Source organism: Saccharopolyspora rhizosphaerae (assembly GCF_003931915.1).
In the GTDB taxonomy this organism is placed as follows: domain Bacteria; phylum Actinomycetota; class Actinomycetes; order Mycobacteriales; family Pseudonocardiaceae; genus Saccharopolyspora; species Saccharopolyspora rhizosphaerae.
On the sequence record NZ_RSAA01000035.1, the window covers coordinates 1 to 56,367 of the forward strand.

53 protein-coding genes and 1 pseudogene (1 of these 54 only partly in view) are annotated in these 56,367 nt (G+C 70.2%); 24 read left to right on the forward strand and 30 right to left on the reverse strand.

Translation table 11 applies throughout. The annotated features are described in order from the left end of the window. Positions 1 to 109, reverse strand: a pseudogene (locus EIL87_RS22965) (electron transfer flavoprotein subunit beta); the annotation flags it as partial. A 298-nt stretch (positions 110 to 407) separates the two neighbouring features. On the opposite strand from EIL87_RS22965, the gene EIL87_RS22970 reads away from it, so the two are divergent. After that, complete coding sequence (locus EIL87_RS22970) at positions 408 to 1,256, forward strand: DegV family protein (RefSeq protein ID WP_125092680.1); 849 nt, start codon at positions 408 to 410, stop codon at positions 1,254 to 1,256. Positions 1,257 to 1,510: 254 nt separating this feature from the next. Here EIL87_RS22970 and hrpA read toward each other — a convergent pair whose 3' ends face one another. The 4 genes from hrpA to EIL87_RS22990 all read right to left on the reverse strand — a co-directional run bounded on the left by hrpA (position 1,511) and on the right by EIL87_RS22990 (position 8,517). Continuing rightward, positions 1,511 to 5,419, reverse strand: a complete 3,909-nt coding sequence (gene hrpA / locus EIL87_RS22975) for an ATP-dependent RNA helicase HrpA (RefSeq protein WP_233576610.1) — start codon at positions 5,417 to 5,419, stop codon at positions 1,511 to 1,513. Positions 5,420 to 5,587: 168 nt separating this feature from the next. Beyond that, complete coding sequence (locus tag EIL87_RS22980) at positions 5,588 to 6,766, reverse strand: THUMP-like domain-containing protein (RefSeq protein ID WP_125092682.1); 1,179 nt, start codon at positions 6,764 to 6,766, stop codon at positions 5,588 to 5,590. Positions 6,767 to 6,863: 97 nt separating this feature from the next. After that, complete coding sequence (locus tag EIL87_RS22985) at positions 6,864 to 7,646, reverse strand: enoyl-CoA hydratase/isomerase family protein (RefSeq protein WP_125092683.1); 783 nt, start codon at positions 7,644 to 7,646, stop codon at positions 6,864 to 6,866. Between the two features lie 103 nt (positions 7,647 to 7,749). Next, positions 7,750 to 8,517 (reverse strand): ABC transporter ATP-binding protein, encoded by a 768-nt coding sequence (locus tag EIL87_RS22990; RefSeq protein WP_125093298.1) that lies wholly within the window; start codon positions 8,515 to 8,517, stop codon positions 7,750 to 7,752. A gap of 520 nt (positions 8,518 to 9,037) precedes the next feature. Between EIL87_RS22990 and EIL87_RS22995 the strand changes: the two genes are divergently transcribed. The 3 genes from EIL87_RS22995 to EIL87_RS23005 all read left to right on the forward strand — a co-directional run bounded on the left by EIL87_RS22995 (position 9,038) and on the right by EIL87_RS23005 (position 11,321). Beyond that, entirely contained in the window at positions 9,038 to 9,595 is a 558-nt protein-coding gene (locus tag EIL87_RS22995; protein WP_125093299.1) for a cysteine dioxygenase, read from the forward strand. Beyond that, entirely contained in the window at positions 9,595 to 10,023 is a 429-nt protein-coding gene (locus tag EIL87_RS23000) for a rhodanese-like domain-containing protein (protein WP_125092684.1), read from the forward strand. The genes EIL87_RS22995 and EIL87_RS23000 overlap by 1 nt, the downstream gene beginning before the upstream one ends. A gap of 158 nt (positions 10,024 to 10,181) precedes the next feature. Next, positions 10,182 to 11,321: a hypothetical protein gene (locus EIL87_RS23005; RefSeq protein ID WP_233576506.1), complete on the forward strand. Its 1,140-nt coding sequence runs from the start codon at positions 10,182 to 10,184 to the stop codon at positions 11,319 to 11,321. A 93-nt stretch (positions 11,322 to 11,414) separates the two neighbouring features. Here the strand turns inward: EIL87_RS23005 and EIL87_RS23010 are convergent, their stop codons facing one another. Beyond that, positions 11,415 to 12,359, reverse strand: coding sequence for an NADP-dependent oxidoreductase (locus tag EIL87_RS23010; protein ID WP_125092685.1), 945 nt, complete (start codon positions 12,357 to 12,359; stop codon positions 11,415 to 11,417). A gap of 115 nt (positions 12,360 to 12,474) precedes the next feature. Then, positions 12,475 to 13,047, reverse strand: coding sequence for a TetR family transcriptional regulator (locus tag EIL87_RS23015; RefSeq protein WP_125092686.1), 573 nt, complete (start codon positions 13,045 to 13,047; stop codon positions 12,475 to 12,477). 106 nt (positions 13,048 to 13,153) lie between these two features. Between EIL87_RS23015 and EIL87_RS23020 the strand changes: the two genes are divergently transcribed. Further along, complete coding sequence (locus EIL87_RS23020) at positions 13,154 to 14,326, forward strand: MFS transporter (protein ID WP_125092687.1); 1,173 nt, start codon at positions 13,154 to 13,156, stop codon at positions 14,324 to 14,326. A gap of 19 nt (positions 14,327 to 14,345) precedes the next feature. Here the strand turns inward: EIL87_RS23020 and glgP are convergent, their stop codons facing one another. Continuing rightward, on the reverse strand, positions 14,346 to 16,895 hold the full coding sequence (gene glgP / locus EIL87_RS23025) for an alpha-glucan family phosphorylase (protein ID WP_125092688.1): 2,550 nt from the start codon (positions 16,893 to 16,895) through the stop codon (positions 14,346 to 14,348). Positions 16,896 to 16,973: 78 nt separating this feature from the next. On the opposite strand from glgP, the gene EIL87_RS23030 reads away from it, so the two are divergent. The 3 genes from EIL87_RS23030 (at position 16,974) to EIL87_RS23040 (ending at position 20,605) form a co-directional block, all read left to right on the forward strand. After that, entirely contained in the window at positions 16,974 to 18,185 is a 1,212-nt protein-coding gene (locus EIL87_RS23030) for a neutral zinc metallopeptidase (RefSeq protein ID WP_233576508.1), read from the forward strand. Between the two features lie 206 nt (positions 18,186 to 18,391). Continuing rightward, positions 18,392 to 19,849 (forward strand): neutral zinc metallopeptidase, encoded by a 1,458-nt coding sequence (locus tag EIL87_RS23035; protein ID WP_233576510.1) that lies wholly within the window; start codon positions 18,392 to 18,394, stop codon positions 19,847 to 19,849. A gap of 45 nt (positions 19,850 to 19,894) precedes the next feature. Beyond that, positions 19,895 to 20,605: a tyrosine-protein phosphatase gene (locus tag EIL87_RS23040; RefSeq protein WP_125092691.1), complete on the forward strand. Its 711-nt coding sequence runs from the start codon at positions 19,895 to 19,897 to the stop codon at positions 20,603 to 20,605. A 107-nt stretch (positions 20,606 to 20,712) separates the two neighbouring features. Here EIL87_RS23040 and EIL87_RS23045 read toward each other — a convergent pair whose 3' ends face one another. Next, entirely contained in the window at positions 20,713 to 21,645 is a 933-nt protein-coding gene (locus EIL87_RS23045) for a tetratricopeptide repeat protein (RefSeq protein WP_199740576.1), read from the reverse strand. Positions 21,646 to 22,006: 361 nt separating this feature from the next. Here EIL87_RS23045 and EIL87_RS23050 point away from each other — a divergent pair, with 361 nt between their 5' ends. Next, complete coding sequence (locus tag EIL87_RS23050) at positions 22,007 to 22,261, forward strand: hypothetical protein (protein ID WP_125092692.1); 255 nt, start codon at positions 22,007 to 22,009, stop codon at positions 22,259 to 22,261. An 83-nt stretch (positions 22,262 to 22,344) separates the two neighbouring features. Here EIL87_RS23050 and EIL87_RS23055 read toward each other — a convergent pair whose 3' ends face one another. After that, positions 22,345 to 22,647: an MTH1187 family thiamine-binding protein gene (locus EIL87_RS23055; RefSeq protein ID WP_125092693.1), complete on the reverse strand. Its 303-nt coding sequence runs from the start codon at positions 22,645 to 22,647 to the stop codon at positions 22,345 to 22,347. A 92-nt stretch (positions 22,648 to 22,739) separates the two neighbouring features. Between EIL87_RS23055 and EIL87_RS23060 the strand changes: the two genes are divergently transcribed. Next, positions 22,740 to 23,240: a MarR family winged helix-turn-helix transcriptional regulator gene (locus EIL87_RS23060; RefSeq protein WP_125092694.1), complete on the forward strand. Its 501-nt coding sequence runs from the start codon at positions 22,740 to 22,742 to the stop codon at positions 23,238 to 23,240. Between the two features lie 167 nt (positions 23,241 to 23,407). On the opposite strand, the gene EIL87_RS23065 is transcribed toward EIL87_RS23060, so the two are convergent. The 3 genes from EIL87_RS23065 to EIL87_RS23075 all read right to left on the reverse strand — a co-directional run bounded on the left by EIL87_RS23065 (position 23,408) and on the right by EIL87_RS23075 (position 25,617). Beyond that, positions 23,408 to 23,767: a DUF3817 domain-containing protein gene (locus EIL87_RS23065; protein WP_267898875.1), complete on the reverse strand. Its 360-nt coding sequence runs from the start codon at positions 23,765 to 23,767 to the stop codon at positions 23,408 to 23,410. A 56-nt stretch (positions 23,768 to 23,823) separates the two neighbouring features. Beyond that, complete coding sequence (gene cutA, locus EIL87_RS23070; RefSeq protein ID WP_125092695.1) at positions 23,824 to 24,150, reverse strand: divalent-cation tolerance protein CutA; 327 nt, start codon at positions 24,148 to 24,150, stop codon at positions 23,824 to 23,826. Between the two features lie 81 nt (positions 24,151 to 24,231). Then, positions 24,232 to 25,617: a glycoside hydrolase family 47 protein gene (locus EIL87_RS23075; RefSeq protein WP_233576512.1), complete on the reverse strand. Its 1,386-nt coding sequence runs from the start codon at positions 25,615 to 25,617 to the stop codon at positions 24,232 to 24,234. Positions 25,618 to 25,999: 382 nt separating this feature from the next. Between EIL87_RS23075 and EIL87_RS23080 the strand changes: the two genes are divergently transcribed. From EIL87_RS23080 to EIL87_RS23110, 8 genes are all read left to right on the forward strand, one after another. After that, positions 26,000 to 26,974, forward strand: a complete 975-nt coding sequence (locus EIL87_RS23080; RefSeq protein WP_125092696.1) for a LacI family DNA-binding transcriptional regulator — start codon at positions 26,000 to 26,002, stop codon at positions 26,972 to 26,974. Then, positions 26,971 to 28,014: a class I mannose-6-phosphate isomerase gene (locus EIL87_RS23085; RefSeq protein ID WP_233576514.1), complete on the forward strand. Its 1,044-nt coding sequence runs from the start codon at positions 26,971 to 26,973 to the stop codon at positions 28,012 to 28,014. Before EIL87_RS23080 ends, EIL87_RS23085 begins: the two co-directional genes overlap by 4 nt. Beyond that, the gene (locus EIL87_RS23090; protein ID WP_125092697.1) at positions 28,011 to 28,775 is read left to right on the forward strand and encodes an ATP-binding cassette domain-containing protein; all 765 of its coding nucleotides are present in this window, start codon (positions 28,011 to 28,013) and stop codon (positions 28,773 to 28,775) included. The genes EIL87_RS23085 and EIL87_RS23090 overlap by 4 nt, the downstream gene beginning before the upstream one ends. After that, positions 28,775 to 29,824 (forward strand): ABC transporter permease, encoded by a 1,050-nt coding sequence (locus tag EIL87_RS23095; protein ID WP_125092698.1) that lies wholly within the window; start codon positions 28,775 to 28,777, stop codon positions 29,822 to 29,824. The genes EIL87_RS23090 and EIL87_RS23095 overlap by 1 nt, the downstream gene beginning before the upstream one ends. Before the next feature lie 60 nt (positions 29,825 to 29,884). Next, a complete protein-coding gene (locus EIL87_RS23100; protein WP_125092699.1) occupies positions 29,885 to 30,862 on the forward strand; it encodes an ABC transporter substrate-binding protein in 978 nt (325 codons plus the stop codon). A 131-nt stretch (positions 30,863 to 30,993) separates the two neighbouring features. Beyond that, positions 30,994 to 31,170, forward strand: a complete 177-nt coding sequence (locus tag EIL87_RS27155; protein ID WP_199740577.1) for a hypothetical protein — start codon at positions 30,994 to 30,996, stop codon at positions 31,168 to 31,170. Positions 31,171 to 31,370: 200 nt separating this feature from the next. Further along, a complete protein-coding gene (locus tag EIL87_RS23105; protein ID WP_125092700.1) occupies positions 31,371 to 31,778 on the forward strand; it encodes a TipAS antibiotic-recognition domain-containing protein in 408 nt (135 codons plus the stop codon). Positions 31,779 to 31,917: 139 nt separating this feature from the next. Then, complete coding sequence (locus tag EIL87_RS23110) at positions 31,918 to 33,273, forward strand: DNA polymerase IV (RefSeq protein WP_199740578.1); 1,356 nt, start codon at positions 31,918 to 31,920, stop codon at positions 33,271 to 33,273. On the opposite strand, the gene EIL87_RS23115 is transcribed toward EIL87_RS23110, so the two are convergent. The 3 genes from EIL87_RS23115 to EIL87_RS23125 form a co-directional block, all read right to left on the reverse strand. Further along, entirely contained in the window at positions 33,246 to 33,977 is a 732-nt protein-coding gene (locus tag EIL87_RS23115; protein WP_125092701.1) for a hypothetical protein, read from the reverse strand. The two genes, EIL87_RS23110 and EIL87_RS23115, sit on opposite strands and share 28 nt — an antisense overlap. Positions 33,978 to 34,067: 90 nt before the next feature. After that, positions 34,068 to 35,255, reverse strand: a complete 1,188-nt coding sequence (locus tag EIL87_RS23120; protein ID WP_125092702.1) for an acetyl-CoA C-acetyltransferase — start codon at positions 35,253 to 35,255, stop codon at positions 34,068 to 34,070. 219 nt (positions 35,256 to 35,474) lie between these two features. Beyond that, a complete protein-coding gene (locus EIL87_RS23125) occupies positions 35,475 to 36,479 on the reverse strand; it encodes a hypothetical protein (protein WP_125092703.1) in 1,005 nt (334 codons plus the stop codon). 132 nt (positions 36,480 to 36,611) lie between these two features. On the opposite strand from EIL87_RS23125, the gene mce reads away from it, so the two are divergent. Further along, the gene (gene mce, locus EIL87_RS23130; protein WP_125092704.1) at positions 36,612 to 37,058 is read left to right on the forward strand and encodes a methylmalonyl-CoA epimerase; all 447 of its coding nucleotides are present in this window, start codon (positions 36,612 to 36,614) and stop codon (positions 37,056 to 37,058) included. A 55-nt stretch (positions 37,059 to 37,113) separates the two neighbouring features. Here the strand turns inward: mce and EIL87_RS23135 are convergent, their stop codons facing one another. The 3 genes from EIL87_RS23135 to EIL87_RS23145 all read right to left on the reverse strand — a co-directional run bounded on the left by EIL87_RS23135 (position 37,114) and on the right by EIL87_RS23145 (position 40,804). Then, the gene (locus tag EIL87_RS23135; protein ID WP_233576516.1) at positions 37,114 to 39,474 is read right to left on the reverse strand and encodes a penicillin acylase family protein; all 2,361 of its coding nucleotides are present in this window, start codon (positions 39,472 to 39,474) and stop codon (positions 37,114 to 37,116) included. A 92-nt stretch (positions 39,475 to 39,566) separates the two neighbouring features. After that, positions 39,567 to 40,211, reverse strand: a complete 645-nt coding sequence (locus EIL87_RS23140; protein ID WP_125092705.1) for a TetR/AcrR family transcriptional regulator — start codon at positions 40,209 to 40,211, stop codon at positions 39,567 to 39,569. Between the two features lie 188 nt (positions 40,212 to 40,399). Next, the gene (locus EIL87_RS23145) at positions 40,400 to 40,804 is read right to left on the reverse strand and encodes an SPW repeat domain-containing protein (RefSeq protein WP_125092706.1); all 405 of its coding nucleotides are present in this window, start codon (positions 40,802 to 40,804) and stop codon (positions 40,400 to 40,402) included. A gap of 157 nt (positions 40,805 to 40,961) precedes the next feature. On the opposite strand from EIL87_RS23145, the gene EIL87_RS23150 reads away from it, so the two are divergent. Together EIL87_RS23150 and EIL87_RS26915 are read left to right on the forward strand one after the other, a co-directional pair. Beyond that, positions 40,962 to 42,527: a coiled-coil domain-containing protein gene (locus tag EIL87_RS23150; RefSeq protein WP_125092707.1), complete on the forward strand. Its 1,566-nt coding sequence runs from the start codon at positions 40,962 to 40,964 to the stop codon at positions 42,525 to 42,527. Positions 42,528 to 42,650: 123 nt separating this feature from the next. Then, a complete protein-coding gene (locus EIL87_RS26915) occupies positions 42,651 to 42,827 on the forward strand; it encodes a hypothetical protein (RefSeq protein WP_158628688.1) in 177 nt (58 codons plus the stop codon). A 61-nt stretch (positions 42,828 to 42,888) separates the two neighbouring features. On the opposite strand, the gene EIL87_RS23155 is transcribed toward EIL87_RS26915, so the two are convergent. Continuing rightward, positions 42,889 to 43,707 carry an alpha/beta fold hydrolase gene (locus EIL87_RS23155; RefSeq protein WP_125092708.1) on the reverse strand — a complete coding sequence of 273 codons (819 nt, stop codon included), beginning with the start codon at positions 43,705 to 43,707 and terminating at the stop codon, positions 42,889 to 42,891. A 142-nt stretch (positions 43,708 to 43,849) separates the two neighbouring features. On the opposite strand from EIL87_RS23155, the gene EIL87_RS23160 reads away from it, so the two are divergent. Then, entirely contained in the window at positions 43,850 to 44,374 is a 525-nt protein-coding gene (locus EIL87_RS23160; RefSeq protein WP_233576518.1) for a GNAT family N-acetyltransferase, read from the forward strand. 27 nt (positions 44,375 to 44,401) lie between these two features. On the opposite strand, the gene EIL87_RS23165 is transcribed toward EIL87_RS23160, so the two are convergent. The 10 genes from EIL87_RS23165 to nucS all read right to left on the reverse strand — a co-directional run bounded on the left by EIL87_RS23165 (position 44,402) and on the right by nucS (position 54,405). Beyond that, a complete protein-coding gene (locus tag EIL87_RS23165; protein WP_125092709.1) occupies positions 44,402 to 45,151 on the reverse strand; it encodes an alpha/beta hydrolase in 750 nt (249 codons plus the stop codon). Between the two features lie 63 nt (positions 45,152 to 45,214). Further along, on the reverse strand, positions 45,215 to 45,529 hold the full coding sequence (locus EIL87_RS27160; protein WP_199740580.1) for a hypothetical protein: 315 nt from the start codon (positions 45,527 to 45,529) through the stop codon (positions 45,215 to 45,217). A 26-nt stretch (positions 45,530 to 45,555) separates the two neighbouring features. Beyond that, positions 45,556 to 46,527 carry a DUF3558 domain-containing protein gene (locus tag EIL87_RS23175; protein ID WP_125092710.1) on the reverse strand — a complete coding sequence of 324 codons (972 nt, stop codon included), beginning with the start codon at positions 46,525 to 46,527 and terminating at the stop codon, positions 45,556 to 45,558. Between the two features lie 117 nt (positions 46,528 to 46,644). Continuing rightward, positions 46,645 to 47,334: a dihydroxyacetone kinase phosphoryl donor subunit DhaM gene (gene dhaM, locus EIL87_RS23180; RefSeq protein WP_125092711.1), complete on the reverse strand. Its 690-nt coding sequence runs from the start codon at positions 47,332 to 47,334 to the stop codon at positions 46,645 to 46,647. After that, on the reverse strand, positions 47,331 to 47,969 hold the full coding sequence (dhaL, locus tag EIL87_RS23185; RefSeq protein WP_125092712.1) for a dihydroxyacetone kinase subunit DhaL: 639 nt from the start codon (positions 47,967 to 47,969) through the stop codon (positions 47,331 to 47,333). Before dhaL ends, dhaM begins: the two co-directional genes overlap by 4 nt. 14 nt (positions 47,970 to 47,983) lie before the next feature. Continuing rightward, on the reverse strand, positions 47,984 to 48,979 hold the full coding sequence (gene dhaK / locus EIL87_RS23190) for a dihydroxyacetone kinase subunit DhaK (protein ID WP_125092713.1): 996 nt from the start codon (positions 48,977 to 48,979) through the stop codon (positions 47,984 to 47,986). 193 nt (positions 48,980 to 49,172) lie between these two features. After that, positions 49,173 to 50,681 carry an aldehyde dehydrogenase family protein gene (locus EIL87_RS23195; protein WP_125092714.1) on the reverse strand — a complete coding sequence of 503 codons (1,509 nt, stop codon included), beginning with the start codon at positions 50,679 to 50,681 and terminating at the stop codon, positions 49,173 to 49,175. A gap of 261 nt (positions 50,682 to 50,942) precedes the next feature. Continuing rightward, positions 50,943 to 51,206, reverse strand: coding sequence for a hypothetical protein (locus tag EIL87_RS23200; protein ID WP_125092715.1), 264 nt, complete (start codon positions 51,204 to 51,206; stop codon positions 50,943 to 50,945). 22 nt (positions 51,207 to 51,228) lie between these two features. Then, positions 51,229 to 52,902 (reverse strand): sodium:solute symporter family protein, encoded by a 1,674-nt coding sequence (locus EIL87_RS23205; RefSeq protein WP_125093309.1) that lies wholly within the window; start codon positions 52,900 to 52,902, stop codon positions 51,229 to 51,231. An 843-nt stretch (positions 52,903 to 53,745) separates the two neighbouring features. Then, a complete protein-coding gene (gene nucS / locus EIL87_RS23210) occupies positions 53,746 to 54,405 on the reverse strand; it encodes an endonuclease NucS (protein WP_125092716.1) in 660 nt (219 codons plus the stop codon). 120 nt (positions 54,406 to 54,525) lie between these two features. Between nucS and EIL87_RS23215 the strand changes: the two genes are divergently transcribed. After that, the gene (locus EIL87_RS23215; protein WP_125092717.1) at positions 54,526 to 55,935 is read left to right on the forward strand and encodes an amino acid permease; all 1,410 of its coding nucleotides are present in this window, start codon (positions 54,526 to 54,528) and stop codon (positions 55,933 to 55,935) included. Positions 55,936 to 56,038: 103 nt separating this feature from the next. Continuing rightward, a protein-coding gene (locus EIL87_RS23220) for an NUDIX domain-containing protein (protein ID WP_199740581.1) crosses the window boundary here: on the forward strand, positions 56,039 to 56,367 show its 5' portion. It continues 208 nt past the right edge of the window; 329 of the gene's 537 nt are visible here — the first part of the coding sequence; it begins with the start codon at positions 56,039 to 56,041; its stop codon lies off the right edge, out of view.

Below are 56,367 nucleotides of genomic sequence, written 5' to 3' on the forward strand. Positions count from 1 at the left end.
CATCCAACACGGCATCCGCCGACTCGCGGTCCAACGTGTGATCCGCAGCAGACAGCTTCCGTTCGGAATACGTGTCGGGCACCTGCTTAACCAGGACGACGATGTTCATGGGCCCTCTTCGACCTCCTGCGGACTCAACTGACGCTCGCTGGTCCTCCAGCGGCTCTGCTTGTGGACCCGGCGCTTCGTTCCGTCGGGTTAGGTTGACCTTGCCATGCCCTCAGCCGGAAAGCACAGTGATGCCAACCACCAAGGATGTTACTTGCCAGTAGCCCGGGTGCAACCAGGGTCCACCCGTGACAGTACTCACCTTCGGCCTCCACCCGGACGACCGGCCGCTGCAAAAGTGGCGCCGGGTCATCCGGAAAGTATGTGAACGAACCTCGCGCATTAGTAGCCTTGCGGCCATGAGGAGACGCGTCGCCATCGTGACGGATTCGACGGCTTCCGTACCGCTCGACATCGCCGACCGGTTGGGCATCTCCATCGTGCAGCTGGAGCTGACGGTGGGCGACCAGCAGAACGACGAGCGACGGGTGCTGCACCCCCAGATGGCCGAGGCAATGCGCAACAACGTCCCGGTCGCCACCAACCCTCCGCCGCCCCCGGCGTTCTACTGGAACTACGCGGACGCCGCGGCCTCCGGCGCCGAAGCGATCATCTCCATCCACATCTCCGAGGGGATGTCCCAGACGTGCCAGGCCGCCCGGGTCGCCGCGGCGGAGATCGGCATCCCGGTCTACGTGGTCGACGCGCGCCTGACCGGACTCAGCCTCGGGTTCTCGGTGATGGCCGCAGCGGAGGCCGCCGCCGCGGGGGCCACCCCGCAAGGCGTGATGAACGTCCTGGAGCACCGTCTGCGCAGCACGACCCAGATGGTCTACGTCGACACGCTGGAGTTCTTGCAGCGCAGCGGCCGGATCGGGCGAGCCCAGGCGTGGGTGGGCGAAGCGCTGTCGATCAAGCCGGTCCTGATCATGAAGGACGGCGTGATCGACCAGCTGCACAGGGCCAGGGGCACGGAGCGCGCGTTGCGCAAGGCCGTCGGGACCGCCTTGGAGCGGGCGGGCCACGGGCCTGTGGACGTGGGCGTGGAGCACTTCGAGGCCGCCGACCGCGCCAAGGAAGTGCTCGACTCGCTGTGCTCGCAGCTGCCGCAGGTGCGCAGGGTCACGCTGGAGCAGACCAGCGCGATCATCGGAGCTCACACCGGCCCGGGGGCGCTGGGCATCGCGGTCTCACCCGCGGCGTCCTGATCGACGCGGTCCGCGTTGTCCGGCGCGGGGGCCGGCCACCGCCGATCCGCCCTAAGAGGACGGTCACCCCGCCGCGGCTGCGCTGTGCTGCCTGAATCCCGCGCGTTCTCCACCCTTCCGAGTGATGCGAACGCAGGTTCGACAGCGGATCCTCGTCATCAGCCCCTATGAGGTGGGCACGAATTCCGCGCCGCTCTGGGGGAACGATGGCTGCGACGAGACTGCTCGATCCCGTCCGGCCGAGCGCGGCGAGCTCAGTCCGCGAGCTTGTCCATCGCTCGGTGCAGGCGCTTGACCGACACGGGACGCGGCGTGCCCAACGGCTGCGCGAACAGGCTCACCCGCAGCTCCTCGACCATCCAGCCCACCTCGAGCAGGTCGTCGCTGGGCGTACGCCCCTGCGGCACCCGAGCCAGCAGATCCCGATAGCGCTGCCGGACCTCCTGCACCTGGTGCATCCACTCCCGGTCGCGCTGCGGCTGGTGCTGCGCCTTGTCCAGCCGCTGCTCGATCGCGCGCAGGTAGCGCACCAGGTCGCGGAGCCGGTCGAAGCCGGTCGCCGTGACGAAACCGGGGTGCAGCAGGCCGTCCAGCTGCTCGCGGATGTCGGCCAGCGACTCCTCCGACATGCCCTTGGGGCGGTCGGCCAGCACCGCTTCGACGTGCTGCGCGGTGACCAGGACCCGCTCCACCTCGGACACCACGGCTGCGGTGTACTCGCCCACTCCGGCGCGCACCTTCGCCTCCAAGGAGGCGTAGGCCTCGCCGTCCCACACCGGACCGCCGTTGTCGGCCATGAGCTTGTCCACGGCGCAACGCACGGAGTCGTCGAGGATCGAGCTCAGGTCGCCGTAACGGCTCCCGCCGAGCACCAGGCGGCTGGTGGCGCTCATGCCCCGCTGGAGGGACTTCGCCGGCGACGGGACGTTGAGCAGCAGCAGTCGTCGCGTGCCGTTCCACAGCGCGCGGCGCTGGTCCCGCTCGGTGTCGAACATCCGCACCGCCACGGTGTCGCCTTCGTCCACCAGCGCCGGGTAGGCCTTCACTGCGTGCCCGGATCGCTGCTGCGAGAAGGTGCGCGGCAGCTCACCGAAGCTCCAGGAACGCAACCCGCCCTGCTCGATGTCGTCGGCGGCGGCCGAGATCTCTTCGCGCACCTTCGGTTTCAGCTGCAGCTTGAGCGCGTCCAGGTCCTTGGACTCGGCGAGCTTGCGGCCGCGCCGACCCACCACCCGGAACGTCATCGTCAGGTGGTCGGGGACGCGTTCGAGGTCCCAGTCCGAGCTCGACACCTCCACACCGGTGAGCTGGCGGAGAGTGCGCTGCAGCGTCTCCAGCAGCGGCCCGTCGTCCGGACCCACCCGGGACAACACCGCCTTGGCGAAGTCCGGCGCAGGCACGAAGTTGCGGCGGAGCTGCTTGGGCAGCGACTTCAGCAGCGTGGTCACCAGCTCTTCCCGCAGGCCGGGGATCTGCCAGTCGAAGCCTTCGGCGCCGACCTGGTTGAGCACCTGCAGCGGGATGTGCACGGTGACGCCGTCGGCGTCAGCACCCGGCTCGAACTGGTAGGTCAGCTTCAGCCGGTGCTCGCCGCACGTCCAGTGGTCCGGGTAGTCCGCATCGCTGACCTGCGCCGAGCGCGCGTTGATCAGCATGGACTTCTCGAAGTTGAGCAGGTCCGGCTGCTCGCGGCGGGTCTTCTTCCACCAGGTGTCGAAGTGCTTGCCGGAGACGACTTCCTCGCCGATCCGCTGGTCGTAGAACTCGAACAGCGTCTCGTCGTCGACCAGGATGTCGCGCCGGCGAGCACGTTCCTCGAGGTCTTCGACCTCCTCGAGCAGCGCCCGGTTCTGGTGGAAGAACTCGTGCCGGGTGTCCCAGTCGCCCTCGACCAGCGCGTGCCGGATGAACAGCTCGCGGCTGACCTCGGGGTCGATGCGCCCGTAGTTGACCTTGCGGCCGGTCACCAGCGGCACGCCGTAGAGCGTCACGCGCTCGTGGGCGACCACCGCGGCCCGGTCCTTCTCCCAGTGCGGTTCGCTGTAGTTGCGCTTGACCAGGTGGCCGGCCAGCTGCTCGATCCACTCCGGTTCGACGCGGGCGGCGATGCGCGCCCACAGGCGGGAGGTCTCGACGAGTTCGGCGGCCATGACCCAGCGCGGCGGCTTCTTGAACAACGAGGACCCGGGGAACACCGCGAACCGGGCGTTGCGGGCTCCTTGGTACTCGTTGGCGCTCCGCCCCGGCGGACCGGAGCGCTGGGTGCCGTTGCGCTTCTCGACGTCCTTGAGACCGATGTGCGAGAGCAGACCGGCCAGCAGCGACTGGTGGATGCGCGTGGCGTCGGCCGGCTGGTCGGCCAGCGTCATGCCCATCGACTTGACCATCTGGCGCAGCTGGCCGAACAGGTCCTGCCACTCGCGCACGCGCAGGTAGTTGAGGTGGTCGTTGCGGCAGAGCTTGCGGAACTGGTTGGAGGACAGCTCCTTCTGCTGCCCGCGCAGGAACTCCCACAAGCGGAGGTAGGACAGGAAGTCGGACTGCGCTTCCTTGTCGACGAAGCGCGCGTGCTTCTGGTCCGCGGCCTGCTGGTGCTCGGCGGGACGTTCGCGCGGGTCCTGGATGGACAGCGCCGCCACGATCACCAGCACCTCGTGCAGGCACCCGTTGCGCTCGGCCTCCAGCACCATCCGCGCCAGGCGCGGGTCGATGGGCAGCTGTGCGAGGCTGCGCCCGACGGGGGTGAGCTTGCGCTCGCCGCCGGACGCGGTCTTCTCCAGCGCGCCGAGCTCCTGCAGCAGGTTCACGCCGTCGGTGATCTGCCTGCGGTCCGGTGGCTCCAGGAACGGGAAGGACTCGATCTCGCCGAGCCCCAACGAGGTCATCTGCAGGATGACCGAAGCCAGGTGGGTGCGCAGGATCTCGGGATCGGTGAACTCCGGGCGGGCCTCGAAGTCCTCCTCGGAGTACAGCCGGATGCAGATGCCTTCCGACACCCGGCCGCAACGGCCCTTCCGCTGGTTCGCCGAGGCCTGCGAGATCGGTTCGATCGGCAACCGCTGCACCTTGGTGCGGAAGCTGTAGCGGGAGATGCGCGCCGTGCCGGGGTCGATGACGTACTTGATGCCCGGCACCGTCAGCGACGTCTCGGCCACGTTCGTCGACAGCACGATCCGGCGGCCGCTGTGGCGCTGGAACACCCGGTGCTGCTCGGCAGCGCTCAACCGGGCGAACAGCGGGAGGACTTCGGTGTCGCGGAGGTTGAGCTGGTTCAACGCGTCGGCGGTGTCTCGGATCTCCCGCTCACCGCTGAGGAACACCAGGACATCCCCCGGGCCTTCGGCGCACAACTCGCGCACGGCCTCGGAGATGGCTTGCGTCTGGTCGCGGACCTCGGTGGTCGGGTCGTCCTCGTCGTCGGAGTCCTCCAGCAGTGGCCGGTAGCGCACCTCGACCGGGTAGGTGCGTCCGGAGACCTCCACGACCGGGGCGTCGTCGAAGTGCCTGGAGAACCGCTCCGGGTCGATGGTGGCCGAGGTGATGATCACCTTCAGGTCGGGCCGGCGCGGCAGCAGCTGCTTGAGGTAGCCGAGGAGGAAGTCGATGTTGAGGCTGCGCTCGTGCGCCTCGTCGATGATGAGGGTGTCGTACCGGCGCAGCAGGCGGTCGTGCTGGATCTCGGCGAGCAGGATGCCGTCGGTCATGAGCTTGACCAACGTGTCGTCGCCGGTGCGCTCGGTGAAGCGCACCTGGTAGCCGATGGCCCCGCCGATCTCGGTGCCCAGCTCCTCGGCGACGCGTTCGGCGACGGTGCGCGCCGCGAGCCGGCGCGGCTGGGTGTGGCCGATGACGCCCTGGATGCCGCGCCCCAGCTCCATGCACATCTTCGGCAGCTGCGTGGTCTTACCGGAACCCGTCTCACCTGCGACGATGACGACCTGGTTGTCGCGGATAGCGGTGAGCAGGTCATCCCGGCGCTGGCTGACCGGCAGGTTCTCCGGGTAGGTGATCTCGGGGACGCCGTCGCGACGGCGCTGCACGCGCAGCTCGGCGGTCTCGACGTCGCCGGTGATCTCCGCGGCGACCGACCGCAGCGCTTCGGGGTCGCGGATCTTGCGTGCGCCTTCGATGCGCCGACGCAGCCGACGCTGGTCGTGCAGCATCAGCCCGGGCAGGCGATCCCGCAGATCAGTCAGCGGAGATTTCACAGACGTACCCATACTCCGCACCAGCATAGAGAAAGCCCCTGCGCCACTGCCTCCGAATTTCGCCGCGCTCACAGACCGCGTCCGCCCCGTGACGCCGGTCACCAGGAACGCGGTCGGAAGGGCTCACGTGCGCTCCGCCCGGCAGAGGTAGGCCATCGCCTGGTCACCGACCCGGGCGATCACCAGGCTCGCTTCCTGAGCGCCCTTGGGTTTGAGCTTGCGCCGCAGCGCGTCGGGGTCGACGTCGACGCCGCGCACCAGGATCTCCAGCCGCCCGACTTCGTGCCTGCGCAACAGCGCGCGCAGGGTCTTCTCGTGGAAGCGGCCGTGTTCGAGCACGCGGAACGCCCGCACGCCAGGCGGCGGTGCGTCCCCGGTGAGGTAGGCGATGCGCGGGTCGAGCTGGACGAGCCCCTGCCGGGCGGCGTAGTGGCGCACGAGCCCCGCCCGCACCACGGCGCCGTCCGGGTCGACGATCCACTCGCGGACGTCCTCGGACGGGCAGTCGTCCGGTTCGGCGTCGGTGATGCTCCAGGCGCTGCCGTCGGAGCGCAGCACGCTGGCCCGGCGTCGCGCCGTCCGGTCGGCCAGCGAACCGAACCACAGCGCGGCCTCCCTGACCTGGCCGTCCAGCGACACCACCTCGGCTTCGGCGTCGTCGGGCACGGCCGCGAAGTCCAGCCCGGGCGCGCACTTGACCACCAGGTCCCGCCCCGAGTAGACGGCCAACAGCTCGTCCAGCGGCGGGACCAGGTCGGCCGGGTTCCAGCGGCGCCTGCCGCCGTCGTCGCGGCGCGCGGGGTCGGCGAGCACGGCGGTGTCCCGGGTGACCGGGCGCAACGCGTCGGCCTCCGCCAGCACCGCACCGCTGCCGGCGGCGTCGAGGTTCTGCCGGGCCATGAGCAGGCGGACCCGGTCGAGGTCGGAACCGACGCTGCGGCGCGCGACCGCGGCCACGGCGGCCAGGTCAGCACCGATCGAGCAGGTCACGTCGTGCACGTCGCGACCCACGAGACGCTGCGCCCGGTGCCGGGCGACGACGCTCGCCGTGGCCTGCTGCAGCGCGGCGTCGGTGAACAACCACCCGGCGCTGCCCTCCAGTTTGGACTCGGCCTTGCGCCGCAGCACGGCGGTTTCCAGCGCCGCGGCGGCGAACCGCTCACCGACCTGGCGGCGCGCCGCGGCCACGTCGGCGAACCGCGACCTGGCGGTCAACGGCAGCGCGGAGAGTTCGGCGACGGCGGCACGACCGGCCGCCGAACGCAGGTACTGCACGTCGTCGACGTCGAACGAGTACCCCACCGCGACCCCCTAGTGCGCGCCCGGCACCGGGTGCCGACGCGGACCGGTGGTGCGGTGGGACGCTCTCGTCACGACGTCAATCCGTTGCGCAGCCGGGTCAGCGCCCGGTGAACTCGGCCTTGCCGGGGCCGTTCTCGATGAACGACCGCATGCCGATCTTCTGGTCCTCGGTCGCGAAAGTTCCCGCGAACAGGTGGGTTTCGAGCTTCAGGCCGCTGTCGAGGTCCACGTCCAGACCACCGTCGATGGCGGCCTTGGCAGCCGCCAGGGCGCGCGCCGCGCCTCCGGTGAACTGCTCCGCCCACCGCTTGGCGGCCGCGTAGACGTCGGAGGACGGCACGAGCTCGTCGACCATCCCCAGCGCGAGGGCCTCGTCGGCCTCCACGAACCGGCCGGTGTAGATGATGTCCTTGGCCTTGCTGGGCCCGATCAACCGCGCCAGCCGCTGCGTGCCGCCGGCACCCGGGATGACGCCGAGCAGGATCTCCGGCTGGCCGACCTTGATGTCGTCCGCCGCGATCCGCCGGTCGCAGGACAGCGCCAGCTCGAAACCGCCGCCCAGGGCGTAGCCGGTCAGAGCGGCGACCGTGGGCTTCGGAATGGCCGCGACCTGGCTCATCGCGTCGGACAGCCCGCGCTGTTCCTTGGCGGCCATGTCCGCGTAGGACATGTCGGCCATCTCCTTGATGTCCGCGCCCGCGGCGAAGACCTTCTCCCCGCCGTAGACGATGACAGCGCGGATGTCCTCGCGCTCAGCGGCCTCGATGGCCACCTCGCGCAGCTCGCTCTCGATCTGCCTGTTGAGCGCGTTCATCTTCGGCCGATCCAGCCGGATCGTGCCGATCGCACCCTCGACCTCAAGCCTGACGAACTCGCCCACGCAGCAACCTCCTCGTTGAACCACCGCTTGCCGCTGGGGAGGCTATCGCGCCCCACCCGCGATCTGCTGTGTCACCGATCTCAACACCGTGCGCGGTGAGGGCTCACGCCCTGCGGCGCGCGAAGTAGCGGTCACCCGCCTGCTGCAGCTCGAGGTCCTGGTCGAAGGTCTTGGAGAGGTTCGCCTCGGTGAGCACGTCGTCGAGCAGCCCCTGGGCGACGACCCCGCCGTCGCGCAGCAGCAGGCAGTGGGTGAAGCCCGGCGGGATCTCCTCGACGTGGTGGGTGACCAGCACCGATGCGGGCGCGTCGGCGTCCAGGGCCAGGCTCGACAGGCGCGCGACGAGGTCTTCCCGGCCACCCAGGTCCAAGCCCGCGGCGGGTTCGTCGAGCAGCAGCAGCTCCGGGTCGGTCATCAGCGCGCGGGAGATCATCACGCGCTTGCGCTCGCCCTCGGACAGCGTGCCGAACTCGCGGTCCGCGAGGTGCGCGACGCCGAGCAGGTCGAGCAGCTCCGCCGCGCGGTCGGTGTCCAGGGAGTCGTACTCCTCGCGCCAGCGTCCGAACACCGCGTAGCCGGCGCTGACCACGACGTCGCGCACGACCTCGTCGCCGGGAACGCGGTCGACCAGCGCGCCCGAGCACAACCCGATCAGGGGCCGGATGTCGAACACGTTGGTCTTGCCGAGCCGCTCACCGAGCACGTCGACGGTGCCGGTGGTCGGGTGCATCTCGGTGCTGGCCATCTTCAGCAACGTCGTCTTGCCCGCCCCGTTCGGCCCCAGCACGACCCACCGTTCGTCGAGCTCGACCGACCAGTTCACGTCGGCCAACAGCGTGGTCTTGCCCCGCCGGACACCGACGCCATCCATCCGGATGACCAGGTCGTCCACGTCTACCTCCCAGCCGTGACTGACTGCGGCGGCGCCACCGGGCGCGCACTCGGCGTTCGTCCTCAGGACCGCCGCAGGTGCCGGCGGGTCCCCGTCGTGGGCCATTGTTCCCGCCGCGGGCACAGCGCTTGCGGGCGGGATGCCGCTGCCGCTCGCCCGCCCGGGTGAACCTGATCATCCGTGGGCACGCCCTGCGTCCACATCGCGGGAAGCGGGGCACGCCCCTGGCTCTCGCACCGCTCCGGTGCCAGGATCAAGCGCGTGTCCGATTCGTTGCTCACCCGCGATCGCGTGATCGACCTGTTCCGGGTCGTCGCCTCCGCCTGTCGCTGAAAGCGGTCCGAGGAGCACTCCCGCTTTCCGACCACCGCGGCACCGACGAATCGTCCGAACGCCCCCGTCCTCTCGCACGGTGGGTGTGCCGTGTCGTGCCGGTGCCACACCGCAGACACCTGGAGACACCTTGAGCATCACGCAGCCCGAGAACACGCCGACCCCGCTGTCCGAGTACACCCCGACCGCGCCGGTCCCCGCGCTCGGCGAGGCCGAAGTGCACCCCGCGCTGGACGTCCCGCTGCTGCGCGACCTGATCCGGCCGGACCACCTCACCTGGACGCCGCAGGAGCTCCGCGACCTCACCGGTCTCGTCGCCGGCGAACTGACCTCCGAGCTGGTGGACATCGTGCGCATCGACGAGCAGCAGCGGTGGTGGGCCAAGCTCGGCCTGACCGCAGGCGTCGAGCTCTGGCTGCTGTCGTGGGCACCCGGCCAGGGCACACCCGCGCACGACCACGGTGGCGCGTCCGGTTCGTTCTCCGTCCTGTTCGGCGAACTGCGCGAGGACTACCGCTACTCGGCCGGGCCGGTCCGCACCCAGCACCACGACCTGGGCGCCCGCGTCGGGTTCGGCCCCGGCCGCGCGCACCAGGTCACCAACGTCAGCTCGGTGAACTCCGCCAGCGTGCACGCGTACTCACCGCCGCTGCTGCCGGTGCGCTACTACTCCGACCTGGCAGCGATCCCCGCCGTTCCGCCGCAGCGAAGCGAGGCCCGGTGATGACCCACATCCCCGAACCCCGCGAGGAGCTGTCCGGCCTCGGCCCGTACGGCATCGAGCACCTGCTGGCCGAGTCCCGCGAGAAGCTCGACCGGGTCTCCCCGCAGCAGGCGTTCGAGATCCAACGCGACGGCGGCCTGATCATCGACATCAGGCCGGAGTCCGACCGCCTCACCCACGGTGCGATTCCCGGCGCCCTCACCGTCGAGCGGATCGTCCTGGAGTGGCGGCTGGACCCGGCGGGCAGCCACCGCCTCGACGGCCTCCACCCGCAACGCCCGGTCGTCCTGGTCTGCAACGAGGGCTACGCCTCCAGCCTCGCCGCCGCCCAAGCCCAGGAACTCGGCCTCGCCAGGGCCACCGATCTGGCAGGTGGCTTCCGCGCGTGGAAGGAAGCGGGTCTTCCCACCACCGCGGCGGTCGCCTGACGTGTGCATGGGAACCTTCCTGCCACCGCTGGCGGGGTGAGTGGCAGGAAGGTTCCCCCGCTCGCTCCACGGCCTCGCTGCCAGCGAGCCGGAGCAAAGCGGCTCCTCGGTGCGTGGAGGTCCCGTAGGCTCCGGGCCTTGTGCGAGCGCAGAGTTTTGTGACACGACCTTGGGTGCTGGTCGCCGCGGCGGGCGCTGTCGTCTTGGCGGCGGTAGAGGTGTTCCTCGGGACCGGTCCCTCCGGTGTCGCCACCGGGTGGGCCGGTGGTGTGGTGGGAGCGCTCCTGCTGCCGGTGGCCACGCAGGTCGGGTTGCTGCTGGGGTCGGTGCTCTTCGGACTGCGCGTGCGCCAGGTGGTGTTCGGCGCGATGCGGGAGATCGCCTCGTTCAGGTGCGGTGGCGTGACCTTCACCTTCCGGGCGTTGCCGGTGACGCTGCGGGCGCAGATCGGGCCGTGGCGTTCACCGGTGATCCTGCGCTGCTGGCTGGCCGGGCTGGTCTCGGCGGTGGTGGGTTTTGCGGCAGTGGCCGCGGCCTGGTGGTGGGTCCCGGGGGCGTTCGGACGTGGGCTGTCGCTCGCGATGAGCGCGTTCATGCTCGTCAAGCTGTGGCCCAAGCGCGTGCCGCTGACGACGTCGACCGGCTGGTTGTTGTTCTCGCTGCCCCGGATCGCGGAGCCCGAGCGCTCGGACTTCCTCGCCGCGCCTCTGGCGGCTCGCGCTTACGAGGCGCTGCGCAGCGGTGATCTCGACACCGCGCAGCAGCACGCCGACGAACTCGGCGACCGCTTCCCCGGCATCAACGCCACGGTGTCCTGCCAGATCGCGGTGATGGAATCGCGCGGTCTCTACGCGCCGGGCGTGCTCACGTTGCTGAAGTTCTTGTCCGACAACGACGTCCCGCCGCGCAAGATGGCCTACTTGCTGGCGGGCCTGGCCGGACTGGGGTTCAAGGCCGTCGAGTCCGGTCAGATGCCGGCCGAGAGCCTACTGCCGACGGCGAAGAAGGCGCTGCAGGACGCCGTGTCGCTCGGCTACCCGGAGTTCGAGCTCAGCGGCACCAGCGGACTGCTGGCCCTCATCGAGGGGGACGCGGCGGAGGCGGTGAAGCTGGCGACAACCGGGGCCGAGTACAACCACTCTCCGCTGTCCCGCGCGGACGACTTCACGACGGTGGCGCGCGCCCACATGGCGTTGCACGACAACGCCGCGGCCCGCACCGCCTTGGCCCGCGCGGAGGAACTCGCCCCGTGGTCGCCGCGCGTCACCGAAACCCGCCAGCGCCTCTCGGTTACCTGAAGCACGGGAACCTTCCTGCTGCTCGAGCAGCAGGAAGGTTCCCGTGCTCCTGCCGGACTGTCGCGCTAGGAGCGCTCAGCTCCCGAGCGGCGATCAGTCCATCGTGAGGACGAGCTTGCCCTTGGTGCGGCCGGTCTCGCCGTGCTCGTGCGCCTTGGCCGCGTCGGCCAGCGGGAACGTGGCGGCGATCTCGGCGCGCAGCTCGCCGGCCTCGACGAGTTCGCGGATGGCCCGCATCCCGGCCTGGTCGGCTTCGACGAGCATCACCTCGGCGCGGACTCCGAGGTCCTCGGCTTCGGCGACGAGCTCCTCGCGGTCGTAGGGCAGGATCGACACGAGAACGCCGCCCTTGCGCAGCACCTGCAGCGAGCGGCTGCGGTAATCGGCGGCGATGGTGTCGAGGACCACGTCGACGTCGCTGACCGCCTCGGTGAAGTCGACGGCGGTGTAGTCGATGAGCTCGTCAACACCGAGCTCGGTCAGGAACTCGTGCTTGCTCCCGCTCGCGGTCCCGATGACGTAGGCACCCTTGGCCTTGGCGATCTGCACCGCGAGGTGCCCGACGCCGCCGGCGGCCGCGTGGATCAGGACCCGCTGACCGGACTGCAGGTTCGCGGTGTCGTTGAGCGCCTGCCACGCGGTGAGCGCGGCGAGCGGGACCGCGCCGGCCTGCACGTGGTCCACGTTCTGCGGTTTCGGGGCGAAAGCCCTGGTCGGGCCGGTCACGTACTCGGCGTGCGAGCCGACGCCGAAGGGGTAGGGCAGCATGCCGAAGACCTCGTCACCCGGTTTGTGCAAGGTGACGCCGGTGCCGATGGCCTCGACCACGCCGGAGACGTCCCAGCCGAGGATGCGCGGCGGCTCGCCGAGGAACCCCGGTCCGGCGCGGTGCTTCCAGTCGGTGGGGTTGACACCGGCCGCGCGCACGCGGATCAGCACCTCGCTGGGTCCCGGTTCGGGCTTGTCCAGCCGAGCCTCGCGCAGCACCTCCGGGCCGCCGTAACCGTCCTGGGTGATGGCGCGCATGGTTTCACTCATGTCCCCCACCCTGCCTCACTGAATGCCGAGGGGCGCGCAGACGACCCGGCGTTGTGGGCAGGGGAACCTTCCTTGTCACCGAAGTGCGCGGAAGGGTCCCTCGTGCACTCGTGCGTCAGCGGGGGTCGGTGAGTCGGAGGACGGCTTCGCGGGCGGCCGACTGCAGCTCGTCGACGGAGGTCTCGCCCAGCACCATGCGACGCAGCTGGGGAACGGCCAGCGGCCAGCTGATGGTGCCGAGGGCGAGCAGGACGATCATCCCCGGGTCGATGGCGTCGGTGACCTTGCCGGTGTGCTGGGCTCGGCGGACGGCGTCGACCTTGCCGCGGTAGTGCTCGGCGCGTTCGGATTCTGCGGCGACGCCGCTGTCACCGCGCTCGAGCGATTCCCACATGAGCAGCCGCAGCACGTGCGGGTGGGCCGCGTGGTAGGCGGCGAGGCGGTCCACGTAGCCGGGCAGGTCTTCGCCATCGATGGGAACCTCGGCGGCGAGTTCGGCCATGGCTTCTTCCAGCACGGCGGTGAACAGGGCGTCCTTGCTGCCGAAGTAGGCGTAGATCAGCTGCTTGTTGGCCTGGGCCTGCTTGGCGATGCGGTCGACGCGTGCGCCTGCGATGCCGTGCTCGGCGAACTCGGTCGTCGCGGCCTGGAAGATCCGGGCCTTGGTGGCTTCGGCGTTGCGGGGCACAGCCGCACTGTACCGCCGGAACCAACCACCTGGTTGACACCGATCGGGGGACGGCAGCACACTACAACCAACCAGTTGGTTACCTTGTTGTCCCTGCGGAGACCCCATGAGCGCCGTCGCACCCGCCACCGGCCGCCTCAGCCGCGGACTGCTGTTCGCCGCTGCGCTGTGCGCCGGCACCACCGTCGCCAACATCTACCTCGCCCAGCCGATCATCGGTCCCGTCGCCGAGACCTTCGGCGTCTCGGCGCAGACCGCGGGCATCGTGGTGACCACGGCGATGCTCGGCTACGCCGCGGGTCTGCTGTTCGTCATCCCGCTCGGCGACAGCCTGGACCGGCGCAAGGTCGTCGGCGTGCTGAGCGTCCTCACCGCCGCGCTGCTGGTGGGTAGTTCCCTCGCACCGTCGTTGCCGGTGCTCGCGGTGCTGGGCGGGCTTGCCGCGGTGACGACCGTCGTCCCGCAGGTCCTGATCCCGCTGGTCGTGCAGCTCGCCGATCCCGCCCAGCGCGGGACGGCCATGTCCTGGGTGCAGGCCGGTCTCATCACCGGGATCATGGGCGCCCGGGTCCTCTCCGGCCAGCTCGCCGGACTCCTCGGGTGGCGCTCGGTCTTCGCCGTCGCGGCCGCGCTGACGCTCGTCGTCGGCCTGTGGACGGTCCGCGCACTGCCCAGCGACGGACGACGCGACTCGGTGGACTACTGGTCGCTGCTGCGCTCGCTGCCCGGCTACCTGCGACGCGAACCTGGCCTCCGCCGAGCCTGCCTGCGCCAGGCGGGCAGCTTCGCCGCCTTCAACGCGGTCTGGACGACGCTCGCGCTCGTGCTCACCGCACCCCCGCACTCGTTCACCGTCGCCGAAGCCGGGCTCGTCGGCCTGCTCGGGCTGCTCAGCGCCGTGCTGGCGCCCACCGCCGGCAAGCTGGTCGACCGGCGCGGACCGCGCCTGGTAGGAGCGCTCGGCCTCACGGTGCTCGCCTTCGCCGCGCTCGTGCTCGTCCTGGGCACCACGTCGCTGACCGCGCTGCTCATCGGCACCGCAGCCGTGCCGATCGGGTTGCAGGTCGGCCAGGCCGCCAACCAGAACGCCGCGCTGTCGGTGAACCCCGACGCAGGCGGCCGGTTGAACACGATCTTCATGCTCTCGACGTTCCTGGCCGGCGCGATCGGCTCAGCCGCGGGCAGCGTCGCCTACGGCGCCTACGGCTGGCCCGGCGTGTGCGCCACGGCCCTGGTCTTCCTCGGCCTCGGCGCCGTCGGCCTGCGCCGCGTGCGCTGATCCCGGCACACGGCTCTCCTCACCCGGCGAGGACGACCTTGCCCAGTTCCGCCGGTTCGGACAGCAGCGGGTGCCGCGGCAAGACCCGCACGTTGTAGCCCGCCGGACCGGCGTGCGGGAGCGTCACCGCAGCGGCGTAGCGGCCATCCCCGGTGGGTTTCATCGACGCGGTCACGAAGTCGTGCAGGATGTCGTTGTCGTCCACTCGGCCCACCACGACCTCGACGTCCACATCGGACTGGTCAAGACCCGCCAGGTCCACCCGGGCCCGGACGGTCACCTGCCCGCCCAGCAGCGGTGTCCCGTGGTCCACCGACATCTCGGTGTCGCCGACCCGCACCTGGTTCCACGCGGCCTGCAACCGCGTCCGGTACTCGGCGATCTCCCGCGCCCCGCGGAAGTCGTCCCGCGACATCGCACGCATCGACTGCGCGGCAGGCGTGTAGTGGCCGTCGACGTACTCCCGGATCATCCGCGAGGCCTGCACCCGCGGGCCCAACGTGGCCAGGGTGTGCCGCACCATCGACATCCACTTGCCGGGCACGCCGTCGCTGTTGCGCTCGTAGTACATCGGCGCCACGTGCTCGGAGATCAGCTCGTACAGCGCCGCGGCCTCGAGGTCGTCGCGACGGTTCGGGTCGCTGACGCCCTCGGCGTTCGGGATCGCCCACCCGTTGCGGCCGTCGTACATCTCGTCCCACCAGCCGTCGCGCACCGACAGGTTCAGCACCCCGTTGAGCGCGGCCTTCATCCCCGACGTCCCACACGCCTCCAGCGGGCGCACCGGGTTGTTCAACCAGACGTCACACCCCGAGACCAGGTAGCGGGCCAGCGACATGTCGTAGTCCGGCAGGAACACGATGCGGTGCCGCACGTCCGCGCTGTCGGCGAAGCGCACGATCCGCTGGATCATCGCCTTGCCGCCCTCGTCGGCCGGGTGGGACTTGCCGGCCACCACGACCTGCACCGGGCGCTCGGAGTCCAGCAGGAGTTCCCGCAACCGCTCGGTGTCGCGCAGCATCAACGTCGCCCGCTTGTAGGTGGGAACCCTGCGCGCGAAACCGATGGTGAGCACATCGGGGTCGAAGACCGAGTCGCACCAGCCCAGTTCGAGGTCCGAGGCACCGCGCTGCTGCCACGCGATGCGCAGCCGCCGCCGCACCTCGTCGACCAGGCGCTGCCGCAGCGAGCACCGCAGTTCCCACAGCAGCGAGTCGCTGACCGGTTCCATCCCGCGCAACCCGGCACCGCTGTCCATCTCGGACTCGCCCAGCAGCTTGCCGAGCTCGCGCGCCGACCACGTCGGCCCGTGCACGCCGTTGGTGACCGACCGGATCGGGACCTCCTCGACCCCGAACCCCGGCCACAGGTTGCGGAACATCTTGCGGATCACTTCGCCGTGCAGCTCCGAGACCCCGTTGGCACGCTGCGCCAACCGCAACCCCATGTGCGCCATGTTGAACATGCCCGGGTTGTCCTCGGCACCCAAGGCCAGCACCCGGTTCGTCGGCACCCCGGGCAGCAGCGGTCGCTGCGCGCCGTCGTCGAAGTAGTGCCGCACCAGGTCCACCGGGAACCGGTCGATGCCCGCCGGGACCGGGGTGTGCGTGGTGAACACCGTCCCCGCCCGCACCGCTGCCGTCGCCTGGTCGAACTCCAGCCCCGGGTCGGTCTGCAGCTCCCGGATCCGCTCCAGCCCCAGGAAGCCCGCGTGGCCCTCGTTGGTGTGGAAGACCTCGGGCTGCGGGTGCCCGGTGAGCCGGCAGTACGCGCGCACCGCCCGGACCCCGCCGATGCCGGCGAGGATCTCCTGGCGGATCTTGTGCTCCGCGTCGCCGCCGTAGAGGCGGTCGGTGGTGCCGCGCAGGTCGTCGTCGTTGTCCGGCAGGTCGCTGTCGAGCAGCAGCAGCGGTACCCGTCCGACCTGCGCCTTCCACACCCGCGCGTGCAGCGTGCGACCCGCGGGCATCGCGACGTCGACCACGACCGGTCGCCCGTCCTCGTCGGTGAGCACCTCCAGCGGCAGACCGCGGGGGTCGATCACCGGGTAGTGCTCGACCTGCCAGCCCTCCGAGGACAGCGCCTGGCGGAAGTAGCCCGACCGGTAGAGCAGGCCGACGCCGATCAAGGGAACTCCCAGGTCAGAAGCGGCCTTGAGGTGGTCGCCGGCGAGCACACCGAGCCCGCCGGAGTAGTTCGGCAGCGCCTCGGTGAGCCCGAACTCCATCGAGAAGTAGGCGATCGAGGCGGGGAGCTCGGCACCTTCGTCCTGCCGCTGCTGGTACCAGCGCGGAACGGTGAGGTAGCGACGCAGGTCGTCCCCGACCGCGCGGGTGCGGGCGAGGAAGTCCTCGTCGTCCGCGAGCTGGCGCAACCGCTCAGCGGGCACCTCGGCCAGCAGTCGCAGCGGGTCCGAGCCCACGGCCGCCCACACCTGCGGGTCGACAGCCGAGAACAGGTCCTGGGTGGGCGGGTGCCAGGCCCAGCGCAGGTTGGTCGCCAGCTTGCCCAGAGCGCTGAGCGGCTCGGGCAAGTGGGCCCGGACGGTGAAGCGGTGGACGGCTCTCACGGGAGCGGACCCTATCTCGCTGGACGCGCTCGCGTGCGATGCGCACCCGTCCCGGAGGCGGGTGGGAAGCTGGTGCACGTGCGTGCCTTCGGACTCATCGCGGTGACCCTCGGGCTGATCATCAGCGCCTGCACGAGCCCCGCCCCACCACCGCAGGACGCGGCGGTCGACCCGGCGTTCGTGCACGGCACCGACCGGGGTGAGACCGACCGGCTGGCCGCTGCCGTGGTCACCGACGTCCAGGCCTACTGGGCGCAGGTCTACCCCCGCACCTTCGGCACCCCGTGGCGGGCCCTCGACGGCGGGTTCTTCTCCGTCGACACGGGTGACGCCGTGGGCACCGCCCCGCCCTGCGCCTCCGGCCCGCAGGAGGTCGAGGGCAACGCGTACTACTGCCAGGCCGTGGACGCCATCGCCTGGGACCGCACGGCGCTGCTGCCGGTGCTGCGCGAGCACTACGGGGACACGGCGGTCGCCGTGGTGCTGGCGCACGAGATCGGGCACGCCGTGCAGCAGCGCGCCGGGCTGGCCGAGGGCGAACCGCTGCGCCTGGAGGCGATGGCCGACTGCTACGCCGGGTCGTTCCTGCGCTGGGTCTCCGACGGGCACTCCGCGCACGTGCGCACCAGCCCGGACCGGCTCGACGACGCCCTGCGCGCCATCACGGTCTTCCGCGACCCGGTGGGCACCAGCGGGCACGGCACCGCCTTCGACCGGGTGACGGCGTTCCAGCACGGCTTCACCGCAGACCCCCGCGGCTGCACCGAGGTCGGCGAGAACGAGGTGGCCCGACCGGTCGACGACGACGCGAACCTTCCCCTCGACTCGGTGCTGGACACGTCCGCGATCGCCGACTACTTCGGGACCGTCGTCACCGAGCAGGGACGACGCTGGGTCCCTCCGGCACGCGCCACCAGATGTCCCGGAGCGGGCGGGCCGGTCGGTTTCTGCCCCGCACCACCGACGGTCACCGCGGCCCCGGAGGCGCTGGCCCGCACCCACGACGACATCGGCGACCAAGCCGTCACCACCCTGCTCGCCTCCCGCTACGCGTTGGCGGCGCTCACCGAACTCGGCCGGCACCCCACCGGGCCCGCCCTCTCCTGCTTGACCGGCGCCTACACCGCATCCCAGCCGGACCTGTCGCCCGGCGACCTGGACGAGGCCGTGCAGGTCGTGCTCGAGTCCGACGCGATCTCCCGCGGCGGGAGCGGGCCGATGAGCGGTTCCGACCGCATCGCGGCCTTCCGGGACGGCGTCCGCTCCGGGCCTGGCGCGTGCCTGGAGTGAGCAGGGGAACCTTCCTGCCACTCCACCCGACCGATGACCTGAGCATGGGAACCTTCCTCCCACCGGGGACCGGTCACCGCTTAGATCGGCCGTGGACAAGATCGGGAACCCGATAGGCTGCTGCGCGAAGACCGGGCCGCGCGACCGGCCCGGTGCGGAGGAGTTCGGACCGGTAGCGAGATGGGGCGCGTTCAGTGGTGGCGACGGTGAGCAGCCGGCGGAAGCGGATCCTCGGTGCCGTGGTCTCGGCATTCACCTGCGCGTCCCTGGTCAGCGGGTGTGCGCAGGTCATCAGCGGCGTACCCACGACCCTGGGGGGCTACTCGACGACCAGCGTGGCCGGTCTGCCCGCCGCCGACGGTCCGAGCGGCCCGAAGGAAAGCGCCCCGCACGCTCCGCTGCGGGTGGAGGGCACCGACAACGGCGAGATGGACGAGCTCGCGCGCAACGCGGTCGCCGACGTCGACGCCTACTGGGCCGGGCAGTTCCCAGACGCGTTCAGCGGCAAGGAGTTCGAGCCCGTCAAGCGCCTGATCTCCTACGACTCGGGCGCTCCCGGTGCACCGTTGTGCGGGAAGAGCACCGGCGGCATGGTCAACGCCTTCTACTGCCCGCCCGAAGACCTCGTCGCCTGGGACCGCGGAACGCTGCTGCCGGAGCTCAACAACAGCTTCGGGCCGCTGGCGGTGGTGACCGTGCTGGCCCACGAGATGGGCCACGCCGTGCAGCACCGGGCGGGAACCGTCGCCGAGGACGATCCGGTGATCGTGCTCGAACAACAGGCGGACTGCTTCACCGGCGCCTACTTCCGGCACGTCGCCGAAGGTTCGTCGGAGTACTTCCAGGTGTCGACCGGGTCGGGTCTCAACGAGGTCATGGGCGTCCTCAACTTCATCCGCGACTCGCCGGGCACGTCCGACTTCACCGGCGACAACGCGCACGGCACCGCTTTCGACCGGGTGAGCGCCTTCCAGCACGGGTTCAGCCAAGGACCGGAGCGCTGCGCGAAGATGACCAGCGACGAGGTCACGAAGCGCACGACGTTGTTCCAGAACTGGAAACCCACCCAGCAGGAAACCGACCTGCCCATCGACGGCAGGAGCCTGCGGGCGGTGGAGGAGAGCCTGCACGCGGTGTTCCGCGACACCGGCGCCGAACCGCCGAAGGTCGTCGCCGAGCCACGGACCTGCTCCGGTCGGCAGCCGACCTCACCGGCCTCCTACTGCACCGAGACGAACACGATCTCGCTGAACGTCCCGGAGCTGCGCGAGATCGCCACGCCTCCCAGCAAGACCAGCCAGTCCGCCGGCTACGGCGACTTCGCCGCCTACGCCCAGATCGCCTCGCGCTACGCGTTGTCGGTGCAGAAGGCCGCCGGGTACCGCCTCGACGACGAGGCCGCCGGTCTGCGCACGGCCTGCATGGTGGGCGCGTGGAGCGGTCTGCTGGTGGAGGACCCCATCGGCCAGCGCAACCCCGTGGGCAAGCTGCGGATCGTGCCGGAGGACATCGACGAGGGCGTGTCCGCGCTGCTGGGCGAGGAGAGCCTGATCTCGGCGAACGTCAACGGCGATCAGGTGCCGGTTGGTTTCGCGCGGGTGGAGGCCTTCCGCGTCGGAGTGCAGGAAGGACTCGCTCCGTGCACCACGAAGTACGGCGGCTGATCGTTCCCGAGCAACCCGGCACCACCTCCGGCCGTCTTCCGGTGCATGAGTGGACGAGTTCTGCCCTTCGAGGGCGTGGTCAACGCTCGTGACCTGGGTGGCCTGCCCACCCCGAACGGGCCGGTCCGGCGGGGTGCGGTGGTGCGCGCCGAACACCCCGCGGCGTTGACGGCGGCGGGCTGGGAAGCCCTGTGGCGGCACGGCGTGCGCACGGTCATCGACCTGACCGACGACGACGAGGTCGACCGGGCACCGCGCCCCGCCGGCCTGACCACGGTCCGGATCCCGCTGGAGGACCCCTCCGACACCGAGTTCTGGGACCGCTGGGGAGGGGCCTTCACGTGCACTCCCCTCTACTACGGGCCGTTCTTGGACCGCTTCCCCGAGGTGGTCGGTGAGGTCGTCAGCACGCTGGTGCACGCGGAACCGGGTGGTGTGCTGGTGCACTGCGGCGGCGGCCGCGACCGCACGGGTCTTGTCGTGCTCGTCGTGCTGGCCGCGTTGGGCGTCAGAGCGCAGGACATCGCCGAGGACTACGCGCTCAGCCACGAGCGCCGGGCGGAGCTGTGCGCCGCGCAGGGGCGGGGAGACGACACCCCGAAGGTCCGGGCGTTCCTCGCCGAGCAGGGCACAACCGAACAGCACGCGCTCGCCGAGGTCGTCCACGGGCGCGACTTCGCCGCGTACCTGCGCCGAGCCGGACTCGGCGAGGCCGGTCTGACCGCGCTGCGCGAACGCCTGGTGGACCCGGCCTGATCCGCGAGCGCGCCGGTGGCGGGGGTGCAGGGGAACTTTCCGCTCACGCACGACGCGAGCGCCCTCGGCTCCGGTGTCGTCGGTGCCGAAGGCGCTCGCGAGGTGGGTCAGAAGAGCGCGCTGGCGAGGTTGCGACGGGCCTTCGCGACCCGCTCGTCGCCCTCCGGGAAGATCTCGAACAGCTCGACCAGGTGCGTGCGCACGCGGTCGCGGTCGTCGCCCGAGGTGCGCTTGACGGTCTGGATCAGGCGCGCGAAGCCCTCGTCAGCCTTGTCGAACGCGACTTCCGCGTCGGCGGCGGCGATCTGCGCGTCGATGTCGTCCGGAGCGGCGTCGGCACGCTCGATGGCCGCCGGGTCGGCCTGCTCGGCGCGCTCCATGAAGCGCACCTGCACCAGCGCGGCCTTGGCCTGCTCGTTGTTCGGCTCGCTGTCGAGGATCTGCTGGTAGGCGGCTTGGGCCGCGGCGTAGTCGCCCTTCTCCAGGGCGTCCTCGGCTGCGGTGAACCGTGGGTCCTCGGGCTCTTCCTCGGCCTCGGCGCCGGCGCCGCCCTCCTCGGCGGCGCGGATGCCGGGCAGCTGGTCGCGCAGCGCGTTGAGCAGCGAGTTGATCCACTCGCGGAGCTGGGGCTCGGGCTGCGCACCGGCGAACCCGTCGACCGGCTGGCCACCGGCCACGGCGATCACCATCGGTACCGACTGCACCTGGAACAGCTGCGCGATGCGCGGGTTCGCGTCGACGTCGACCTTGGCCAGCACCCAGGCGCCGTTGCCCTCGCGGGCCAGCTTCTCCAGCGCCGGCGAGAGCTGCTTGCACGGCTCGCACCAGGTGGCCCACAGGTCGACGACCACCGGGACCTGCAGGGACCGCTCGACCACCTCGGCCTGGAAGTTGGCCTCGGTGACCTCGATGATCGCCGGGTGCGATCCCCCTGCAGCACAACCGTCACCGCCACCTGGGGACTGCGCGGCGGAGTTGGCCGCCTCGGCGCGGCTCTTGAGAGCCGACAGGTCGACTGCGCCCGCCATCGCGGCGGACATCGCTGCTGCGTTCTGGCGTGGATCCGGCCTCGTCACAGTTCCATCCTGACACGTCCGACCAGCGGCGTGGTGCGTGGGCGTGCGATGAGGGACACCTCCCACCCACGGCCGGCTCCGAGATCACCTTCGAGCCGCGGTCACCGGGCGCGCTCAACCGGACACGCCGATAGCGACGGAGCTCAATTCGAACCAGTGAACGACGCCACTCGAAACGGTGGCGTTGCCGAGGAACCCCTCATGTTTGCCCGCAGTGATCGCCGAAGAGGACACAGAGCCCGCGAGGGGACTGCGGTCAACTCGCGTGCTGCGGGGTCTCTCGTGGGGGACCTTCGGCCAGTAGTTCAACGAGAGGTTCGAAACAGTGCGTATTGCAACCCGTGTTGCCGGTGCCGCCGGCGTCGCTGCCCTCAGCATCGTGACCCTGGGCAGCACCGCTTTCGCGGACACCGCCGACAACGACGGCGTCAACCTGCTGGACGACAACAACATCAGCGCCGTCCCGGTGCAGGCCTGCGGCAACAACGTGGGTGCCGCCATCGGCCTGGTCGTCCCGGTCCTGTCGCCGCAGAGCAGCGAGTGCGTCAACGCCCCGGTGGTGGACCACCCGGAGAGCTGACGGTCTCAGACCTGACGCGGCGAGCGGGGGTGGTGTCCATGACGGCACCACCCCCGCTCCACGTCGTCTCCACCTTCGGAGTTCTACGCCTCCCGCAGGTGCTCCTCGACCCGCTCGACCTTGGCCCGGAGCTGTCCGGTGTGGCCGGGGCGGATGTCGGCCTTGAGCACCAGGCTGGTGCGCGGCGAGCGCGAGGACACCGCCTCGGTGGCGCGCTTGACGACGTCCATGACCTCGTCCCACTCGCCCTCGATCGTGGTGAACATCGAGGTCGTCTCGTGCGGCAGGCCGGATTCCCGGACCACCTTCACCGCCGCGGCTACCGCCTCGCTGACGCTGTCGTCCTCACCGGCCCCGGTCGGGGCAACGCTGAATGCCACCAGCACGACTGCTCCCATCCACGCGGAAATGATCCTGCCACCAGTAGTAGCAGCACAGCCATCAGGCCCGCTCGCTCTCGCTGCTAGCGTCGGACGCTATGAGCTCCCGTGGCCCACTGCCCTTCGACCCCATCGCGCGCGCGGCTGAGATCTGGGCAGAGCGGATCGGCCCGTCCACGACGATGGCCGCGGTGACCAGCGTGATGCGCGTGCAGCAGATCCTGCAGTCCGCCGTCGACAACGCGCTGCGGCCGCACAACCTGACCTTCGCCCGCTACGAAGCGCTGGTGCTGCTGACGTTCTCCAAGCGGGGCAGCCTGCCGATGCGGGTCATGGGCGACCGGCTCCAGCTGCACCCCACCAGCGTCACCAACATCGTCGACCGGCTGGAGCAGGACGGCCTCGTCCGGCGCGTGCCGCACCCGACGGACCGCCGAACGACCCTGGTGGAGATCACCGGGGAAGGTCGGGACCAGATGCAGAAGGCCACCGACGCGGTCAACGAGATCGACTTCGGGCTCGGCGGCATCACCGAACGCCAGACCCAGCAGCTCACCGAACTGCTCGGGAAGGTCCGGCACGCGGCCGGCGACTTCTAGAGCGGTCCGAGAGGGCGAAACCGCTGCGCCAGGTGGGGACTCGCCGGCACCGCCTCAGGTGCTCAGACGTTGGCGACGAGCACGCCGGGACGCCGCGTGCACGAACTCACGAGGAAGCGGCGCACGGAGCCTGGCACCCGCACAGCGAGGCGATCCCGGTGCAGGTCCTAGTTCAGCTCCTTGAGCACGTAGCGGACCTGCCCCCAGAACGTCGGGGCGTCGGAGTCGGGCGCGGTGAGCAGGCCGCGGCGATTGGCCCAGCGCTCGAACCACACGGTCGCCAGCGGCGGCACCGAAGCCACCAGCGCGAACGCCAGCGTCCAGATACGCCAGCGCAGCGGGCTGAACACGATCAGCGTGGTCACGACGTACGCGGTGAACAGGGCTCCGTGCACGGAGCCCATGATGGTCACACCGAGCGGCCACCCGAGCCCGTACTTGAACGCCATCGCCACCAGCAGTCCTGCCCAGGAGAACGCTTCAGCGATCGCCACCAGCCGGAACCACCCGCCACTGCTACGCGGCACGTCGACCCACCTCCGATTGCACGGCACCTCTGAGCGAGTGTGCCCGGTGGCGCGCGTCACGCGGACGCCGGAGTGGTCTGCTCGTCCACCCAGGACAGGTAATCGGGGTTCCCGCCGAGGATCGGCGTGGCGATGATCTCCGGCACGTCGTAGCCGTGGTGGGCCTTCAAGTGCGCGATGAGGGCCTCCAACCGGTCACCGGAGGTCTTGATCTGCAACTGCCACTCCGGATCGTCCTGCGCCGCACCGTCCCACACGTAGAAGCTGCGGATCGGCACGACCTGCACGCAGGCTCCCAGCCTGGCCTCCACGACGCCCCTGGCGAGCTCGGCGGCGGAGTCCTCGGAGTCGGTGGTGGTCACCACCTGCACGTGATCAGACATGGCACCAGGGTATCGGCGTGGCGGTCGCGAGCATGGGAACCTTCCTCCCACTGCGGTGGCAGGAAGGTTCCCATGCGCACCTCAGCGCTTCGCCCCGCGCAGCAGGTTGGCCTCGGTGCTCAGGTAGTGGTCGCGGTAGTCCAGGCGCGGGGTGTCCGAGAAGAGCAGCCAGTAGTACTTCATCTGCTCCGACCACCAGTAACCCGGACACGTGTCCCCTTGCGACGGTGGTGTGGCGGTGACGTCGGCGAGGGCGGCGAACCCGTGGCGGGTCTTGGACGTGGCGACCATGTTCTCGAAGTGGGTGCGGGCGCGCTCCCGGAACACCTCGTGGCCGGTGGCCAGCCACAGCGCCAGCGCGGAGTCGGCGTATTCCGGGCGCAGCGCGTTCTCGACCCGCGTGGCCGTCATCGTCGTGTAGTCGACGGACGTCGGGATCACCCCGAAGCGGTCCTGCACCGCGGTGAACGCGTCGTGGTAGGCGCGTCCCTCCGCGACGTGCCCGGATTCGGCGAGCAGCCCGGCGTAGAAGCCGGCGAGGACGCTCTGCTCCCGGCTGAGGACCTCCCCGGTGAAGGCGTCGACCTGGGGGAACCAGAGCAGGCCGGCATGGCGTTCGGCCTGCTTGGCGAGGATCGCGTCGGTGAGCGTGTCGTACCACTGCCTCAACTCGGGATCATCGAAGAGCCGGTAGCCGTCCCAGAGGTACTCGTAGTAGGAGTCGCCGGGAGGCCCGACGGTCGCCCGGCGGTTGCGCCACTCGCCGGTCTCGGCGTGGATGTCGTGCGGCAGCAGATCGAGCTCGCTGCGCTTGTCGTGCACGACGCGCATGGCCTGCTTCGCGAGGTCGTAGTAGCGCTGGTCGCCCGTCCACCGCGACAGGACGCCGAACTCGGCGAGGTAGGTGCCGACTTCGACGATGTTCGTCTCGGGTCCGCTCACCTCACCGGTCGCCAGGTTGACGTAGCGGTAGGGCAAGCCCGTCGGTGACCGCGTGAAGGCCGGGAGGAGCCGGTCGGCGACGTCCACCGCCCGCTCGAGCAGCCTGCGGTCACCGGTGCAGTGGTAGGCGGCGGCGAGGCCGCCAACCATGCGGATGTTGGTCTCGAAGACCTGGAACGGTGCGTCGATGTCGAAGTCGAGGTGGTCGACGATCCACCGCACGGCCCGGTCGACCTCGGAGTCGGCCTCCATGAGCCACAGCGTGTCCACGGCTTCGACCAGGCTCAGCCCCACCGAGTGGCCCTCGACGAAGAAGTCCTCCCGACCGCCGGAGATCGGCTTGATGTGGTCGGCGCCCCACGCACGCTCGATGTAGTGACGCCAGGCCCACAGGTGCTCCTCGCGAACCGCATCGGCGACGGGTCCCCACCGTCCCCGAGCCGAAGCCGTGCCCACCGTGGTCGCGACCATCCCGCCCGCGGCCGCCGCAGCACCCAGCGCACGCAACACGAACCGCCTGGACATGCGTGGAAGCATCGTCCCCTCCGCCCCTCGACAACCTTGTCAGGTCACGCGGTCCACCGTTGCGGCAGGAGCCGACGAGGTCAACGCGCCACGTCATTCCTGTCCTTCTTCGACACGACAGGGCTCCGAACCGGCGCACCGGTTGCGGCCGAACCGAGCCTTGACCGCGGGGCGGAAGGCACGTGACCGGGGCAGGGGACCCTCCCTGTCACCACGCCACGCGCGGCGCCGACCCCCGCCGAGGTTGCACCGGACAGCCGATCTCGGGCGGCCGAGCGCAGCAGGTCCGGGAACCGGACATTGACACGCGGAGCCTTCGTGCGGTCCAATCCGGCTCGCCATGACAACGTTGTCTGATTCGAGGAGCGTCCGCCGCGCCACCATGACCGACGTCGCGCGGCTGGCCGGCGTGAGCGTCAAGACGGTCTCCCGCGTGGTCAACGCCGAGGCCGGTGTGCACCCGACGACCGCGCAGCGCGTGCTGGACGCCATCGACCAGCTCGGGTTCCGCCGCAACATCAGCGCCCGCAACCTCCGCCGCGGCACCGGCACCGGCACTCTCGGCCTGGTCCTCGAAGACCTGGCCAACCCCTTCTACTCAGTGCTGACCCGCGCGGTGGAGGAAGTGGCCCGCCTGCAGGGCAAGCAGGTGCTCACGGGTTCCTCGGACGAGGACCCCACGCGCGAACGGGAGCTGGTGCTGGAGTTCTGCGCCCGCCGCGTCGACGGGCTGATCGTCGTCCCCGCAGGTCACCAGCACGGCTACATCGCGCACGAGATCAGCGCGGGCACACCGGTGGTGTTCGTCGACCGCCCGCCGGGCAACCTCGACGCCGACTCCGTGCTGATCGACAACGCCGGTGGCGCCGCTGCGGCGGCCCGCCACCTCGCCGGCCACGGCCATCACCGCATCGGTTTCCTGGGTGACAGCCCGGACATCCACACCGCCGCCGAGCGGCTGCGCGGGTTCCGCGAGGGCTGCGCTCAAGCCGGCGTGGTCTTCGACCCCGAGCTCGTCGTCATGGGCCCGCACACCGAGGCCTCCGTCGCCGCAGCGCTGTCCGGCCCGCTGCGCACGGCGACGGCACTGGTGACCGGCAACAACCGGATCACCGTCCACGCGTTGCGCGCCCTGGCAGGGCGGCCGGACCGGCCGGCGCTGGTCGGCTTCGACGACTTCGAGCTGGCCGACCTGCTGGACCCACCGATCACCGTGGTCACCCACGACACCTGGGCGTTGGGCAAGTCCGCGGCCGAGTTGCTGTTCGCGCGACTGGACGGCGACACCTCGCCGCCCGGTCGCGTCGTCGTCCCGACCAGGCTGCTGGTCCGAGGATCTGGAGAGATAGTTCGTTGAGTTCCATCCACACGTCCCCGTCCGCGCAGGCCACGGTGCTGCCGGCGAACCAACCCCAGCAGTTCTACCGGGGTGGCTCGTCGATCGCCGCGCTGCGCGGCGGCGGAGATGACCGCGAGTTCGGCCCCGAGGACTGGGTCGCCTCCACCACCACCCGCTTCGGCCAGGACGAGGCGGGGTTGTCGCGGCTGCCCGACGGGCGGCTGCTGCGCGACGTGGTCAGCGCCGACCCGCAGTCCTGGCTGGGAGCCGAGCACGTGTCGGCCTTCGGTGACAGCACGGCGCTGCTGGTGAAGCTGCTCGACGCAGGTCAGCGGCTGCCGGTGCACTGCCACCCCGACGACGGTTTCGCCAAGCGGCACCTGGGTTCGCGCTTCGGCAAGACCGAGGCGTGGGTCGTGGTGGGCACCAGCGGCTCGAACCCCGTGGTGCACCTGGGTTTCCGGGACGACGTGGCCCCTGAGGTGGTGGCCGAGTGGGTGCGCACCCAGGACTCGTCGGCGATGGTGGGCTCGCTCAACGAGATCCCGGTGAATCCGGGTGACACCGTCCACGTGCCCGCGGGCACTCCGCACGCCATCGGTGCCGGGGTGTTCATCGTGGAGCTGCAGCAGCCGACCGACTTCTCGATCACGTTGGAGTGGCAGGGATTCCTGTCCGACGCCGAAGGCGCGTTCCTCGGCCTGGACACGGCGACGGCGCTGGAAACGGTCAACCGCTCGGGTTTCGACGACGCGACGCTGTCGTCGTTGGTCAAGCGCACTGGCGGGATCGGTGAAGGTCGCGTTCCGCTGCTGGCCGAGGACGCCCAGCCTTTCTTCCGCGCCGACCGCCTGCACGGCGCGGCCGAACTCGACCCCTCCTTCGGAGTGCTGATCGTGCTCGACGGCAGCGGAGAACTGCACTGCGCGGACGGTTCCCGCCTGCCGCTGCACCGCGGCACCACCGCCGTCGTGCCGCACGCCGCCGGGCAGACCCGGTTGGCGGGCGACCTCACCACCGTGCTGTGCAGACCCCCGGCAGCTGGGAGCAACGCATGACCGAACCCCTTCTCGAAGCACGTGACCTCGTCAAGCGCTACGGCAGCGTGGAAGCGCTGCGCGGGGCCTCCTTCACCGTGCACCCGGGTGAAGTGGTCGCGCTCATCGGTGACAACGGTGCGGGCAAGTCGACCCTCGTGAAGTGCCTGTCCGGTGTGGAGCAACCGGATTCGGGTCAGGTGCTCGTCGACGGTGAGCCGGTGTCGCTGGACTCCCCGACCGCAGCGCGCGGTCACGGCATCGAGACCGCCTACCAGGACCTGGCCGTGGCACCGGACCTCGACCCGGCCGCGAACCTGTTCCTGGGGCGCGAGATCCGGCGACCGGGCTTGCTCGGCAAGCTCGGTGTGCTGGACAAGGCGAAGATGCGCGCCGAAGCCACCGAGCAGTTCGCCAAGTTCGGGGTGTCGCTGCCCGACCTCTCGGTGCCGATCGGCGCCCTCTCCGGTGGGCAGCGCCAGAGCGTCGCGGTGGCGCGGTCGGTGGCGTGGGCGAGCCGGCTGGTGTTCCTCGACGAACCGACCGCCGCGCTGGGCGTGGTGCAGCGCGAACGCGTCCTCGACGTCATCCGCCGGGTGCGCGACACCGGCATCGCCGTCGTGCTGATCAGCCACAACATGCCGGAAGTCCTCTCCGTCGCCGACCGGGTCGAGGTGCTGCGCCTGGGCAGCCGGGTCGCCCGGTTCAACGCCGCCGAAGTCGAGTTGGAGGACCTGGTCGGCGCGATGACCGGGGCCCTGTCCCAGGAGGGCACGAGCTGATGACCACTCCGCAGAAGACGTCCGGCGACACCCCCGCGCAGACCTCGGAGGAACCGGCCGTGAGCCTGCGCTCCCGACTGGCCGGTTCCACCACGGTGTGGACCGGCCTGGTGCTGGTGGTGCTGTGCGCGCTGTTCAGCGCACTGCGTCCGGACGCGTTCCTGACGCTGTTCAACGTGCAGAACCTGCTGGTGCAGGCCGCGCCCCTGCTGATGCTCGCGGTCGGCATGACCTTCGTGATCATCACCTCCGGCATCGACCTGTCGGTGGGGTCGGTGCTGGTGTTCGCCGGAGTCGTCTCGGCGATGACCATGGAGTCGCTCAGCGGCGGTGACGCGACCGGCGCCGGCTGGGGCGTCATCGCGACCGGCCTGGTGGTGGCGCTGCTCGGCGGCGCGGTGTGGGGTCTGCTCAACGGGCTTCTGGTGGCGGTGGCGAGGGTGCCCGCGCTGATCGTCACCCTCGGCTCGTTCGGCGCCGCTCTGGGCGCCGCGCAGCTGCTGACCAACGGCATCGACGTGCGGACCGTTCCCGCCGCGCTGCGCACGACGCTGGGGACGGGAACGTCCTTCGTGGTCGTGCCGAACCTGGTGATCCTGGCCGCGATCGTCACGCTGCTGGCGATGTGGCTGCTGCACACCACGGCGTTCGGCCGCTACACCTACGCGATCGGTTCCAACGCCGAAGCCGCGCGGCGCAGCGGCATCAAGGTCACCCGCCACCTCATCGCCGTCTACACGGTGACCGGTGTGCTGGCCGGGCTGGCCGGTTTCATGTCACTGGCCTACTTCGGCACGACCACGATCAGCGGTCACAGCAACGACAACCTCAACTCGATCGCCGCCGTGGTGCTGGGCGGGACCAGCCTCTTCGGCGGTGTCGGGTCGATCCTCGGCAGCGTCATCGGCATCTTCATCCCGGCGGTGCTCGACGCCGGGTTCGTGATGGCCGGTGTTCGCCCGTTCTGGCAGCCGATCGCCGTCGGAACGGTCCTGGTCGTCGCGGTCTACCTGGACCAGCGGCGGCGTCGAGCCCGCAACAACCGTTGAACCCCCGAACCTGGACGAACGAAACCTTTTTCAGCACAGAGTCGTGTGGAGGTCGTTTCGATGAGAACGCACAAGGGGCTGTTGGCGCTCGGCGCCGCCGCGCTGCTGCTCGCCGGATGCGGATCCGGGCAGATCGGCGGCAGCGGTGGGCAGACCGACCCGAACAACAAGAACTTGGCGCTGATCACCGGTCAGCGAGGTGAGCCCTTCTACGTCTCCATCGAGTGCGCCGCCCAGCAGGAGGCCGCGGCGCAGGGTTACCAGCTCAACGTGCAGGCCCCGGAGAAGTTCGAGCAGGCGGAGCAGTCGCAGATCCTGGGCGGGATCGTCAGCAGCAAGCCGGGTTCGGTGATCATCTCCCCGACCGATGACAAGGCGCTGGCCGCCCCGCTGCAGCAGGCGAAGGGCAACGGCATCCAGGTCGTCGAGGTCGACACCGCTCTGGAGGACCGCTCCATCGCGGTCAGCTCACTGTCGTCGGACAACTACGCCGGTGGACAGCTCGCGGCGCAGACCCTGGTGCAGCTGCTGGCGGGCAGGTCCGGTTCGGTGCTGGCGCTGAACACCAAGGCGGGCACCTCGACCACCGACGAGCGGGCGAAGGGCTTCGAGGAGGAGATCCGCAAGCACCCGAACCTGAAGCTGCTGCCCACCCAGTACACCGAGAACGAACCGGCGACCGCGGCGCAGATCGTGTCCTCGACGCTGGCGGCCAACCCGGACCTGGTGGGTGTGTTCGGCACCAACCTCAACACCGGTGAGGGAGCCGGCACGGCGCTGTCGAACGCCGGCAAGTCCGGCCAGGTGCAGCTGGTGGGCTTCGACGCGAGCCCCAAGCAGGTCGACGACCTGCGCAACGGGCGCGTGCAGGCGCTCATCGCGCAGAACCCGGGCAAGATCGGTCAGGAAGGCGTCAAGCGGGCCATCGCGGCGATCAAGGGCGAGCCGGTGGAGCGGGAGAGGAAGACGGAGATGATCTCGATCACCCGCGACAACATGGACCAGCAGTCCCAGTACTTCTACAAGAGCCAGTGCTGACCGCGTGATCGAACGGTGCCCGTCTCGCCCAGGCGAGGCGGGCACCATCGTCTCGGGCACGCCGCGGGGCGAGCACGGGAACCTTCCGCTCAGCGCTGGGCGCGGCCGCAGGGCGTGGTTACGGTGGAGGCATGGCCGCACTAGGTGACATGTTCCCCGGTCGCAAGCTCAAGCACGAGGGCGACCAGGACGGCGTGGGCCGCGAGCACGATCCGGGTGGTCCGCTGGACCTGGACCGGGGCGTGGTGTTCCTCGCACCGCGCGAACCCGCCAGCGGGGACGAGCCGGACGAGGACGACCAGAGCTGACCCCGTCCCCCGACTGATCCGCGCCGCAATCACAGACTGGTCGCGGATCAGGTGGATCACGCACCGCGGGTGATCCGCTCCGCTACTGTGCCACGGGCAGTTGACGCTGTTCGCTCGGAAGAGTTGCGCGTCGTCACTGACCGTTGACCGTGTTGGAAGGCGCAGTGCTGGCGCGTGAGGGGAACAAGGGGGATGCCGCCGTGCAGCCGAACAACCTGTCCGGGAGTGCTGCTCTCGAACAGACCGAGGCCGTCGAGGACGGCACCGCGCTGATCGGAAACCTCCCCGCCGGCAACCTCGGCCCGGCTCAGAAGCAGGCCCTCGCTCGCAAGATCGGCCAGGACTGGCAACGCATCAGCTCCGCGATCGCCGAGCTGTTCGCCACCGGAGTCCCCAGCAACGATCCCCGGACCCAGCAGGTCGTCCACGAGCACTACCAGTGGCTCGGCCACTTCTGGACCCCCGACCGCGCCTCCTACCTGCGGTTGGCGGAGATGTACGTCAACCAGCCGAAGTTCCGGCACCGCATCGAGCGGCGCAAGCCCAAGGGCATGGCCGCCTACCTCCGCGACGCCATGACCACCTACGCCTGGGCCCGCCTGCGCTGAGCAGTGGCAGGAAGGTTCCCTTCCACCGGTCCAGCGCGTGCCGGGTGAGAGCGAGGACACCTTCCACCCGCCCCTGTGAGAGCGCGTCCACAGCCGCACCTGCCGGGAGCTTGTCGGCCTGGTCGAGTTCAATGAACCCATGAGGTGGGTGCTGCACATGGACATGGACGCGTTCTTCGCGTCCGTGGAGCAGCTCACCCGACCCACCGTGCGGGGCCGCCCGGTGCTGGTCGGCGGGCTCGGTCCGCGCGGGACCGTCGCGGGAGCCAGCTACGAGGCCCGCGAGTACGGGGCGAAGTCGGCGATGCCGATGGCCGAAGCCCGCCGCCGCTGCCCGGTGTCCGTGGTCCTGCCTCCGCGCTTCCGCGTCTACCAAGCTGTCAGCCGCCACGTGCTGGGCATCGTGCGGGAGACCTCCGACGTGGTGCAGCAGGTGTCGGTGGACGAGGCGTTCCTCGAGCCCACCGAGCTCGCCGGCGCCCCTGTGCAGCGCGTGGAGGAGTTCGCCGCGTCGCTGCGGGAGCGCGTGCAGCGGGAGGTCGGTGTGGTGGCCTCGATCGGTGCGGGTCCGGGCAAGCAGCTGGCCAAGATCGCCTCGGGGCTGGCGAAGCCGGACGGGATGCTGGTGGTGCCGCCGGAGGAACAGCTGGAACTGCTGTGGGCGCTGCCGGTGCGCACGATGTGGGGCATCGGCCCGGTCACCGAGTCGAAGCTGCACCGCATCGGGGTCAGCACGATCGGCGAGCTCGCCGCGATGCACCCGCAGGACGTGACCTCCCTGCTCGGGCAGGCCATCGGCACCGAACTGCACCGGCTCGCGCAGGGCATCGACGACCACCCCGTCGCCGAGCGGGCCGAGGCCAAGCAGGTCAGCGCCGAGACGACCTTCGACCACGACATCACCGACCGCGAGACGCTGCTGGCCGAGGTGGTGGGTCAGGCCGAGAACGCGCACCGGCGGCTGGTGGCGTCCGGACGTGCCGCGCGCACCGTGACGCTCAAGGTCCGCGATTCGGACTTCACCACGATCAGCCGGGCCGAGACGTTCTCGTCGGCGACCAGCGACCTGCACACGCTCTCGGCCGCGGCACGCCGCCTGCTGCCGATCGCCGTGCCGCCAGGAACGCCGGTGCGCCTGGTCGGTGTGTCCTTCTCCGGCCTGGCGACCTCCGAGCAGGAGTCCTTGTTCGACCACCCCGCGGACCCCGACGACGACCTCCCCGAGGCCGAGCCCGAGGCGTCCGGACCCGCCGACGCACCGCCGCCGTCAGCACGTCAGTGGCGGGCGGGCGACGACGTCCGCCACACCGAGCACGGGCACGGCTGGGTGCAGGGCGCCGGGCACGGCCGGGTGACCGTGCGCTTCGAGACGGCTGCCACGGAACGGGGCGTGGCGCGGACGTTCTCCGTGGACGATCCGCAGCTCAGCACCGCCGACCCGCTCGACAGCCTCGGTCTCGAAGTCGATCAGCCCTGCGGGGGCGGCGGCAGGTGACGCCGGTACCGGCCGACCCACTTCTGCGGCGCGATGTCCCTGATCGCGTCCTCCAGGTCCTTCGGCAGCCGGCTGAACGGCGGCAGGTGGAACCGGTAGCGGTCCGGCGGGAGCCCCTGCACGGTCGGCGGTTCCTCCACCCACCAGCGCTCCAGCTCCGGGTGCCGTTCGGCGAAACCCGGGTCAGCCGGGTAGATCTCCAGCGCCAGACGGCGTTCCGGGTTCACCGGCCGCTTGTTCTCGATCCACGGCAGCGTGCCGATGCCCACGGCTTGGATCTCGCGCCAGTCGACGCCGACGACCTCGCCCGTGGTGCGCGCGTAGAAGCCGCTGCGGTCGATCAGGAAACCGCGACCGCGCAGCATGCCCCTCGAGCCCATCACGAACCACAGGAACACCACGCCGAAGAGCAGTTGCCAGATCCACAGCCCGACGGTGCTGCCGCTGTTGACCAGTGCCGCCGCGCACAGCACGGTGCCGAGCCCGCTGATGCCGCCACCGATCAGCAGCGAGCGGAACCCCGCGGCGCTGACGTCGATGTCGTGGGCGTCAGCACCGAGCAACGCGGGCGCGGGCGCCCCGGCCGGCGGGCGAACAGGCTCCGCCGCCGGGCGCCCCGAGTTGTAGCGAGCGGTGCTGCGCGGGATCGTCCGCGTCGGCTCGCTCCAGTCAGCTCGTTGCCATCCCCCTGGAAGCCACTTCATGGGAACCAGGGTATCCGCCGAACCCGATGTTGATCTTGGTGGTGGGCGGATCCCCGGGTACTTCTGGGGGTTTCCCCGGAGAAGCCCTGATCAGGCTGAGGGGACGGACAGCAGCAGGGCGTCACCCTGGCCACCGCCACCGCAGAGGGCGGCCGCGCCGGTGCCACCACCGCGCCGCTTGAGCTCGAGCGCGAGGTGCAGCGCGAGACGGGCACCGGACATGCCGATCGGGTGACCGAGCGCGATCGCGCCGCCGTTGACGTTGACCTTCTCCTCGTCGATGCCCAGCTGGCGGGTCGAGACGATGCCGACCGCGGCGAAGGCCTCGTTGATCTCCACCAGGTCCAGCCCGGTGGCCTCGACGCCGGCCTTCTCGCACGCCTTCTTGATCGCGTTCGACGGCTGCTCGTGCAGGCTCGCGTCCGGCCCGGCCACCACGCCGTGCGCCCCGATCTCGGCCAGGTGGTCCAGGCCCAGCTCCTCGGCCTTGGCCTTGCTCATGACCACGACGGCGGCGGCACCGTCGGAGATCTGCGAGGCGGAACCCGCGGTGATCGTGCCGTCGGCGGAGAAGGCGGGCCGCAGCTTGCCCAAGGTCTCGGTGGTGGTCGACGCGCGCACGCCCTCGTCGGTGTCGAACACCACGGGGTCACCCTTGCGCTGCGGGATCTCCACCGGAGTGATCTCCTCGGCGAACAGCCCACCGTCGATCGCAGCGGCCGCGCGCTGGTGCGAACGGGCCGCGAAGGCGTCCTGCTCCTCGCGGGTGAGGCTGTAGCGGGAGTTGTGCTTCTCGGTCGACACACCCATCGCGACCTGGTCGAAGGCGCAGAACAGACCGTCGTGCGCCATGTGGTCGAGCATGTTGACGTCGCCGTACTTGAAGCCCTCGCGCGACCCGGTCAGCAGGTGCGGGGCCTGGGTCATCGACTCCTGGCCACCGGCCACCACGATGTCGAACTCGCCGGCCCGGACGAGCTGGTCGGCCAGCGCGATCGCGTCGAGACCGGACAGGCAGACCTTGTTGATGGTCAGCGCCGGGACGTCCATCGGGATGCCGGCGGCGACCGCGGCCTGGCGGGCCGGGATCTGACCGGCTCCGGCGGTCAGCACCTGGCCCATGATCGTGTACTGCACCTGCTCGGGCGCAACGCCGGCGCGCTCCAGCGCGGCCTTGATGGCGACTCCTCCGAGCTGCGCGCCGGAGAAGTCCTTGAGCGAACCGAGCAGCCGTCCCATCGGGGTCCGCGCGCCCGCAACGATCACAGAACTACCCACGACTGCCTCCCGGTCATCGTCGACACACCTCGTCATCGGCGCTGCACCCATCATCGCCCGCGAGCGCCATCGGGACCATACCCGCGAGCCCGCGGAGCTCAGGCTGTGACGACCGCAACAACCCCTGCCCTGGTGGTGAGCGGAAGGTTCCCTTCCTGCGGTTTCGCCGGGGCCGGAGCGGCAGGGAAGTTCCCATGCTCACACCGGCCCCAGCAGGTGTCAGCAGTTGCCGCGACCAGCGGTGGTGTCGCACAGCGACGACTCCTCCGCCCACGAGAGCTTGCTGCGGGCGTCCACACCCAGCTCCCGGGAGGCGGAGACATCGGTGGAGGCACCGGAGTCGCCCTTGAGCCAGTAGCGGACCTCGTGGTCGACGCCGCCCTCGCTGTAGGTGAAGGCGTAGAACGGCGAGGGGAGCGGCGCCGGTCCGTAGTCGGGCGAGGTCCAGGCGTCCTCACCTTGCGCAGCGCTCGGGTCGACGTAGAGGCAGTCGTAGGTGGCGCCTTCGAAGGTGCACTCGCGCATCTCGGCGCCGCCGTAGCGGTCGACCTCGTCGTCCTTGGTCACGCCGTCGGAGCTGAGCCGTTGGTAGACGTCCTCGCAGGCACCCGAATCGCAGGCGTGCCAGGGACGCCAGGCGGCGGCGCGCGCCTCGGCTTCGCTGGATCCGCCGTCGATGGCCGAGCAGTACTCGTCGACCATGTGCGGCGCCATCGTCGCGGCGGCGGAGGAGCTGTCGATGGCCGTGGCAGCCGTTTCCTCCGCGCCGAGTCCCGCCGAGTCCAGCTGCCAGATGCCGACGCCGGGGTTGAAGAACAAGCCTTCGGCGCGCTGCTCCGGGTCGGCGAGCGAGGTCTGGTCGTCGTACCGGGACAGCGTCATCGGCGAGGGGGATTCGCCGGACGGCGCGACCTCGGGCCACGTCGGCGCCAACGTCAGGTGGGTGGCCGCGGTCGCGCTGATGCTGCAGCCGGCATCGCTCGCCGCGCTGGAGGCCGCGCTTTCCACCGCCGCGTAGGGTTCCGCGCCGAAGTGCAGTGGCGCGAAGGGAACCACCCACCCGCGATCTCGGCTCATCTGCTCGGCCTCGGGGTTGGGCCCACCGCCGCCACTGATGGTCCCGTCACCGCCCGCGGCGAGCGCGACCGGCACGGAGGTGCCCGCGGTGATGCCGAGTGCGACGAGGACGACTGCGAGCCTGCGGGATTGTTGCGCCTTGACCATTTCTTCCCCTTCCGCGTGAATTAGCCACATGCTCGCGTTCGGGTCAGACCACTCGACTCCGCCTGTTGCAGCAATTCGATCTTCGAGTTTCGCCGCTTTTCCCACGGTTTCCGCGACGGCTACGCTGCCTCCATGCGAGCGGAACTGAACGACCTGGTCACAGCAATCGATCACGTGGGCATCGCGGTCCCCGACCTCGACGAGGCCATCGCGTTCCAACGCGACACCTTCGGCCTGGAAGTCGCGCACTCGGAGGAGAACGAGGAGCAGGGAGTCCGCGAGGCGATGCTGCGCGCTCCCGGCGACACCACCGGTGCCACCCAGATCCAGCTGCTCGCACCGCTGCGCGAGGACTCCACCATCGCCAAGTTCCTCGACAAGAACGGGCCCGGCCTGCAGCAACTCGCCTACCGCGTCACCGACGTCGAAGCCGCGATGGCGGCGCTCCGGTCCAAGGGGCTGCGGCTGCTCTACGAGCAGCCCCGTCGCGGCACCGCCGACAGCCGCATCAACTTCGTGCACCCCAAGGACGCCGGCGGAGTCCTGGTCGAACTCGTCGAGCCCGCAGCCTCCCACTGACGCACGGACGAGCGGCAGGTCCGATGTGGACCTGCCTCTCGCGCGGAGCTCCGGATCAGGCCGGGAGGAGGCGGATCCTGCGTTCGGCGGTCGACTCGACCGCTGCGCGGCTGTAGGCCAGTGGGAAGTAGGTTCCCTTCCTCCACCGCTCGGCCAGGTCGCGGTAGTGCGGGTCGAACGGGTTTCCGGACTGGCCGGGTGTGTTCACCGCGACCGAGTCGTCCCAGTTGCCCACGTCGAGCACCATCCGGAACGACGGCCCGTTGCTCTGCCGGAAGTCCTTGACCCGGTACGAGGACTGGTTCACCGTCGCCGCCGAACCACCGCGCGGCAGGGGCCCGACGTCGAACCGGGCGCGCTGCACCTCGTTGAACGCACCGGAGGCGGGGTGGCCGAAGAAGCTGTGGTGCAGCCTCCCCCACTTCCAGGTGGCCTCGCCTCGGCCGAGCAACTGCTGCACCTCCGCGTAGGCGGTGCGCAGGGTCTCGAGCAGCAGCCGGTCGCGGGCGGCGGCGTCGGGCAGCCAGCGACCGGGCGCCTCCAGTTCCTCGAGCATGACCAGGACGTCGACGCTGTCGATGTGCTTCGCGGCCTTCGGCACGACTGCGCGGGCGAAACCGGGCCCGAGGTGCCTGGTCATCCACACCTCGAACAGGGCTGCGGCATGGGAGTCCGCACCCAGGACGGCATCCCACTCGCGCAGCAACCGCAGAGCCCGTCGCAGGTCCGCATCACCGCTGTCCACACCGGACAGCAATCGCTGGATCCGTCGCGCCGGGATGGAGAGCTGGTCGTTCTGCAGCAGCTCGGAGTCCCGGATCGTGTGCTTCGTCTGCTGCGAGAGGACTTCCACGATCCGCTGGTGGCGGAACGGGTTCGTCCACTCGTACCCGAGCCCCATGCGCTGGTGTTCAGCGGGGAGGTTGAACTGGTTCGCGGTGGCGATGAAGCCCTCGTCCGGGTTGTACGACCTCGGCAGGTCGTCGCCGGAGTAGAAGCCGTCCCACTCGTAGCGGCCGTCACCGGGCACGGGCAGCAACCCGTCGTAGCCGACCCGCTTGGGCGCCAGCCCACCGGGAACCCAGCCGATGTTGCCCTCCACATCGGCGTAGACCTGGTTCTCCGTCGGCGCGCCCCAGTTGCGCATGGCCCGGGTGAACTCGGAGAAGTTCTTCGCCCGCATGTAGGCGAGGCTGCCGAAGTAAGGGGACATGCCCGGTTGCAGCCAGGCGGTGCGCACCGCGTAGGCGAGGTTGCGCTGCCGGTCGACGTGGATGACCGGACCGTGGCGGGTGAAGGCCAGTTCCACCTCGCGGCCAGGTCCGCCGCGCACCGGCACGTCCTCGCGCAGGACCATCATCGACTCCCACCCCGAGCCGTAGCGGTAGCGGCGCGGGTCGGCCGGGTCCAGCTCGTAGACGTAGAGGTCTTCCTGGTCCATCGGGAAGATCGTCAGGCCGAAGGCGACCGTCCCGTTGTGGCCGATGGAGATGCCCGGCAGCGCGGGTTCGCCCGCCCCGATCACGTCCATTCCCGGTGCGGACAGGTGCGCGATGTAGCGCAACGACGGTGCCGAGTAGGCGCGGTGCGGGTCGTTGGCCAACACCGGACGCCCGGTCGCGGTGCGGTCCCCGCTGATCACCCAGTTGTTGCTGCCCTCGGTGGTGACGTCGCGGCGAACGGCGCGGACGGAGCCGTCCCCGAACTCGACGTCCTGGGTGGCCAGGTCGAACACCTCCAGCACGTCGTCGGGCAACGCGCAGGGGTCGAACCCGTCCGGCACGACGGTGCGGTGGTCGGGCTGCAGGCCTTGCCGGACGAGGTCCGCCTCGACTCCCGCAGCGCAGACCACACGGGCCCGTTCGACCTCGCTCTCCAGGTTGCGGGTCAGCCCGTGGCTGCGGATGCGCACGACGTCGGCGGGATCCCAGCGCGCCGGCCGGTAGTCGAGGACGTCGAACTCCTCGGGCATCTGCTCGGGGTGGTCGTCGAGCCAGTCGAGGTAGGCGTTGATGCCGGTGACGAACTGGGTGGCGATGTGCTGAGCGTCGTCGGAGTAGCGCGCCCACTCGGCGTCCATGTCACCCCGGTAGAGGAACAGCCGGGTGGCGCGGTCCTGCTCGACGTAGTCCGGGCCGAGGACCTCGGAGAGCAGGCCGAGCCCGCGACGCCGCCACAGGTCGATCTGGAAGAGGCGTTCCCTCGCCGCGTTGAAGCCTTGCGCGAGGAAGACGTCGTCCTGGCTGTCGGCGTAGAGGTGCGGGACGCCGTAGCGGTCCTCGATCAGCTCCACCTCGCCGTGCAGCCCGCTGACCTGGTAGGTCAGCGGGCCCGGGGCGGCGTGGCCGAGGGAGGTCATGGCACTCGCCCCGGCGATGCCGAAGCCGGTGGCGAGGAGCCCCTGTCTGCGCGACACCCGAACACGACCAATGCCCACCCCAAACCTCCCGCTGATCGACTGCGGGAGTTTCTAACGGTGCGAACGGGAGGCCACAAGACCCGACCGGTTCAGGCCGAGTTCACCGCGGGGGAACCGGCACCCCGCTCGAGGGCTCGGGCGATGAAGCCGATCTCGCGGTCGAGTTCGTCGTCCTCGGTGCGGTGGCGGGCGACCGAGTGCCGGTGGTTGATCACCCGGGCCAGCAGCATCGCGGCCGCTTCGATGTCACAGCCGGCCATGCCGGGCGGCAACGCGAGCTCGATGACCCGGCGGATCTGGTCCACGACCACGCCGAAGCGTTGCTGCATGGCCTGCCGCACCGCGTCGTGGGTGTCGGCCTCCCGCCACAGCACGTGGCTGAGCAGCATCGACGATTCGAGGCGCGCGTCGAGTTCGCTCACCAACCGCCGCAGGCTGCCTTCGACGTCACCGCGCACGACGAGGAGGTCGGACTCCACCTCTTCCTCGGGGAGGCGTTCCACGAGCGCGGCCAGCAGGTCCTGCTTGCGGCGGAAGTAGTAGTGGATCAGGCCCTTGGGCACCTCGGCCCGTTCGGCGATGCGAGAGGTGGGAGTGGCGTTGAAGCCGTGCTCGGCGAACAGCTCCCCAGCGGCGGTCAGGATGCGCTCGCGGCTGCTGTTGCCGTGCTCGTCCTCGTCGAGGTCCGAAGTGGACGGGCGCCGACGGGCCTTCTCACCCAGCTCGTTCGCCATGTGCCCGACCTCCTCCTGCGGTGTTCAACGCGAAAAGCGCGGCCCGGACGTTACCGCCGGACCGCGCGATTGTCGCAACCGAGCACTACCTCGTCATCACCGCTTCGACCGCACGAACCAGCTCCTCACGGGAGGGACGCGACTCCTCGTCCCACCCCGGACGGCTCGTCGGGTCCTCAGCGGCTTGGTCAGTGCTGCCCTGCCATGCCACCGCGGTGCGCCGCGTTGGCTTCGGGCAGCGCCGCCGCGCCGGCGAGCACGGCCAGCACGCCGACGATCCACGAGGTCCACGAGGCCGCCATCATCTCGCTGAAGCCGAGGACCCACGGGGAGATGAAGAGCAGGACGCCCAGCAGCATGTGGCTGTACTCGCTGGTGATCGAATCCGGCATCGCCAGCGACCACACGCTCGCGATCAGCAGCAGCGCGCCCAGCACGATCATCGCGGTCATCGCGATGCCGCTCGTCGGCGTCCACAGGGTGCCGAGGACGAGGTAGGCGCCCAGGACAACACCAGCCCAGTCCTGCCAGCGAACCCATGGCTTCGTAGCCGAAGCGCTCGACCGTTCAGCCACGTCGATCACCTCCGTCATGTCCGACTTGACAACTTCATGTTGACCCTTGGTTGGCCAGCCGGTCAAGAGGCTGTGGCTCAGTGGTGCCGAAGGGCCTCGAAGAGGTGAGCAAAATCCTCGTCCTCCCCAGGTGCACCTCCCACAACAACCTCGTCTTCCAGGTAGCTTTGTTTCCATGGGCCTTGCCGACGACCGCGATTTGCTGCCACTGGGATCAGGATTCGATCTCGCTCGGAAGAACGGCTACGACCGTGCCCAGGTCGACGAGCACCTCGAGCGCCTGGACGCCGACATCCGCATCCTCACCTCAGATCGCGATGCCGCCGTGTCGCAGGCCGCTGACCTGTCCAAGCAGCTCGAAGCGACCCGGTCCGAGATCGAGAGCCTGCGCGGCCAGGTGGACCGGCTGGCCAAGCCGCCGACGACCCTCGAAGGACTCAGCGAGCGCCTGCAGCGCATGCTCCGACTGGCCCAGGACGAGGCCGCTGACATCCGATCCCGCGCGGAGGGCGACGCGGCCCAGATCCGCGCCCGCTCCGAGGCCGAGGCCGCCAACCTGCGCACTCGCTACGAGCGGCTGATCAGCGAGGTCGACAGCCGCCGCAGCGAGATGGAGACCGAACACCGCTCGCTGATGGACAGCGCCAAGGCCGAGGCCGATCGCATCACCCGCGAGGCCGAGGAGAACCGCAAGCGCGCCGACGAGGAGTCCGAGGCCTACCGCGCCCAGGTGGAGGAGGACTTCGAGATCGCGATGGCCGCGCGCCGGTCCGAGGCCATGCGCACCCTCGCCGAGCAGGAGGCCACCAGCAAGTCCGAGGCCGACCGCCGCGTCCGCGAGGCCACCGAAGAGGCGAACCGTCGGCTGCGCGAAGGCACCAACGAGGCCCACCGCCGCGTCCAGGAGGCCACCGAGAAGGCGAACACGCTCATCAGCGACGCCCAGGCCAAGGCCGAGAAGCTGGAGCGGGAGTCCACCGAGGCTGCGGAGAAGCTCGAACGCGAGTCGACCGAAGCCGCCCACGCCCGCGAAGCCTCCAGCAAGGAGGCCGCGCAGCGCCGGATCCAGGAGGCCAAGCAGGAAGCGGAGCGCATCGTCCGCGAGGCCAACGAGAAGTCCGAGCGGATGATCCGCGAGTGCACCGAGGAAGCCACCCGCCGCATCGACGTCGCGACCCGCGAGGCCAAGCGCCTGGTCGCCGCCACCCGGGCCGACGCCCAGCGCCGACTCGGCGCCACGACCGAGGAAGTCCAGCGTCGCCTCGGTCAGGCCGACGAGCACGTCCACTCCCTCACCCAGCTGCGCGACACGGTGGCGAAGAAGCTGCGGGACGCGGCCGAACTGCTCGGCCAGACCACGCCCCTGCTGGAGCGCCTCGACCTCGAGGACGCCGAGGAGGAGAAGCTGCGCCAGGCCGCGGTGGAGGCACGCGAGCAGGCGCGCAAGGACGCCGAAGAGGCGATCGCCCGCGACGAGCGCGAGACCGGTGAGATCCACGAGTCCTCGCGGGTGTCGTCGCAGACCGTCACCGATGCGGGGCCGTCCCAGCGCACGACCGGCCAGGGCAGCGCGTCGCGCAGCGACTCGCAGTCCTCCGACGAGCCCACGGACAAGATCGAGCGCAAGCGGTACTCCGCGGACGAGCCGACCCGCCGCATCCCGCTCCCGGCGCCCGGCGAGGAGCAGTCCGCACAGCGCTCCGAGGACTCGACCAAGGTCAACGCCGACCAGCGGAGCTGAGCACATCAGCCCAGGTCGGCGCACCCGGCGTCATCGTTGCGGTGTGAAGATCTCTCTTGAGGCGAGGCCGTAGCCGGCGCGTCCCCCACCTCCGCGTCGGCGCCCCAGGAGAGGACCACTTCAATGGCGGACAGCGACCCAGGTAGTGACAGCACCCGCGCCCGCGCACGCGGTCATCGAGACCCCGGCAGGTACTTCCTGCTGCCCAGCGAAACCGCGGAGCGGTTCCGGCGCGACGAGCGCGAACCGGAAGCCCCCGCCTGCGCGCGCAGCGCCAAGGACTCCCGCGAGGACGACTGACCAGGACGGAGCCGGGTTCACCGGCGGCTCCGTGGCGAGCACGGAGCCGCTGCTCCCCGGATCACACGTCGATGCTGGCCAACCAGGGACGCACGACTTCGGCCATGGCGTCCGGCGCCTCCACCGGAGGCAGGTGCCCTGACCCGGCCAGCTCGACCAGCTCACCGCGCGGCAACGCGTCCACCATCTCCCGTGCCGCCGTCGGCGGTGTGATGGTGTCCTCCTTGCCGACGACGACCATCGCCGGGCCGTCGAAGGACCGCAGCACGTCGAAGCTGTCCGGCCGCTCGGCCATCGCCCGCTGAGCCCAGGCCACACCGTCCGCGGGCTGTGCCTCGATCAGCGACGTGAGCTCCTCCGCGACCTCCGGGCGGTGCTCACGCGTGGTGGCGCCCAGCAGGTTCGGCAGCATGTTGTCGGCCAGCCACCCGGAGATCCCGTCGCGCTCGGCCCGGGTGGCCGCGTTGAGCCGGTTGGTGCGCTGTTCATCGGTGTCGACCCGCGCCTTCGTGTCCACCAGCAGCAACCCGGCGACCCGGTGCGGCGCCGCGCGCAGCAGGGCGGTGGCCACGTAACCACCCATAGAGCAGCCGCCCAGCACCACGCGCGGCAGCTCGAGCTTGTCGAGCAGCTCCAGCACGTCCGCGGCGGCCACCTCCACGCTCGGCCGGTCGACCGTCAGCGGCGCAGCCGACTCCTCCTGGGCACCGCGCGCCGTCGACCCGTCCAGGGAGCTCTCCCCCAGACCGCGTTGATCAGGCGTGATCACCCGTGCCTGGTCCTCCAACCGGACGCGCAGCGGGTTCCACATGCGCGCGTCGACCGGGAAGGCGTGCAGCAGCACGAGCGGTGTTCCGGCTCCGGATTCGATGTAGTGCACGGGCACCATCGTGCCGGACGCACCCCGGCGAAACACGCAACCAGGCCGGAGCGAGCACGGGAACCTTCCTGTCATCCGAGTGCCCCCGGCGACGTCGAAAATCGGCTGAGGGGCGGGGTGCGGACCCGCTAGCGTGCCTCGGGTGTCCGATCCTTCGGCAACACGAACGCGACGTCTGCTGCTGCGACGACCCACGTCCGCAGACACCGAGGTCTTCGTCGAGGTGCACACCAGCCCCGAGACCCACGTCTTCCCCGGCGTCTCCCCGCGCACCCGTGCCGAGTCGCTCCAGCTGCTGGAGCGCTACCAGCACGACTGGGACACCGACGGGGTCGGCTACTGGTCGGTGCTGCGCGCCACCAGCGGCGGGGTGCTCGGCTTCGGCGGTCTCCGGCACACGCTCGACGACGGCGAGATGGTCCTCAACCTCTACTTCCGCTTCCCCCCAACCGCGTGGGGCCACGGATACGCGTCGGAGATGGGCCACGCGGCTGTGCGGGGGGCACCGCAACCGCCCGGAGCTCCCGATCGTCCTCGCCACGGCCACGCGCAACGCGCCCACGATCCGGGTCGCCGAGAAGCTCGGCTTCCACCGCGTCCTCGAGCGGCACCACGAGGGCGTTCGCGAGGTGCTGTTCCGGTCATCGCCGCCGGCCCGCTGAGCTGAGGAAGGGAACCTTCCTGCCACACGGCGTCAGGAGTTGACGATGGTCACCTGGCGGGTTTCCGACGGGCCGTCCCAGGTCCGCGGCAGCGGGGTGGTGACCTCCGGGGCGACGGCCTGCACGATGGCGTCCAGCGCGGCCTCGGCCTTGCCGACCCACAGGTGCTTGGTGTCGGCGAAACCGGCCACCTTGGCCTGCGGGATCGGGGCGAACCGCTCGCGGGCCTCGTCGGGGCGCAGGTAGTCGTCGAACTCCGGGATCAAGGCGTGCACGGGCTTGCCGGACTCGCCCCAGGCGCGCAGGTGCTCCTCGGTGCTCCAGCGCAACGGCGGCGAGAGCAGCACCGCGCCCTCCACCAGCGGGTCCAGGCCGTGCACGAGGGTCAGGTCGGTGCCGAAGGACCAGCCGACCAGCCACACGTTCGGCAGGTCGTTGAACTCGGCGTACTCCAGGGCGGCGGCGACGTCGAAGCGCTCGGAGTCGCCGTTGTCGAAGCTGCCCTGGCTGCGGCCCGCCTCGCTGGCGGTGCCCCGGGTGTTGAACCGCAGCACCGCGATGTCGGCCAACGCGGGAAGCCGGAACGCGGCCTTGCGGTAGATGTGCGAATCCATCATCCCGCCGTGCGTGGGCAGCGGGTGCAGGCAGATCAGCGTGGCGCGCGGCTGCCCGGACTCGGGCAGGGCGAGCTCTCCGATCAGTTCCAGCCCGTCAGCGGTGTGCAGGGTGATCTGCTCCCGGCGGGCGGGAAGCATCGTGTTGGCGCGGATCTCGGTGCTCATCAGGACCGATCCTGCCACGGAAGGGTGGTCTGGTCGTGCTGCCCTGCGCTGCTGTGGCGCGAGCTACGACCAACGGCGGGTGGGACCCCGGCGGGCGCGAGCCTTCCAGCAGCCGGTGTGCCAGTGCCTGCGCTCATCGACCCCACCGCGCTCCGCTTCCGGCCAGGCCACGACGTGCGCGATGCCGGACTGGATCTCGTGGTCGCAGCCCGGGCAGCGGTAGACCTTGGTGGCCTGCACGGCGGGCACGGTGCGCACCATCCAGTCCCCGTCGGGACCGTGCTCGACGCGTGACGCCCCGTACGCGGCACCGGCCCCGCGGTGACTGGTGTCCGCGCGGAAGCTCTTGTGGCGCTGCGGTCGGTTGCGTCGAGGCACGCTGACAACGGTAACCGGTGACCCCCTCAGGGATGAGCGGGCGGCAAGCTCGGCCACGCAAGCCGGGCCAGGCCGCGGGCGTAGTCGCAGGCGTCGGTGCCGGTCATACCGGGCAGCGCGACGACGAGCTGCGCGACCTCCACCTGCCCGGCGACGGTGCCGTACGGGATGTGCGAGGTCTCGGCGGAGCACAGGGGAACCTGCGGGTCACCGCCGACGACGCTGAGGACGGTGCGCCGGCCCGCCACCTCCTCTTCCACGGCGGCGCCGTGCAGGAGCCTGGGCGGTTCACCCGCGGTGTGCTGCAGCTGGACGCGCGGCGAGTCCGCGGACGGCTCGCCCCAGGAGCACTGGTGCCCGGCGACGCTGGGGCGCGGTCGTGCCTCCTCCAGGCCCGGTACCTGGTTCACCACCTCGGTGTCGAGCACCGCGCACGGGTCGTGCAAGGCCAGCGAGTGGGGCGGGTGGTCGCGGTGCCCGGCACGCCCCTGCTGAACGGCATCGGCGGCCACCTTCGCCCCGGTCTCGGCGATGCCGCACAACCCGGTGGTGTGCCCGCCCTCGAGCAAGTCCGCGCTGACCTGCATCGAGACGCCGTCGCCGAACTGGACGCGGCGGGTGCAGTGCCCCGGCGCCGGAGCGCTGTGGGAGATGCGCAGCGAGCCGTGCTGCACGACCGGATCCCCCGGGTTGGAGTCCTCCGGCCCGACGAGTTCCCCGACGGCGACCTGGACGAGGGTGCGGTCGTCGGGCCTGACGTGCAGCAGGCAGTAGTCCAGCGACACCGTCCCCGCCTGCGACACCGACCCGTGGTGCTGCAACGCGGCAGGATCGGTCAACGTGCACGGATCGAGGGTGCGGAGGTCGCCGAGCATCGCCTTCGCGCTCGTGTCGACCGGCTCGGAGCGGCTGGTCGGAGTCGAGGTCTGCGCGGTGCATCCGGCGAGCAGCGCGCAGCACAGCAACAGCAGCATGCCCAGGTGGCGGCGCGGCGACATCGACTCAGCCTAGCTCCCGATGACCTTGCAGCGCACCGATCGGAGGTGCCCGCGGTGCGAGCAGGGGAACCTTCCTGTCACCGGCGGTGACAGGAAGGTTCCCCTGCAGCGTCACGACTACTCGTCGAAGTTGCGTTGGGCGAGTTCGATGATGCGCTCGACGGCCTGCACGGCATCGGGCCCGTCGGCCAGCAAAGTGATCTTGTCGCCTTGGCGGGCGCCGAGGCCCATCAGGCCGAGGACGCTGAAGGCGTCAGCCTGCTTGTCGCCGAGGGCGATCTTCACCGTCGCCTGCAGGCCGGTGAGGCTGCGGGCCAGCAGCGCGGCGGGGCGGGCGTGCAGGCCCACCTCGTTGGTCAGCTCCAGTTCCCTGGTGACCTGGTCGGTCGTCTCTGTCTCGGAACCGGCGGGCTCGGCGGCCGCGGCCTCCGAGCTGCCGCGGGCGCTCTCGGCCGCTTCCACCACGGTCTTCAGGTCGTTGCCGCCCTGCGCCGAGACGGCCGCGGCGACCGCTCCCTCGACCAGCGGGGCGTCGACGACCCGCGCGGTGTCGGGGTCACCGAGGGTCTCCACCGCCAGGTCGGCGACCATCTGCGCACTGCCCAGGTCGAAGAGCACGACCGCTCCATCACCGGTGTCCGCGTCGGACAACGCGGCCGAGACCTTCTCGAAGTCCGTGCCGATGCCGCCGTCCGGCAGGCCACCGGCCGGTGCGATGCGCACCTCCGGCGCCATCTGGGCGGCGAGCTCGGCCACACCCTCGGCGAGACCGGAGCTGTGGGAGACGATGACCAGTCCGACGCTCATGCGCGGGCTCCTGCGGCTTCGGCGAATGCGGTCAACAGCAATGCGGTGGAACGCGCACCCGGATCGAGGTGTCCGGCGCTGCGCTCCCCCAGGTAGGAGGCGCGACCCTTGCGGGCGACCAGCGGTTCGGTGGCCTGCGCGCCTTGGTGCGCCGCTTCGGCGGCAGCGGCGAGCACCTTGGGGCCGTCGGCCCCGGAGTCGGCAGCGTTCTTGGCGGCCTCGACTGCTGGTGAGAGCGCATCGATCATCGTCTTGTCACCGACCTCGGCACGGCCGCGTGCGACGACGCCCTCCATGCCGGCCTGCAAAGCCTTCGCGACGGTGTGCGGGTCGAGTTCCGCTTCGTCACCGACCGCGGACGCCGCCCGCAGGAACGCCGTGCCGTAGAGGGGACCCGATGCGCCACCGACGGTGGAGATCAGCACCGTGGCAGCCAGCTTCAACGCAGCCGCCGGGGTCTCGGGACCCGCGGTTTCCAGCTTGGCGATGACGGCGCGGAAGCCCCGGTCCATGTTCTCGCCGTGGTCGGCGTCGCCGATCTCGCGGTCGAGCTGGATCAGCTCGTCGCGGTGCTCGGCAACCACATCGGCACCCGCCCGGAGCGCCGCGATGATGTCGTCTGCTGTGCAACCCATTCCAGGACTCCTCCTCACCAGTGCAGCGCCGCGGTGCGCACGGGCGCGTCCCAGAGCTCGGTGAGCTCGTCGTCCAGTTTCAGCAGCGTCAGGCTCATGCCTTGCATCTCCAGGCTCGTCACGTACGGGCCGACCAAGCGTCGGCGGACGTTGATGCCGCGCTCGGCCAACCGCCGCTCGGCGATGCCGTGCGCGAGGTACAGCTCCAGCTGCGGGGTGCCGCCCATCGAGTTGGTGAACAGCAGCACGTCGTCACCCTCGGTGAAGGGCAGGTCCTCGAGGATCGGCTCGAGCAGCCGCGCCACGATCTCATCGGCGGTTCCCAGCGGGACACGGGCCCTACCGGGTTCGCCGTGGATGCCGATGCCGATCTCCATCTCGTCGGCGCCGAGCTCGAAGCTGGGCTGGCCGGCGTGCGGAACGGTGGGGGCGGTCAGCGCCACGCCCATCGAACGCACCTGGGAGACGACCTTGCGGGCGAGCCGCTCGCAGTTGTCGAGGTCGTCGCCGCGTTCGGCGGCGGCGCCGACGATCTTCTCCACCATCACGGTGCCGCCGACTCCGCGGCGGCCCGCGGTGTGCGTGGAGTCCCGGACCGCGACGTCGTCGTCCACGATCACGCTGCGCACGTCGACGTCGTCGACCGCGGCGAGCTCGGCCGCGGTCTCGAAGTTGAGCACGTCGCCCGTGTAGTTCTTGACCACCAGCAGCGCACCAGCACCCCCGTGGGTCTCGGTGATGGCCGCCTGCACCGCGTCCGGGGTCGGTGAGGTGAACACCGCGCCGGGGACGGCGGCGGCGAGCATGCCCGAACCGACGAAACCGCCGTGCAGCGGTTCGTGCCCGGAACCGCCGCCGGAGATGACCGCGACCTTGCCCGACACCGGGGCGTCCGCGCGGACGATCACCGCGGGATCGGTCTGCACCCGCAGCAGTTCGGGGTGGGCCGCGGCCACGCCCTGCAACGCTTCGGCGACCACGTCCGCCGGCTCGTTGATGATCTTCTTCACCCGCTGGCCTCCTCGCCTGCGCTCTCGCCGCCGAAGCCACCGGGGCCCGGCGCGATCAATCGTGCGCGGTCAACTCTGCCCGGGACGTGCACCCGCGCGCATCCCCTCACCGAAGCCGGGGGATGCGAGCAAGGGAACCTTCCTGCCACCACAGGCGCAAGCCAAGGCACCGACCGTGGTGGCCGGGATCGGCTCAGCGACCGCGCATGAGCTTGATGATCTTGACCACGGTGCGCACGGTGCCCTTGGGGCGGGCGAAGCTCATCGGGTTGAGCGGGATCTTGAACTTCGTGCGGGTGACCGACTGCGGGCGGGCGAACTCCCGCAGGCCGTCGGCGCCGTGGATCCGGCCGAAACCGGAGTCGCCGACCCCGCCGAAGGGCAGCGCGGGCACACCGGCGAAGGCGATCACCGAGTTGACCGCGACCATGCCGCTGCGCAGCCGGCGCGCGGCCTCCATGCCGCGGGAACGGGAGAAGACGGTGGCGCCGAGCCCGTACTTGGTCGAGTTGGCGAGGTCGACGGCCTCGTCGACGTCGCGGACCCGCTGCACCACGAGCGTCGGCCCGAAGGTCTCCTCGGTGACGGCCGAGCAGTCCTCCGGGACGTCGGCGATCACCACGGGTTCGACGAACGGCGGGCGCACCGACTCGCGGCCGCCGACCACAGCGCGGCCACCGCGGTCGAGGGCGTCGTCGATGTGGTCGCGGATGATGTTGACCTGCGAGGCCATCGTGATGGGACCGAAGTCCGCACTGGGCTCCCCACCGGGGCGCAGCTTGGCCGCGCGGTCGCTGACCATCTTCAGGAACCGGTCCGCGACGGCCTCGTGGACGTAGACCCGCTCGACGCCGATGCAGGTCTGGCCCGCGTTGGACATCGCGCCCCACACCGCCGCGTCGGCGGCGGCCGCCAGGTCGGCGTCGGAGTCGACGATCAAGGCGTCCTTGCCACCGCACTCGACCAGCACCGGGACGAGGTTCTCGGCGCAGGAGGCCATCACGCGCTTGCCGGTGGCGGTGGAACCGGTGAAGGCCACCTTGTCCACGCCGGACTGGCACAGCGCGGCACCGGTCTGCCCGTAGCCGGTGACCAGGTGGAACACCGGGTGTTCCGGAACGGCCTCGGCGAAGCTCTTGACCAGCCACTCGCCGACGCCCGGGGTGAGTTCGCTGGGCTTGAACACCACGGCGTTGCCCGCCGCCAGCGCGTAGGCGATGGAGCCCATGGGGGTGAAGGCCGGGTAGTTCCAGGGGCCGATGACGCCGATGACGCCGTAGGGGAGGTATTCGACCGTGGCGGTCTGGTTGGACATCAGAACGCCGGGCGAGACCTTGCGTCGCTTGAGGACCTTCTCGGCGTTGGAGGTGGCCCAGGCCAGGTGGTCGATGACGAGGACGAGTTCGAGCCGGGCGTCCTCGAGGGGTTTGCCGGTCTCGGCGCAGACCACGCCCGCCAGCTCGTCGATGCGTTTGACCAGCAGTTTCCGCCAGCGATCGAGGTGCTGCTTGCGGCCGGAGAAGCCGAGTTCCCGCCACGCGGCCTGCGCTTCGCGCGCTGCGGCTACTCGGGTTTCGACCGTCTCCGCGTCGTGGATCGGATGCTCACCCACCACCTCACCGGTGCGGGGGTCGATCGACTCGAACGTCTCGAACCGCGCGTTGGCGATCTCCTCGACGTTCCCACGAGCGGTTTGGGTCATGGCCGGCCTCCCACCATCACGACGTCCGTTGTCACGGTGCAGCCTACGAAATCAAGGTCGGGGAAAGAACCGTCCTGTTCCGCCCGACTCATGTGCTGGACACGCGTCGTTCAACGCTGGTCCACTTGGCAGCTGCGTTCCGACCTCACGGTATCCAGAAGATCTTGGCGCGGGGGCGGGAACCGGCCAACCGGTGCCGAAAAGCGAGCGGCGCCCGCACCGTTGAGGCGCGGACGCCGCGCGAGGCGATGTCAGGTCACGTCAGCCTTCGGTGCTCCCACCGTCGACGTCGTCGGGGACGACGATCGGGCGCAACCGCGCCCACGCGATGAACACCGCCGCGAACAACACCATGGCCACCCCGGACCACAGGTTGATGTTGAGTCCCGCGGACTTCTCGAGCTCGGCATCCGGTTGGATGAAGCCGAGCACGATCAGAACGACTCCGTAGATGGCGAACAGCAGCGCGATCACCGTGCGAATGTCGAAGGCACCAGCGCTGTGCCCCGAACCTCCACTAGCCATGAGATGTCCTCCCAGTCCTGGCTCAGCCGAAGATGATGTTGAGGGCGATGATCAAGATCAGCGCGATGCCCGCGAGCAGGCCCGGGCGCCGGTACCAACCGGCGTCCTCGCCCGTGGTCGAGGCCTGCAGGTCCTCCTTGGGCGTCAGGCCCCACACGAGGCCGACCAGTTGCGCCTCGGACTTCGGCTGCGTGGCCAGGGAGACCACGACGCTGACGATGATGTCGACGACGAAGGCGACACCGGCACCGACGAAGCTCGCACCCTGCCCGGGCAGGTCCCAGACCCCGGACTCGGCCAGGGCGTAGACCGCGATGGCCGACGCGGTACCGAAGACCAGACCGGACCAACCGGCGTGCGCGGTCATCCTCTTCCAGAACATACCGAGGATGAAGGTCGCGAACAGCGGAGCGTTGAAGAACGAGAACAGCTGCTGGAGGTAGTCCATCAGGTTCTCGTAGCCGGAGGCGATGAACGCCGTGCCGACGGCCGCGAGGGTGGCGCCGACGGTGACCCAACGACCCATCTGCAGGTAGTAGTGGTCCGGCTTGTCCTTGACGATGTAGGACTGCCAGATGTCGTAGGTGAACACCGTGTTGAACGACGACAGGTTCGCGGCCATACCGGCCATGAACGAGGCGAGCAGACCGGCGAGCGCGATGCCGAGGATGCCGTTGGGGAGCAGGTCTCGCATCATCAGCAGGATCGCGTCGTTGTAGTCGTACGGACCCTGCTCGGTCAGCTTGTAGTTGGTCATCTCCGGGATGATCACCGCGGCGATCATGCCGGGGATGATCACGATGAACGGGATGAACATCTTCGGGAAGGCACCGATGATCGGGGTCCGCTGCGCGGCCGACATCGACTTGGAAGCCATCGCGCGCTGGACCTCGACGAAGTTCGTGGTCCAGTAGCCGAAGGACAGCACGAACCCGAGGCCGAAGACGAGGCCGATGCTGCTCAGGACCGGGTTGTCGAACCCGGTCAGCTCGGCGCCCGGCCACGCGGTCAGCTGCTCGGCGCCGCCCTTGCTGGCCGAGACCTTGTCGATCAGGCCCTGCACGCCGCCGACCTTGACCAGGCCGACGATGGTCAGCGGCAGCAGTGCCGCGACGATCACGAAGAACTGCAGCACCTCGTTGTAGATGGCGGCCGACAGGCCGCCCAGCGCGGTGTAGGAGAGCACGATCAGCGCGGCGACCAGGACCGAGACCCACAGCGGCCAGCCCAGCAGCGCGTTGACGATGCTGGCCAGCAGGTAGAGGTTCACACCGGCGATGAGGACCTGGGCCAGGGCGAAGGAGATGCCGTTGACCAGGTGCGCGGCCTTGCCGAAACGTCGGAGCATGAATTCGGGAACGCTTCGGACCTTGGAGCCGTAGTAGAACGGCATCATCACCACGCCGAGGAACAGCATGGCGGGGACTGCACCGATCCAGAAGTAGTGCATGGTCGGCATGCCGTATTCGGCACCGTTCGCCGACATGCCGATGATTTCAATGGCGCCGAGGTTCGCCGAGATGAACGCCAGACCCGTCACCCACGCGGGCAGTGCGCGCCCGGAGAGGAAGAAGTCGAGACTGGTGGAAACGGCCCGCCTCGCCAACCAGCCGATTCCCAGCACGAACGCGAAATACAGCGCCAACAGCACGTAGTCGACGCCGTTGGCGTCGAGTAGCTGACCTTGGGCTAGCAGCACTGCCGCCCCACCTCCCACAGACCCAACAAAGTCAAACGAGAACCACCACACTCGCGATAGCGGTCGGACAGTACCGCACAAATGAGGCAGCAGTCGCAAGCCGATATCAATTCGTTGGAGAAGACACTAAATCGATCACGGAACTTCCGCCGAGTGGCGTCACGCAGGGGACTTTCCGGTCGTGCGCCTGTGCACCCCGTGAGCGTCCGGCTCCATGCGAGTGATATACGCGTTGACCCGGCGGTTCGGACTCACCGTGACGGTATGGTCACTTTGTGCATTCGCCACATCGCGGGGAGGAATCGTGAACGCGCGGATCGACCTGGCGATCAGCGCCGGACTCGCAGCAGATCCGACCGAAGATCACCGACCTCACCTCAGCACCGAACCGACCGGCCGTCGTCCCGAACGGCTGCTCCGCCGCCTCTCTGCCATGCTCGCGCCGCTGTCCACACCCCGCCTGGGGTGTGACTGCCCCAGCCGAGCGCACAGCTGACCGCTCCGCCCCGGCGCCCGTGCCGAGGTGAGCATGGGAACCTCCCTGCCACTCCCGCGTCGTCCGCGAGATCGGCTCACCGCGGGGACGTGAACTCGGGCCGGAGCGCGCGGCCGCCCGTTTCGACCTGGCTGGACACGCGGAATCGGTGCGATGCGTCGAACATCGTCCGGCCGGCCGCGGCTTCGGGGTGAACGAGGAAATCGCGCGCGGAACGAGATGAGCATTCCTCGATCCGCGCCAGAACGGGTCGAGCAGCGACCCGTTCGCTCGCCGACGCGAGGAAGGGAACCTTCCTGTCACCGCTGCCGGGAGGAACCCCGACCGCGCCACGGCGACCGGTCTCAGAACAGGCGGTACTCGTCGGGTTCGATGCCGCGCAGCTTGTCGTAGTCCAGGACCACGCAGCGGATCCCGCGGTCCTCGGCCAGCGTCCGCGCCTGCGGCTTGATCTGCTGCGCGGCGAACACGCCGGTCACCGGGGCCAGCAGCGGGTCGCGGTTAAGCAGTTCCAGGTAGCGGGTCAACTGCTCGACACCGTCGATCTCGCCGCGCCGCTTGATCTCCACCGCGACGCTGTGGCCCTCGTCGTCCCGGCACATCAGGTCGACCGGGCCGATCGCGGTCGGGTACTCGCGCCGCACCAGCGACCACCCCTCACCCAGGGTCGTCACGTGCTCGGCCAGCAGCTCCTGGAGGTGCGACTCCACGCCGTCCTTCACCAGGCCCGGCTCGGCACCCAGCTCGTGCTTGGAGTCGTGCAGCACCTCGTCGACCGTGATCACGAGCTTCTCGCCCGCCTTGTTCTGCACGGTCCAGACGTCCGGGTCCTCGATGAGCCAGCACGGCGGGCTCATCCAGTTCAACGGCTTGTAAGCGCGGTCGTCGGAGTGCACCGACACCGAACCGTCGGCCTTCACCAGCAGCAGTCGCTGCGCCATCGGCAGGTGCGCGGTGAGACGACCGACGTAGTCCACCTGGCAGCGGGCAATCACAAGTCGCACCCGGCACAGAGTACGGGCGTCGTGATCGATGTCGAGCACCCCCACGGGTGATCAACACGACCGACCGGGCCCGGACCCGCGCCACGAGGCCTCCCACCACCGGAGTTACCGTTACCGCTCGTGTCTTTCGCCCGCAGTCTGCTCCGCGTGAAACCGGCCGAACAGCTCTCCGCCGATGGCTCCCACAGCGAGCTGAACCGCACCCTCGGCCTGGTGCCGCTGGTGGCACTGTCGGTGGGCGCGACGCTGGGGACCGGCATCTTCGTGGTGCTGGCCGAAGCCGCACCGGCCGCCGGCCCGGCCGTGGTGGTCTCCTTCGTGCTCGCCGGACTGGCCGCGCTGTGCTCGGCCTTGTCCTACGCCGAACTCGCGGGCAGCGTCCCGGTCTCCGGCTCCGCCTACTCCTACACCTACGCGACGCTCGGCGAGATCATCGCCTGGATCTGCGGCTGGTGCCTGCTGCTGGAGTACGGGGTGTCGGTGGCTGCTGTGGCGGTCGGCTGGGGCGGCTACCTCAACGAGTTCCTGCAGGGCACCATCGGTGTGACCATCCCGGATGCGCTCGCCGCGCCGCCCGGTGAAGGCGGCATCGTCAACGTGCCCGCGGCGATCGTCGTGCTGATGGCCACCGGCGTGCTGCTGCTCGGCGTGCGCGAGAGCGCGTGGGCCACCACGGTCACCACCGTCCTCAAGATCGCGGTTCTGGTGTTCTTCGTGGCGGTGGCCTTCACCGCTTTCAACTCTGGGAACCTGGTTCCCTTCGCGCCGGCCGGGATCGCGGGCATCTCCGTGGGCGCCTCCGCGGTGTTCTTCTCCTTCATCGGCTTCGACGCCGCCTCCACCGCAGGGGAAGAGGCGCGCAACCCGAAGCGCGACCTGCCGCGGGCCATCATCCTGTCGCTGATCATCGTCACCGCGATCTACGTGCTCGTGGCCTTCGCCGCCGTCGCGGCCGTAGGCAGCGGGGTGCTGGGCGAATCCGACGCCTCGCTGGCCGCAGCCCTGCGCCTGGTCACCGGCCAGAGCTGGCCGGCGGTCGTGCTCGCCCTGGGCGCGGTCATCGCCATCGCCTCGGTGGTGCTCACCGTCCTGTACGGGCAGACGCGGATCCTGGTGTCGATGTCGCGCGACGGCCTCGTCCCGCCGATGCTGTCGCAGGTCAACCGCCGCTCGGTGCCCGCCCGCAACACGCTGCTGGTGGGCGTCCTCGTCGCACTGCTCGCCTCCGTGGTGCCGCTCAACCAGCTCGCCGAAGCCACCAGCATCGGCACGCTCGTCGCGTTCGGCCTGGTCAACATCGGTGTGGTGGTGCTGCGGCGCACCAAGCCCGAACTGCAGCGCAGCTTCCGCACCCCGTTCATGCCGTTCGTGCCGCTGCTCGGCCTGGCGCTGTGCGCGTACCTGATCACCGGCCTCGACGCGGTCACCTGGATGACCTTCGCGATCTGGACCGCGATCGGGCTGGGCGTCTACTTCGGCTACGGCCGCCGCAAGTCGCGGCTCAACCAGCTCGAGCACGCGGTCCGCTGAGGGAACCTCCCAGTCCCCCAACGACCTCGGCTCACGCCGGGCGGCGGTGACAGGAAGGTTCCCATGCGCGCGCCCGCCACCGGTGAACGGCACGATGGAACGCATGGAGCAGACCAGCAGCCGCGAGGTGTACGCGAACCCGTGGATGAGCGTGCGGGAAGACGGCGTTCGGCGTGACGACGGGTCCACCGGGATCTACGGCGTCATCGACAAGCCCGACTACGCGCTGGTCATCCCGCTCGACGGTGATCACGTGCACCTCGTCGAGCAGTTCCGCTACCCGCTGGGCCTGCGGCGCTGGGAGTTCCCGCAGGGCACGGCTCCCGACCGCGCCGACCTCGAACCCGGCGAACTCGCCGCGCGCGAGCTCCGCGAGGAGACCGGACTGCGCGCGGAGAGCATGGTGGACCTGGGCGTGCTCGACGTCGCGCC

What these genes read in the sequence shown, in the direction of transcription:
- cutA (WP_125092695.1), bottom strand. Translation starts at nt 24,150, where the DNA reads ATGTCTGATCACGTGCAGGTGGTGACCACCACCGACTCCGAGGACTCC.
- EIL87_RS23195 (WP_125092714.1), bottom strand. Translation starts at nt 50,681, where the DNA reads ATGACCCAAACCGCTCGTGGGAACGTCGAGGAGATCGCCAACGCGCGG.
- EIL87_RS23150 (WP_125092707.1), top strand. Translation starts at nt 40,962, where the DNA reads ATGGGCCTTGCCGACGACCGCGATTTGCTGCCACTGGGATCAGGATTC.
- EIL87_RS27155 (WP_199740577.1), top strand. Translation starts at nt 30,994, where the DNA reads ATGGCCGCACTAGGTGACATGTTCCCCGGTCGCAAGCTCAAGCACGAG.
- EIL87_RS23020 (WP_125092687.1), top strand. Translation starts at nt 13,154, where the DNA reads ATGAGCGCCGTCGCACCCGCCACCGGCCGCCTCAGCCGCGGACTGCTG.
- EIL87_RS23145 (WP_125092706.1), bottom strand. Translation starts at nt 40,804, where the DNA reads ATGACGGAGGTGATCGACGTGGCTGAACGGTCGAGCGCTTCGGCTACG.
- mce (WP_125092704.1), top strand. Translation starts at nt 36,612, where the DNA reads ATGCGAGCGGAACTGAACGACCTGGTCACAGCAATCGATCACGTGGGC.
- EIL87_RS23175 (WP_125092710.1), bottom strand. Translation starts at nt 46,527, where the DNA reads ATGTCGCCGCGCCGCCACCTGGGCATGCTGCTGTTGCTGTGCTGCGCG.
- EIL87_RS23080 (WP_125092696.1), top strand. Translation starts at nt 26,000, where the DNA reads ATGACCGACGTCGCGCGGCTGGCCGGCGTGAGCGTCAAGACGGTCTCC.
- EIL87_RS23060 (WP_125092694.1), top strand. Translation starts at nt 22,740, where the DNA reads ATGAGCTCCCGTGGCCCACTGCCCTTCGACCCCATCGCGCGCGCGGCT.
- EIL87_RS23125 (WP_125092703.1), bottom strand. Translation starts at nt 36,479, where the DNA reads ATGGTCAAGGCGCAACAATCCCGCAGGCTCGCAGTCGTCCTCGTCGCA.
- EIL87_RS23140 (WP_125092705.1), bottom strand. Translation starts at nt 40,211, where the DNA reads ATGGCGAACGAGCTGGGTGAGAAGGCCCGTCGGCGCCCGTCCACTTCG.
- dhaM (WP_125092711.1), bottom strand. Translation starts at nt 47,334, where the DNA reads ATGAGCGTCGGACTGGTCATCGTCTCCCACAGCTCCGGTCTCGCCGAG.
- EIL87_RS23095 (WP_125092698.1), top strand. Translation starts at nt 28,775, where the DNA reads ATGACCACTCCGCAGAAGACGTCCGGCGACACCCCCGCGCAGACCTCG.
- EIL87_RS23010 (WP_125092685.1), bottom strand. Translation starts at nt 12,359, where the DNA reads ATGAGTGAAACCATGCGCGCCATCACCCAGGACGGTTACGGCGGCCCG.
- EIL87_RS23200 (WP_125092715.1), bottom strand. Translation starts at nt 51,206, where the DNA reads ATGGCTAGTGGAGGTTCGGGGCACAGCGCTGGTGCCTTCGACATTCGC.
- hrpA (WP_233576610.1), bottom strand. Translation starts at nt 5,419, where the DNA reads ATGCTGCACGACCAGCGTCGGCTGCGTCGGCGCATCGAAGGCGCACGC.
- EIL87_RS23090 (WP_125092697.1), top strand. Translation starts at nt 28,011, where the DNA reads ATGACCGAACCCCTTCTCGAAGCACGTGACCTCGTCAAGCGCTACGGC.
- EIL87_RS23100 (WP_125092699.1), top strand. Translation starts at nt 29,885, where the DNA reads ATGAGAACGCACAAGGGGCTGTTGGCGCTCGGCGCCGCCGCGCTGCTG.
- EIL87_RS23110 (WP_199740578.1), top strand. Translation starts at nt 31,918, where the DNA reads ATGAGGTGGGTGCTGCACATGGACATGGACGCGTTCTTCGCGTCCGTG.
- EIL87_RS23165 (WP_125092709.1), bottom strand. Translation starts at nt 45,151, where the DNA reads ATGAGCACCGAGATCCGCGCCAACACGATGCTTCCCGCCCGCCGGGAG.
- dhaL (WP_125092712.1), bottom strand. Translation starts at nt 47,969, where the DNA reads ATGGGTTGCACAGCAGACGACATCATCGCGGCGCTCCGGGCGGGTGCC.
- EIL87_RS23040 (WP_125092691.1), top strand. Translation starts at nt 19,895, where the DNA reads ATGAGTGGACGAGTTCTGCCCTTCGAGGGCGTGGTCAACGCTCGTGAC.
- EIL87_RS23115 (WP_125092701.1), bottom strand. Translation starts at nt 33,977, where the DNA reads ATGAAGTGGCTTCCAGGGGGATGGCAACGAGCTGACTGGAGCGAGCCG.
- EIL87_RS22970 (WP_125092680.1), top strand. Translation starts at nt 408, where the DNA reads ATGAGGAGACGCGTCGCCATCGTGACGGATTCGACGGCTTCCGTACCG.
- EIL87_RS22990 (WP_125093298.1), bottom strand. Translation starts at nt 8,517, where the DNA reads ATGGATGGCGTCGGTGTCCGGCGGGGCAAGACCACGCTGTTGGCCGAC.
- EIL87_RS23000 (WP_125092684.1), top strand. Translation starts at nt 9,595, where the DNA reads ATGACCCACATCCCCGAACCCCGCGAGGAGCTGTCCGGCCTCGGCCCG.
- EIL87_RS23075 (WP_233576512.1), bottom strand. Translation starts at nt 25,617, where the DNA reads ATGTCCAGGCGGTTCGTGTTGCGTGCGCTGGGTGCTGCGGCGGCCGCG.
- EIL87_RS23045 (WP_199740576.1), bottom strand. Translation starts at nt 21,645, where the DNA reads ATGTCCGCCGCGATGGCGGGCGCAGTCGACCTGTCGGCTCTCAAGAGC.
- EIL87_RS26915 (WP_158628688.1), top strand. Translation starts at nt 42,651, where the DNA reads ATGGCGGACAGCGACCCAGGTAGTGACAGCACCCGCGCCCGCGCACGC.